Here is a 57671-nt window from a genome sequence, read left to right as displayed (position 1 = left end):
TAGTGGGAATTGTGTTCAGGCTAGAGAAAAGTATAATTGGGAAGTTGAGCAGGGAAATTTATTAAATGTATATCGGAATTTCTAATTGTATTTATATAAGAGAGGATGCAAAAAATGAAAATTTGTACAATAGGATTAGGTTATATTGGATTACCAACGTCAATTATGTTTGCTAAATACGGAGTTGACGTGGTTGGTGTGGATGTTAGTCAACGAGTAATTGATTCATTAAATAATGGTCAAATTCATATAGAAGAACCTGGTTTACAAGAAGCTCTGGAAGAAGTTATTCAAAGAGGTAACTTTAAAGCTTCGTTATCACCTGAAAAGGCTGATACATTTATTATTGCTGTCCCAACACCTAATAACGATGATGAACATAGATCTTGTGATTTAACTTATGTGCTAGCTGCAACAGAAAGCATCATACCATATCTTGAAAAAGGCAATACTGTAATTGTAGAATCAACAATTGGTCCTAGAACGATGGACGATAGCGTAAGGCCGAGGTTAGAAGAGGCAGGTTTTACGGTTGGAGAGGATATCTTCCTAGTTCACTGTCCTGAGAGAGTATTGCCTGGTAAAATTATGCATGAGTTAATTCATAATAACAGAATTGTAGGTGGTGTTACACCAGCTTGTACTGAGAAAGGTGCAGAAGTTTACGAAACATTTGTACAGGGTGAAATTATTAAAACAAACGCAAGAACAGCTGAAATGTCGAAGTTAATGGAAAATACATTTCGTGATGTAAATATTGCTCTAGCTAATGAATTAGCGAAGGTTTCAAATGAATTAGGAATTAACGCTCTTGAAGTAATTGAGATGGCAAACAAACACCCTAGGGTGAATCTGCATACACCCGGACCAGGTGTTGGTGGACATTGCTTAGCAGTAGATCCTTACTTTATTATAGCCAAAGCACCAGAATCATCTAAAATGATAAAAATTGCTAGAGATATTAATAACTCTATGCCAGAATACGTTATTGAATCAGCATTAAAGTTACTTTCCAAAAATAATGGAAAGAAAATTACTGTATTTGGTCTTACTTATAAAGGGAATGTGGATGACATAAGAGAAAGTCCGGCAATGGAGATCTTTGAAAAGTTAAGAGCGAACCTGCGTTGTGAAGTCGTTGCATATGATCCTCATGTTAAGATGGAATTTGTTGAATCAGACCTTGAGAAAGCACTTACTGGATCAGATCTGATCTTAATTTTGACAGATCATAATGAATTTAAAGATCTTTCTGGTGAACAATACAACAAAATGAATACACCAATAGTCTTGGATACAAGAAATATTGTAAGTAGTTCTAACCAAGATTTACAAATTGCTAATTTCGGAAATCTTTATTCATTTATCAACTAAACCATGAAAAAGGAAGCTTAATTATGTTCAAGCCTGTTATAGAAATCTTATCAGAGCAATTCAAGCATATAAACTTAATATATAGAATGTCTAGGTTTGAAGTAAAGGGAGCCTATCAAAATCATTATTTAGGTACTCTATGGCAATTTCTAAACCCGATAATTCAAATTATGATTTACTGGATAGTATTTGGAATTGGGATCCGTGGGGGACAGCCTGTTGGTGAAATACCTTATATTTTATGGCTTTTGATGGGCTTAATTCCATGGTTTTTTATTAGTCCATCTATGATTCAGGGGTCCAACAGTATTCATCAAAAAGTCTCGTTGGTATCCAAAATGAATTTTCCTGTAAGTTTGCTACCAACAATTAAGATTGTAAGTAATAGTATTAATTTCTTAGTATTAATGGTGATTTTAATCGCATTACTTCTACTAAGCGGTGTTCCTGTTACGATTCATTGGATTCAAATTTTTTATTATTTCATTTGTACGATCATTTTTATCTTTGCTTTCTCGCTGTTTAGTTCTACTATCTCTACAATAATTAGAGATTATCAAACTTTTCTATCGTCCATGATGCGTATGTTGTTATACTTATCTCCGATATTGTGGAACCCAGAGAGTAGAAATGTACCAGAAATTCTAAGTAATATCTTAAAGTTAAATCCAATTTATTATCTAATAGATGGTTTTCGAGATTCTTTTCTTGGTGAAGGTTGGTTTTTTGAAGATCCAACATACACCTTATACTTTTGGGTATTTACACTAATCCTTTTATTTTTTGGAGCAAAGTTACACATGCGTTTCAGGGAGAATTTTGTGGATTATCTATAAAAGATAATGTGAGGTATTAATATTAAAATGAACTATAAAGTAGAAGTTAAGAATGTATATAAATTGTATTCCACTCAAACTAAGCCGGCTGATAAGCTTTTGAAGTTTTTCTCTTTTAAGAAAAAAGAAAAAAACACTAAATACTTTTCTGCTGTTAAGGATGTTACCTTCCGAGCTGTAGAAGGAGAAACGATTGGGATACTAGGTCTAAATGGATCGGGTAAATCTACTTTATCGAATTTGCTTTCTCAAGTAATCCAACCAAGCAAAGGAACGATTACACTTAATGGTACTCCATCTTTAATAGCAATTTCTGCAGGCTTAAATAATAATTTATCCGGTATGGAAAATATTACGCTTAAGTGTATGATGCATGGTCTAACTCCTAAACAAATTGATGAGATTAGACAAGACATCATTGATTTTGCTGAACTAGCGGATTATATTCACCAACCAGTTAAGAATTATTCTAGTGGTATGAGATCTAGACTTGGGTTTGCAATATCAGTGCATACTGACCCAGATATCCTTATTATTGATGAAGCACTTTCAGTTGGAGATACAACTTTCACAAATAAGTGTCTAGATAAAATGAACGAGTTCAAGGCTCAAGGTAAAACAATCTTCTTTGTTAGTCATTCTGCTAGTCAAATGAAAGCCTTCTGTGATCGGATTGTATGGATGCATTATGGTGAAATGAAAGCAATGGGGCCTTCAGCGGAAGTAGTGAAAGAATATAATTTGTTTACAAAAGACATCAAGGCGTTGTCTGCTGCTGAAAAATTGAAGGTGAAGAATGACAGCCTTAAGAAACAATATATTGAAGTAACTAAGGAAGCTGAATTAGAAGATAAGGTCTCTCATAAAGGAGAGGTACTTGTGAATTTCTTAATGCTAGCTCCAGTCGTTATATTAGGTGCTCTTGTGGTATTCGGGTATTAAAGCAAAGGAGAAGTTTTGATGGTAGAAAAAAAGAATAATGTCTACACTGAAATTGCATTCGGATCTGAATATGATTACAGAGAAAGTCAAAATTGGTTGCTGAGTCAAGTTCAAGGTACCCATATATTAGACGTAGGATGTTCCAATGGTTATACCTCTATTCAGTTGGGAAGAGAGTACAAAAAAGTTCTCGGTATTGACACATCTTCTTTGGCTATTAACGAAGCTTTAATAAGATTAAAAGATGAAGATGAAGACACGAGGAATAATGTTATGTTTGAAAAGAGTAACTTCTTCAAGCGGGAATTCAACAACAAATTTGATACCATTTTACTTGGGGGAATACTTGAACAAATAGCTGATTTTGATACTTTCTGTCACAAAGCCTTTTCCCTATTAAATGAAAAAGGAAGGGTTATCGTGACAACACCCTTTGGTTTAAATGATTCTTCTGAATTTAAAAGAACATTTTATATTCATGAATTTCTTAAAATTCAACAGCCTCTGATTTCTATAACTGAAATTGAGTACAAGGGTTCTTGGATAGGGGTTATTTTTCAAAAAACGGAGACTATTTCTAGTCAGAAAACACTTGATTTACCTTTTTTAAAACAGTTAGAACAAGCTTTTCTTCGGAAGGAACAGATGACATTAGCGAAAACACAGAGAAAGACACAGGGAGTTTCGGATGATGAAGATGTTTATAAAAAGTTCCTTGATGAAAAAATTATAAAAGTTAAAACACAGCAGGAGCTGTATGAGCAATATAAAAAAGAAAAAGAAATTCTTAACGCCTATAATAAATTGAAAAAAGAACATGAAAAGATACTTAAGAGCTATAAACATCTTAAGAATCAAGTCGATAGGATTAAGAAGACCTTCATAGGAAAAGTTGCTTTTAAACTATGGAGAATGCTCAAAGGAAAAAGGTGAAAATAGATGGATTCTAAACACATAAAAAAAAGGCTGTCAAAATTAGACAATCGAATAAATGAGTTAGACCAACTATTATCATCTGACCTTGAAAATTTAAAAGTCTCTGAAGGCATATCATTAAATGTTTCTAGCTTATTTAAAGACCAACCAGAACCTGTAGATTTAGAGTCATATCGAAACATACGTAGTAAAGTGGCTGATGAGCAATTTGTTGAACAATTAAAGGAATATGTTAGTGATATCCCAAAAAGTAATGGATCTAGCTATTATTCAAAGATTGAATTAAATATTGGGATTGTCATGGATGAGTTTTTATATCACTCTTATGAAAATACTGCCAATTTCTTTTATGTTACTCCTGAAAACTACAAGGAGATAGAAAAAGAAGTAACCATACTATTAGTTGCCTCTGCTTGGAAAGGTTTAGGGAATGAATGGGTGGGGTTAGGGAACCTTAAAAATAAAAAAGTCCGTTCAAAAATGTTTGAAGTAATAAGTTATTTTCAGTCTAAAAATAAGAAGACCATTTTCTACTCTAAAGAAGATCCGACCAATTATGAATTCTTTGTAGAGATAGCAAGTAAGTGTGATTATATCTTTACTACTGCTGTTGAAAAAATCCCTCACTATAAAAGAGATTGTAAAAATGATCAGGTCTTCCTATTAGAGTTTGGTGTAAATCCAACATATAATAACCCAATTGGATTACACAAACATAATGTAGACCAAAAGGTTGTATTTGCTGGATCGTGGTATCGGAAATATCCTAATCGTCAAAAGGATACTAGAAAAATATTTGATGGTGTCATAACTGCAGGTAAAGATTTAAAAATTATTGACAGAAATTATAGTAGAGACTCTGAAAGCTTTTTGTTTCCTACAGAATACTTGAAATATGTATCACCTGCAGTACAACATGATATGCTTCAGCTTTTATCCAAACTTTACACTTGGTCGATCAATTTAAACTCAATCCAAGAAAGTATGACTATGTTTGCAAGTAGAGTTTATGAGCTTCAAAGTATGGGCAATCTCATTTTATCCAACTATAGTTTAGGGGTAAATAATCTATTTCCTAATGTCTTTATGATATTTAATAGTAATGAAGTGGATTTTATACTTAATCATTATAGTGAATTAGAAAAGTACCAGTTACAAATGTTTGGTGTTCGTAAAGTGCTTCGAAGTCATACTACATATCATCGCTTAGCGTCTTTATTAAAAAATATAGGTTTTGAACAAGACCTTATTTTTGATAAAAGCGTCGCGGTTGTGTGTGAAGAGTTATCTGATCAAATGATTGAGCAGTATAATAGACAAACATACAAAATGAAGACTTTGCTTACACTTGACCAACTAAATGAAAAATATAGCGATTTTGATTATATTGCCTTTATGTCAGATGAATATGAGTATGGCGAGTTTTATTTGGAAGATATGATAAATGGGTTTAAATATACAAATTCTACTTTCATAACAAAGGATTCCTATTTTAGTGGATTAAATAGAATAGCTGGAATTGAAAATGATTATGTCAATCGAGTGAGTGATTATAAAAGGACACTATTTTCTTTAGCTCACTTTAGTGTGGAAGAACTGTTAAATATCAAGAATTTAAAGGTTGAAAAACCTGGTTATAGTATTGATAGTCTTGAGTTAAATGTATTGAGGGAAATTAAAGTGATTGAGCCTTCTAAGCCAAAATTCAGTGTAATTGTTGCTGCCTATAATAATGGTGATCATCTATATAGTAAGTGCTTTATGAGTCTTAGAAGATCATCTATGTTTAATGAGATGGAGGTTATTATAGTTGATGATGGATCTACAGATGATTATACACCTAAAATTGTAAGTCGATTAGCAAGGCTTTATCCAAATGTAAAAGCCCACTTTTACAAAGATGGTGGCAGTGGTAGTGCTTCTAGACCTAGAAATAAAGGCGTGTTAATGGCATCAACAGAGTATGTTACCTATCTGGATCCAGATAATGAAGCCATAAATGATGGGTATACTAAGCTTTATCAATCTATTTGTCATAGTGATGTAGATGTTGTCATTGGTAATATTATAAAGGTAGATACGAATGATCGACTTGTTGATTACTATAAGGCAGTGAAAGAGAAATATCCAACTAAAGATATTTTCGGCAATCGAGATAGCCGTGAATTATTCATTGAAACATCATTTAAAGTCCAAAGTATTCAAGCGATGTTAATTAAAAGAACGCTACTACTAGAGAAGGATTTAAAAATGTTAGTAGGTGTAGTAGGAGAGGACACGATCTTTTTCTATGATGTGCTCTTACATGCTAAAAACTTCACTGTAATCAATGAGACTATTCACCTTTACTATGCTGGAGTAGAAGGATCAGCTGTTAACAATGTTTCAGCAAGAACCTTTATGAAATATAAGGAATTAGAGGATGAAAAAATCTTGTTCTTAGAGAAGAATCATCTTTTACATGCATATATGCAGCTACGGTTTGAGTACTATTTCAAAAATTGGTATATGAAAAAGCTGGAATTAGTAAAAGAAGAAGAGCGAAAAGAGTCAGAAGAAACCTTATATCAAATATATCAGTTATATGAACAACATTTGCCTTCTGACCTAGATGAAACTATTAAGAAATGGGTAACATTAGTAGCAACTTCCAATGACTGATTGCACTTAATAAATTATACTGATTTAGGATTACTGAATTAAATATAGGGTGTTCCCCTATTGATAATAAATAATATACTAACGAAGGGCTGGTAGGAAATGGGACAAAATTTACCTTCAGTGGAACAGCAACGAGAACTTTTAAGGGAAAAGAAGATATTAGCAGGGGAATATTTTCGAATTTTACACATTGGGCGGTATGCTTTTGGTAAAACGGATATCGTTAGTAGAATGAAACAAGCACTAGAAAATCTAGGACATACCGTGTTTGATTTTAATACGGATGACTTCCCAGTCGTAATTCATAATCCAGATCGACATACGGGTGGGTTTGGTCCAATTGAAATCAAGCTAGACTTGATTAAACCTTTGTTGAAACAATTTGATCCTCAAATCATTGTCTGTAATGCAGGAGGATATACATTCTCTGAAGAAGACAGCAAGTGGTTAAAGGATCAAGGTTATATTTTAGTTGGGATTACATTATCAGATCCTGATGTATTCCCTGGTACGAAAAAGTTTGCTCATCGCTTCGATTATCATGCAACAAATGCCGTAGAAGCCTTGGAGATGTACAAAGAAGCAGGCATCAATAATACAATTCATTGGCCATTTGCCATTGATAGAAGCTTTATTGAAGCAGAGGCCGTAGAAAGACCAGATTGGAAAGCAGATGTCATATGTATTGGAAATGCTTTTAATCGCCCTGATCGTAATTCGATGATGAATTATTTGGATGAGCATTTTGAAGTAAAGGTATATGGAACAGGTTGGGAAATTCCAAATTCATTCCCTGTAAGCGGTGAAGATTTCTACTCAGCTGCAAGAGCTGGGAAATTCCATATAAATTTCCCAGGTACAAGAGCAGGATTTACGAACCTTAAGATCGGTGTATTTGAATCCATTGCAAATGGTGGGATCCTTTGTACAGAGATCTTTGAAGAAATGGAATTATTTTTTGAATATGGGAAAGAGATTATCGGATATAAAGATGCAGAAGATTTAAAAGAGAAGCTTGAATATTATATTAACCATCCTGAAGAAGCTGAGATGATACGCAGACGAGGATTTGAAAAATTAGTTAAGCATCATATGTGGGAAACTAGATGGCAGGATTTGCTCACACAAATTCAAAACGATATTAATTCAAAGCAAACAAAGTTATCTAAAGGTAGATATGAGCAAATTAATGAATTACATGGTACGAAAGAAAAAGCTGCAAAGGTTATCATCCAAGGTTACTATGGCGCACTAAATACAGGAGATGACTTGATTCTAGAAGCAATAAGCACAAATATCAAGAAAAAATACCCAAATACTCTTATCATGGTAGCAGGCTTTAATCGTAGACCAATTACATTGAAGCAAGGGTTTTACAGTCTACCAAGAACAGATGTTTACCGGATGGATAAATATATTAAAGAGGCTGATCTTCTCATCTATGGTGGGGGTGGATTATTAAATGATTATACTTTTAATAAAGCTGCAGGTGTCCCTGATTTCTTTGATAGATTCACTCACGGATTGACAGGAATGGGGACTATACCAACAATGGCTAATATATATGAAGTGCCAAGTATGTATTTTGCTTTAGGTGTAGGACCACTTGTTAATCCAGAGGCACGTAAGTTTGCTAAATTCATGGTAAATCAAATGAGTGTCGTAACAGTAAGAGACGAGTACTCTAAAAACTTACTAGAATCGATTCCTGGTTTAACGAAAGAAGTAAATCAGACTTCAGATGCGACCTATATGCTTGATGATCCGGGTGATGAAGCTGCAGCTGCCTATTTTAAAAAGTACAATATTGAATCTAAGAATTTAATACTTCTAACCATGAGGGATTGGAAGGATAATCCAGTCAACTTCGAAGAAAAAATGGCTCGTTATTTAGATTCCATTCTAGCGGACAGTAATTATACTATTTTATTTCTACCTTACCAATTTGGAAAAGGGAAATCAGATGATAATAAGATTCACGGAAAAGTTCAGGAGCTTATGAGTAATCAATCTCGTACACTTGTTTATGAGCATGAGGGTGATTACACAGAATTTCTAAGCATTGTTAAGAATGCAGGATTATCTATATCGATGAGACTTCATGGTTCGATCCTAGCTAACCTTTTTGGTGTACCATCCATTGGTTTTAACTATGATGATAAAGTATTAGCACATTATCAAAACCTTCATATGGATCAATATTTATTAGATCTTGACTTCGATGTTGATCATGCTATTAAAACATTTAAAGATTTAGAAGCAAATAAAGAACAAATGTCAGATAGTATAATGAAATATGTTGCTCGTGAGAAAGAGAAATCTTCTAAGTCTTATGAATTTGCTGTTCAGTTGCTTGAACAAGGTGTTAAGAGGGAGAAAGACATCTATAGACACTATCCTAGAGAAGAATCTCTGCACAAAGTGAATGAGCAAGCATTACTCAAAGAACTTACTATGTTGCGTTTAGAGAATAGAGAGTTACAATCAAACTTCAAAGTTATGCAAAATGCGATGAATATGATGAAAATTGATGATCTCGAAAAAGTAGACCTTTCAAAGGCTATAATAGAATGCCAGGACCGTGCTTTAAATGAGCAGGTAATTCTTTCACATAAGTCTAATAAAATTGGAATTCGTTTATCTGATTTAGATGCACCTAAAAAAGGAGACTTTTCTACAGCTAGAGTTCAACTAAATGTTGAGCCTGGAACAGAGTACGCATTGAATGTTACCGTTCATTCTCCGTACTGTAAACCAAAAAATGTAGGTCGTATCCAATATCAATTAAAACTTGATGGGAAAAAACTATATAAGGAAGATATCGCAGAAGATGGTAATGAAAAGGTATTAACATTTAATATAAAACCAAAACGAAAAAATATAACACTAGAGTTAAGACTGGACTCATTGAAGAATTGTGAAAGCTGGAGATGGGGAAGTGCTTCTAAAACTAGCATCTATGATATAAGTTTAATTAAATTGGGTAAAAGTAAGCCTAAACAAGGGATTGTAAAAAGGGTCTTAAGCAAGAATTAAGACCCCAAGCCTTTTATTTATTATGTAACTAATAACGACTTGAATAAATTAGTGAGGATGTGATGATTTATCTTTAAGTCAACACTAAAATGTTTGCTTTTATTCTTGATGGTCTTCGTTTTTCAAATGACTTTTCTTAACGAAGGTCAAGTAAAGGCTGCAAATGAATTCAATGACTACTTTAAAGTGGTAAATGATAATGTGAAAGTTTATCAAAATACTAAAAAAGGACTTGTTGCAGTAGGCAGTTTAACTAATGGTCAGGTATATAAAAGAAAAGCAAATCAAACATATTGGCATGTTATAGAGTTTGGAGATAATGTTGGGCTTGTAAAGAAATCTGATACAGAACCATCAACTGGCAATACTATAAAAAATCATATTGGGAGTCTAACCCAAAAAGATTTAGAGATTACAATTTTACAAGAGGCAATTGTAGTAGACTCTAAATCTGGATATACCCAATTTGGTAGCATCTCACAAGGTATGACCTTCCCAGTTGTTGTTAGTCAAGCAAACTGGTGGGGAGTTAACCTTTCTGGGCGCTTAGGTTTCATACCAAAATCAACCGCTATGGCAAAGTTTTATTCTTCGGACAAATACTTTAAGGTCACTGGTCCAACAGACGTGTATATTAATACCTCTAAAGGGTTGACGAAATTTGCTAGTTTAACTATAGGACAGGTTTATCCTAGAGTAGGAGATCGAACGAATTGGCACCTAATTAAGATTGGTAATCAAGTAGCTTATGTGAAAAAGAGAGAAACAGAACCAGTTTCTTCACATTCTATTAATAACCTCCTTACTACAACAAAAACTACTGGTAGAAAGCTAGTCTTTCTTGAAGAGACGGAGGTTTTGGATACAAAATCTGGATATGCGCCATTTGGTAAGGTTGCACCAGGCACAGAGTATCCGATTGTCATTAGTCAGTCAAATTGGTGGGGTATTAACTTTGGCGGCAGACTTGGATTTGTTCCGAAGTATACTGCAGCTGCACAATTTGTACCATCTGATAAATACTTTAAAGTGACCTCAGGACAAGCTGACGTTTACCATAATACTAGCAATGGTTTAGTAAAAGTAGGGGAGCTAGTTAAAGGTCAAGAGTTTAATAGAGTAGATGAACAAAAATACTATCATCTAGTTGAATTTGGAGATCAGGTAGGGTTTGTTAAGAAAACTGATACAGAACCTTCAACTGGTGGATCTATTAAAAATGCTCAAACAAATACGGGAACGACTAAAAGAATTACGATGTTTACAGATGCACTTGTATATGACACATCCTCAGGTCAATATATTCCTTATGCCAAATTAGTACCAGGAAGCTCATATCGTGTTGTATTTGAGCAAAAAAATTGGTGGGGAATTAATATCGCAGGAAGAAGAGGGATTGTTTCTAAAAATGCTGCATCTAATATACTAGTAGAGACATCTAACTATAATTTAGATTTTACTAGAATGGTAGATGTACAAATGGGTGCAAACCCTAAGAGCGATGGAGCAGGTAAAATATCTGCAAAACGTGAAGATGTCTCTTATTATTTAAATCCAACTAACTTTAAGAGAGGGACATCAAGCTACTTTCAATTTTTATTGCTAGATTCTTCTACAAATGCTGATCCTAACGAACTAAATATCTTTCTAGAAGGTAAAGGCTCATTGGATGGGCAAGGGGAAGCATTTGCATATGCAGGTGAAAAATATGGTGTCAACGAGATATATTTAATTGCTCATACATTGCATGAAACGGGAGCCGGTACAAGTTATGAATCTGTTTTATCAAAAGGTGTTAGTACATGGACAAAGCTAGTACCTGGAACTTGCACTCCAGTTAAAGACAGTAATGGAAAAACCATAACAATGGATATTTCACCTAAAAAGGTATATAACATGTATGGAATTGCTGCTTATGATGACTGTGTTGTTAATGCTGGTGCTCAACATGCTTATTCAAAAGAATGGTTTACACCAGGAGCGGCAATTAAGGGTGGAGCAGGATTTGTAAACAATAGTTACTTCTCAAGAGGACAAAATACTCTTTACAAAATGCGCTGGCATCCAGCACACGTAGAATCAAGGGATACTTTTGGTCCTCAATATGCGACACATATTGCTTGGGCTGATATTCAAGCCAAGAAGATTAGTAATATGTATGCTCAGCTAAATAATTATTTCTTACGATTTGATGTTCCTAATTACAAAAATCAATTACAAGATAATAATGTCAATCCACCAGAAGAAGACGCACCATCACAACCAATTAGTTTCCCTGTAAATACTGTAGGTAAAGTTATGATTGACTTGAATCTAAGAAGTGGGAATTCAACTTCAAATGATATTATACAAGTACTTAAAGCCGGTACTAGAGTTGATGTAATTGGTTTAGATAATGGTTGGTTAAGAATCAAAATTCCAGGAACAAATACTGAAGGTTGGGTATCAAAAGGTAACTCAACTACAGTATATGTAGAAATTAATAATTTATTACAAGTGAATACAGAAGGCACAAACCTTAATGTCCGTGAAACAGCTAGTGCATCTGGTAATAAATTAGGAAGTCTTGATAATGGTACACTCGTTTCTGCAAAATTGGACGAGAAATATAACTTTATCACTGTTGAAAAAGATGGATATACATGGTACGAAGTGTACTTTAATGGTACAACTGCCTATGTTGCAGATTTTGTGAGTATAATTAAATAAAATAATTTTATCCGTATCATTTTTTATGATACGGTTTTTTAAATTTAAATTAGGATAATTTGATTACTTGTACTATACAAGTGAATAATATAAAGGGGATTATTGAAAACCTCTTAACGAATTCTAATTTTCAAAAAGGTGAATTTGATTACATTCATTGCATGATTTTCCAACTAACTCATTAGTTTCACTGTTAACGTAATAGAAACTTTCACTACCGCAAACAGAGCATATACAAATTCGATATAATTCACAAGTGCCAAGTGTCATTTGAATGTTATCTTCAAGGGACAAAGCTATCACCTCGCATAGTAGTAACAATATTATTGACAAAAGTTATAAAAATTATGATATCTTTATAAATGCTACATAATGCTATTCATGCATTATAATAGAAGAAAACACCTCTCAATTTGAGATGTGTCAGTCATTTGTTTTCTAGTTTATAATAATTACGTACAAAAAGGGTTTATAACTTAATATTGTTTACAGTTATATTACAATTTGTCGAAATTGAGAAATTTATGGTATTTTAATATTAGTTTATATGACCATAGCCAATAAAGGAGAATATTTAATGAATAAAAAAATTAAAGTTATGACTATCTTCGGTACCAGACCCGAAGCAATAAAAATGGCACCTCTTGTTCTTGAATTAGAAAAATTCCCTGAAGAAATTGAATCAATTGTAACGGTTACTGCACAACATCGCCAAATGCTTGATCAAGTTCTTGAACTATTTAATGTAACGCCGAATCATGACCTAAATATAATGAAGGATCGTCAAACGCTTACAGGCGTTACGACACGTGCACTAGAAGGCTTAGATGACGTAATGAAGGAAGTTAAGCCAGATCTTGTTCTTGTTCATGGTGATACAACGACAACATTTGTTGCAAGTCTAGCTGCATTATATAATCAAATTGCCGTTGGTCATGTTGAAGCGGGTCTAAGAACATGGAATAAATATTCACCATTTCCAGAGGAAGTAAATAGACAGATTACAGGTGTTATTGCGGATCTACATTTTTCACCAACTGACAAGTCTGAACAAAATCTACTTCAAGAAAATAAAAAGGCTGAAACGATCTATGTCACTGGTAACACAGCTATCGATGCTTTAAAAACTACAGTTAAAGATGATTATACTCATGAAGTGTTAGAAAAGGTTGGATCTGATCGAATGATTCTTCTAACTGCTCATCGCCGTGAAAATTTAGGGGAACCTATGAGAAACATGTTCCGCGCGATCAAACGTCTTGTTACAGAGCATGATGATGTTCAGGTTGTATATCCTGTACATTTAAATCCAGCTGTTCGTGAGGTTGCAGATGAAATTCTAGGTGAAGATACTAGAATTCATTTAATTGAACCACTGGGTGTATATGATTTTCATAACTTTGCATCACGTGCGTATATAATTTTAACGGATTCTGGTGGTGTACAAGAGGAAGCACCATCATTAGGCGTTCCGGTATTAGTATTACGTGACACAACGGAACGTCCAGAAGGTATTGAAGCAGGTACATTAAAGCTTGCCGGTACGGATGAAGAAACAATCTATTCATTAGCTTATGAGCTTTTAAATAATAAAGAAGCGTATGAAAGCATGTCAAAAGCATCAAATCCATACGGTGATGGAAATGCATCTAATCGAATTGTAAGAGCGATACTACAGCATTTTGGCAAACGTGATGAAAAGCCAGAGAGATTTCAAGCGTAATAAGAAAAGACGATTAGTTTTTATAAACTAGTCGTCTTTTTTTGCAACTCTTTCCTAGTGGATTTCGTCAAATCCCTTAGAGTATCCGATAATTCAATTGCCTGAGTCTCACGGTTGAACGATTGAAGAAGTTCACGTTTAACATTTCGTCTAATTTCTTTTAATTCGTCTGGATGATTTTGAGCATATTTCAATGCTTGTATAAAATCACCTGGATTCTCCGGCTCGAAGTAAAAACCGGCATGATGCTTTTCAACAATTTCTCTTGCTTCGCCATTAACACCGATTAAGACAGGAGTTGACATCGACATGTAATCAAATACTTTTGAAGGAATTGTTATTTCAAACAAAGGATGTTTTTTTAGTGAAACAATTCCAATATCAGCTGCTTCATAGTAGCTAATTAACTCTTCTTTCTTTTTGCTGTCGACAAATAAAATGTTTGTCAGTTGAAGAGATTTAGCACGATCTATTAATGATTGTTTCTCCACTCCCTCACCAATAATCATAAAGGCAATAGTGGGGTCATCTTTTAGTTGTTCTGCAGCAGAGATAATGGTATTTAATCCTTGAGCAGCTCCAATATTTCCAGCATAAAGGGCGAGGAATTTATTTTCTAGGTTGTATTGTTGTTTGACTGATAAAGATTGTGCAACATTGCCTTGACTTAATGTATTAGGATTTACCCCGTTCGGTATGACCGTGATCTTTTCTTCTGGTATTCCTTGGTCCATGAGGCGCTGTTTATACCCTTGTGTTACAACAATAATATGGTCAGCCTTTTTATAAAGAAACTTTTCAAGCTTACGAGCAAGATTTAAAAGTTTTTTGTTTTTGAACTGTCCTAAAAGTTCGGCAAAGTCTACCCACAAATCTCGTATTTCGAAAACGAATTTTGTTCTATGGACTTTGCTTAAAAAGTAACCTGTTACTCCCTGAAATAATTGAGGCGAAGTAGCATAAATTACATCAGGTTTTTTTATGAACAAGCCAGATATACAGCTAGAAACCATAAATGATAAGTAATTAGCAAGTCTACGTATGGAGCTTGTTTTCGTATCTCTTATTCGAAAAGATCGATAAACAGTTATATGGTTAACCTTTTCTTTTTTAAATACCTTTTTTATCGACTTTGAATTAGGGAAGGTTGTTAGCACATGAACATCATGACCTAAGTTTGCTAGATTTGAACTCATATCATAAGCTCGTCCCTGTGCTGCACCTATTTCAGGTGGGAAATGCTGAGTAATATAGACTATTTTCATAGAAGACCCTTTCCATAAAAAATTAGGAATTATCAATATTATAGTGTAAAGTATAAATGGAAAAGTTACAACTTGGATTTGTAAAAGGATATGATATTATGACGAAAATTTGTGTTTTAACAACAGTTCATCATGCTTATGATGGAAGGATATACCATAAACAATGTAAATCATTTAAAAATGCAGGATATGAAGTAACGTTATTAGCACCTAAGCCTGAGACGATAATAGAAAACGATGATATTAAGCTGGTTCCAATAGAGAAGCCAAAAAAAGAGTGGAAAAGATTTTTACATGCCTTTACTGTGTTTAAGTTGGCGAAGCAAACAAAGGCTGATCTCTATCATTTTCACGATCCGGAGCTATTGCCTGTTGGAGTGTTGTTGCGCATATTCACGAAAAAACCTGTTATATTTGATGTACATGAACACTATCCAAATGCGATTATGAGTAAGAAATATTTAAAAAAGTGGATAAAGCACCCGGTTAGGTTAGTCTATGAGTTGATAGAGAAAATATCATTACCTATCATCTCTGGTGTTATTTATACAACGGAAGAAGTCGGTGAGAGGTATAAAAGATATACTTCATGTAAAATTGAAAACTATCCTCTACCTACAATGTTTCCTCCTATAGATTCTAGCAACAGAAAGAATGATTATATTTTATATTTAGGGGGTATTACCCCAATTAGAGGTATAGAAGAGTTAGTAGATGGTTTTGCTCATGCTGTAAAGCTAAAGCCTGAAGCTAAGCTCGTTTTTGTGGGAAGTTTTGAATCTGCTGCTTTTGAAAAGAAAATCAAAAAGAAAGTTTTAGAAAATGGACTAGAAGGTAAAGTGGTGTTTAATGGCAAAGTTCCGTATGAAAAGATTGAAGAACATTTGGCAAAGGCATCTATTGGTATTATTCCCTATTTACCAGTTCCAAATCATTTAGTTTGCTTACCGAATAAATTATTTGAATATATGGCAGCAGGAGTTGCTGTTATTGCTTCTGACTTTCCTCATTATAGGAAAGTGGTAGATACGTCCAATAGTGGAGTGATGATTAATCCTGAACGTCCACAATCTATAGCAAAAGCTATTCTCGCTTTATTAGAGAATCCAGAAATGATAAATGAATTAGGTCAAAGTGGCAAGGCTGCTTTCTCTACAAAATATAATTGGAATCTTGAAGAAGAGAAACTTTTAGCTTTTTATAAAAGATTTCTTAAGTAGTAAATTTTTCTTACTCAGTATCTTTCAATATGTTTTAAACCTTTTGTTTATGCTATGGATAACAAGATAAATTGATGTTTAAGTTAAGACTTCGAGAAAAAAACAATTGAAAGTTAGAGAAAATTTGCTATGATTGAAGAAGTGTAAATTTCTCACAAAAGTGGGGGTAAACGATGCATTCTTATATTGACTATATTGTAGCATTTATTCTTTCCTTTGCTGTAACTGTTCTTATTACACCTTTGGTAAAGAAAATTGCGATTAAAATCGGTGCTACAGATCAACCAAATACACGCAAAATTCATAAGGAAATTATGCCGAGAATGGGTGGACTTGCCATTTTCATTGGTGTAATTGCTGGCTTTCTATATTTAAAACCCCAATCACCATATATGACTGAAGTAATTATTGGGGCTTTCATTATTATTTTGATTGGAATTCTAGATGATCGCTTCACATTACCAGCACGATATAAATTTTTAGGTCAATTAATTGCAGCGATCGTGGTTGCATCATCAGGATTATTAGTAGATAAATTCAATGTGCCATTTTTCGAAACTGTTCATTTAGGTGTTTGGAGTTACCCTGTAACTGTTTTATGGATTGTTGCAATTACAAACGCTATTAATTTAATTGATGGCCTAGATGGCTTAGCTGCAGGTGTATCATCAATTGCTATGACGAGTATTCTTATTATGGCGTTTGCAGATTCCCAAATTGTGGTTATAGCTCTATGTACAATATTAATTGGTAGTTCATTAGGTTTTCTTGTTCATAATTTTTACCCAGCAAAAATATTTATGGGTGATACTGGGGCGTTATTTTTAGGGTACTCAATTTCTATTATTTCAATGTTAGGGTTGTTTAAAAACCTTACTTTATTCAGCTTTGTTATTCCAATTATTGTTTTAGCTGTTCCGATTTTTGATACAGTTTTTGCGATAATTAGAAGATTTTTGAATAAACGTAGTATTGCAGCACCAGATAAATTGCACCTGCATTATTGCCTTGTAGATCTTGGCTTTAGTCATAGAACATCAGTATTGATTATCTATTTCTTTAGTGCATGCTTTGGCTTTTCAGCAATTATTTTCTCGAATGCGACTTTATGGCTTTCATTGCTTCTTATGATGATCTTATTGCTTGCGATTCAGTTTATTGCTGAATTAGTGGGTTTAATTGGCATGAACCGTAAACCTCTTATAAATACATTTAGAAGGTTAACAGCTGTTAAGAAGCCACAGAAGGATAATTAAAAAGGCTGTTTCGTAAAACTTTGTTGTTTTTTAATACTTTGTTGCTTTTTAATACTTGATAGAAACAGCACTATATAAAGTCTAGTGGCACCTTTTCTTCTAGAATAGTGCCTTTAATGCGATGAAAATTCTCACAGAGAATTAGGTCAATTAGCAACAATATTTCAGAAAAGAGCCATTAAAAAAGCAGGTGAAACGATAAAAATCGTTCACCTGCTTTTTTTATTGCTCACTTGGTGATGTTGAATCAAATTCATCTGTTGTTCCAGTGTCATCTGATGATAAACCACTTGTTTGAATTCCTAAATGTGATTTAAGTATATTTTGTGTTTCTATCACGCTTTCTTCTTCAGGAAGCCAATAAGCTACTCCATCAATATACTCTCCAACACCTTCTAATTTAATTGTTTCTATACTACTTGTGTTAAAGTTTGAATACTTTTGATAAAAACCTAACAGCTCTGAAACCTTCATATTTGTTTCGACATTTTTACCTACTTCATCAGTTAGTTGATCTACTTTAAACAGTGTACCAGCAGAAGCAACTTCTTTAATGACTGCTTTAACAACTTGCTGCTGTCTTTCATTACGTCCAATATCATTATTAGGGTCTTGCAGACGCATTCTTGCGTAAGCAAGTGCATATCTACCATCTAGTTCCATAGGACCTTCATAAAATTCAAGTACTTCCGCTTTACGGTCATCGCTGTTTTGTGTGAAGTCAAAAGGTACATCTACGTTAATACCCCCCACAATATCAACAATGTTCTTAAATCCATCAAAATTTACAGTTGCATAATAATCAATTGGTATCTCTAGGAAATCCTCAACCGTTTCTATCGTTAGCTCTTTACCACCTTTTGAAAAGGAGTGATTAATTTTGTCTAACCCTTCATTAGGAATTTCAACTCTTGTATCACGAGGGATACTTAATAACTTCATTGATTGGTCTTCAGGATTAAAGGTTGCAACCATTAATGTATCAGAACGACCACCTTTACCACCACTTGAATAATCTTCAACACCTAGTAGTAATATAGATACGGGATCATTTGAAATATTAACAGCATAATCGCGAAGTTTCGATTTATCTCTTCCTAAATCATCGTAAGAATCATTAGCAGCGTCCATTGTTTGGTAAAAAACATAACCTAAATACAATCCAACACCAACTAGTAAAAGAAGAAATAATCCTAAAATTCGTCGTAGTATCGGATGTTTTTTCTTCTTTTTCACTTTCTTCATATCTTTTCTATTCATAAAATTTCTCCTCAGATATTAAATTTCTACCCGCTCCTCCAAATAAGTAACATCACCTTCAGAAATTTCACTCTTCCCATTCGTCAGCTCTGTCATCCATTCGAGGAAGCTTTGTTTTTTCTCTTCTTCTACATAGGCTTCCACTTCAACATCATTTAAATAATGAATTTCCTTTAATAAATATGTGGAAGAACGTATTTCATTTTCCACTTTCCCCAACCATGTATAGTCAATTTTTGTATGCATTACGCGCATGAGTTTTCTTTCGACAATTCCTGCCACTTGTAGGCCTTCTGATACAGATTTACCATAAGCACGAATCAGTCCGCCACCACCAAGTTTAATACCACCGAAATAACGGGTAACAACAACTACCGTATCTTTTAAGTTTTTCTTTTTAAGCACCTCAAGCATAGGGACGCCTGCTGTACCAGTTGGTTCACCATCGTCATTCGCTTTTTGGATGTTATCATGTTCGCCAATTAAGTATGCAGAGCAATTATGATTTGCATCATGATGCTTCTTTTTTATTTGTTGAATAAAGCTGATCGCTTCTTCTTCCGTTGTTGCCCTTTGTGAATAGCAAATAAATCGAGATTTCTGAATAATTATTTCATGCTCTCCATAGCCTTTTACGGTATAATAATGTGAAAGCATGCTTGTACACCTCCTGACAAGCAAGCAATTTTAGAATAGCATATTTCTTTATTATAAAACGACATTTTTTTTACTTCAAATGTTATTAATGTGACAAACTAAAAAGAAGTGAGCGTAACGAGAAGTTAAAACAGGTTTTTCCTTTTAGCTTCGAGCAAAACTTTTATCATATACATATTAAACCGGAGGGAAAAAAATGAACTCCAACAAAAAGATGGACAGTAAGCTACTTGATGAAGTGTTAGATAAAATGATTCACACTGTTGATGGAAGTAAAGATGAAATTTTTCAAATTGGTGAACAATCTCGTCAGCAGTATGAGGATTTAGTCGAAGAACTTCGAGATATTAAAATGCAGGTTGGTAAAGTTATTGAAGAAGGGGACAAGTTAGAGGTTCATGCTCGTTTTGCGCGGAACCGTCTGTCACAGGTGAGCAAGCATTTTAAGGAGTTCTCAGAAGAAGAGATTCGTGAGGCCTATGAGAAAGCCCATAAGCTTCAGGTAGAGCATTCAATGCTTCAGCAGCATGAAAAGCAGCTCAGAGATCGTCGTGATGACTTAGAACGTCGTCTGCTTGGCTTACAGGAGATTATTGAAAGATCTGAGGCACTTGTTAGTCAAATTACGGTTGTGCTAAATTATTTGAGTCGTGATTTACGTCAAGTGGGTCTGCTTTTAGAGGATGCTCAACAAAAGCAGGACTTTGGCTTGAGGATCATTGAGGCTCAGGAGGAAGAAAGAAAGCGTGTTTCTAGAGAAATTCACGATGGACCAGCACAAATGCTAGCGAATGTCATGATGCGCTCTGAATTGATTGAAAGAATTTATCGTGAACGTGGTGCTGAGGAAGGTTTTAAAGAAATTCGTAACTTAAGGACAAATGTTCGAAATGCTTTATATGAAGTAAGACGAATTATTTATGACTTAAGACCAATGGCTTTAGATGACTTAGGTCTTATTCCAACCCTCAGAAAATATATGAACACAATCGAAGAATATAATGGAAAAACGAAGATTACGTTTCAAAGTGTTGGAGAAAGAAATGACCACCGATTACCATCGCGATTTGAAGTCGCTTTATTTCGTTTAGCACAAGAAGCTGTAACAAATGCTTTAAAACATGCAGAAGCAACAGAAATTACTGTGAAAGTTGAAGTAACAAAAGAGTCGATCACACTTGTGATAAAAGACGATGGTAAAGGGTTTAACATCAAGAAAAAAGTGGGAAATAAAGATAAGAAATCATTTGGACTCATTGGTATGAAAGAGCGAATAGATTTGCTCGATGGAAAAATGACAATGGATTCTAAAGAAGGATTAGGGACTTTTATCATGTTTCAAGTTCCAAATCAAGTTGGATAAAACAAACCCTTCGACATAATTGGACTAAAGACATATTGACGGGTTAGCTAGCAAATAGAATAGAATAGGACTGTGGGGAGGCATAACATGAAAACGAAAATTGTAATTATTGATGATCATCAGTTATTTCGTGAAGGTGTAAAACGCATTTTAGATTTTGAACCAAGCTTTGAGGTTGTGGCAGAAGGTGATGATGGTGAAGAGGCGTTAGCGATTGTAGAGGCTCATAAACCAGATGTTGTGATCATGGATATTAATATGCCAAAAGTAAATGGTGTGGAAGCAACAAAACAACTAATTGAAGCAAATGAAGATAATAAAGTAATTATCTTATCAATACATGATGATGAAAATTATGTCACACATGCATTAAAAACAGGCGCAAGAGGTTACCTATTAAAAGAGATGGATGCAGACACACTTATTGAAGCAGTAAAAGTTGTAGCAGATGGTGGATCTTATTTACATCCAAAAGTAACACATAATCTTGTTAATGAATTCAGAAGGCTTGCAACTTCAAGTGGACAAGCTGCCCCAACGCAACCATTACAGCCTGAAATTCGTCGTCCATTACATATTCTTACTCGCCGCGAATGTGAAGTTCTCCAAATGCTTGCAGACGGAAAAAGCAACCGCGGAATCGGTGAGGCACTTTTTATTAGTGAAAAAACAGTGAAAAACCATGTAAGTAACATCTTACAAAAAATGAATGTAAACGATCGTACTCAAGCTGTTGTTTATTCGATTAAAAATGGCTGGGTTGAAGTAAAATAGAAAATAATACAAAAATGGGCAGACTCAATGATTTGGGTCTGTCTTATTTGTATTTATGAAAAATTCATAAATACAATTTTAAAAGTGATTGGTGTTTCATGACAAACTTGTGTCATAATAGAATAGGAAATATACATATATTATAAGGACAAGCTAGTGAATAATATTAATTTGTACAAGGAAGGAATTTGAACATGAAAACGGCTATTGTAACCGATAGTACAGCATATATCCCTAAAGAAATTCGTGAAAAACTTAATATACATATGATTCCTCTTAGTGTTATTTTTGGATCAGAAATTTATGAAGAAGAAGTTGAAATCACATCAGAGCAATTTTTTGCTGAAATGAAAGAAAAACAAGAATTTCCTACAACATCACAACCTTCTGTTGGTATGTTTGTTGAGTTGTTTGAAGAGTTAGCGAAGAATTATGATGCAGTTGTGTCGATTCACTTATCGAGTGGAATTAGTGGAACGTTTAATGGTGCAGTGACTGCTTCAGATATGGTGGATAGCATTAATGTTTATCCTTTTGATTCAGAAATTAGTTGTATGGTTCAAGGGTTTTATGCACTCGAAGCATCCGAAATGGCCAATGATGGCAAATCCCCTGAAGAAATCATGAGCCGATTACATGAAATGAAGCAATCGATGCGTGCCTATTTTATGGTAGATGATTTAACAAATTTACAGCGTGGTGGACGTCTTAGTGGGGCTCAGGCTTTGATTGGAAGCTTGTTACAAGTGAAGCCAATTCTGCATTTTGAAGATAAATTAATTACTCCTTTTGAAAAAATTCGTACAAAGAAAAAAGCACTAAACAGAGTGTATGAGCTTTTTCATGAAGACGCAAGTCAGGTTGTCCCAATGCGAGCAGTTGTTATTCATGGAAATCGCCCAGAAGAAATTGAAATCATCAAACGTGATCTAGAAGCAAAATATCCCCATGTTGAATTTATGGTGAGCTATTTTGGACCTGTTGTTGGTACTCATCTTGGAGAAGGTGCCATTGGGTTAGGTTGGTATAAGAAATAATTCCTAGATAAAAAGGTTGAGAAAATGAGAAGGAAGTACGAATGTTATGGTGCTTTCTTCCTATATTTCCGTAAAATTATGGACATGTTTTAAAACTTCCTTCATACTAATTTTATAGACAGATTTAGAGGAGGTTTACTAAATGAATACTACTTCCAACAACACATTACAATCGAGTAAAGAAGAGGTTAAACGTACATACCGACACTGGACAACTCTTGAAGATCGAAAACTATTACAACTACGCGAAAGTGGTTTGAAGTTTAAAACAATCGCTGACCAACTTTGCCGTACCCCGATTAGTGTGGAAAAACGATTCCGGAAAATATTAAAAAATAATTGAGGTGAAACATGCGTTTTCTATTGAAGGAAAATGTCCTCTACCCCGTGTTTTCACATCATGATGGTTTGCCAATATCAAAACATACAAATATTCCTCAAGTTTCAATACAACATCACTTTTCATACTCTAAACAACTACAAGAATTTCTCTGTGGAAAGGAGTTGCTACCTACAGAAATTCCTTTCCCTTCTGAAGTGCTATTTTCTCACTATCTTCATGGCTTTGTTCAATTAAGTTACGGTATTAAGGAAGAGAAAAACGGTAAAATATGTAACAGATGTGGTAATAAAGATGCTGCATTTTTTGCCTATTTTGATTGTGCAAAATGTGGAGAACAGCGTTGTCATTATTGCAGAAAATGCGTCATGATGGGACGTGTGAGTGAGTGTACACCACTTTATCGATGGTGTGGACCTATTATAAATACCGTAAATGAGACCACATTACAATGGGATGGAAGCTTATCACAGGGCCAGACCAAAGCTTCTGATTATGTGATTGAAACAATCAAACAAAATAATGAATTACTAGTCTGGGCAGTCTGTGGAGCAGGCAAAACAGAAGTATTGTTTAAAGGAATTGAATTTGCCCTAAACCAAGGGAAGAAAGTTTGTATTGCTACACCTCGTACTGATGTTGTTTTAGAATTAGCTCCTCGTTTGAAAAAGGTTTTTCCGACAACAGAGATCTCAGCACTGTATGGAGGAAGTGAAGATAAAGATAAACACGCTTCTCTTTATATTAGCACAACACACCAATTACTACGGTTTAAGGAATCCTTCGATCTTACCATTGTTGATGAAGTTGATGCCTTTCCGTACACTGCAGATTCATCCCTTCAATTCGCTGTGAAAAAATCCCGTAAGCATGAAAGCTCTCTTATTTATTTAACAGCAACACCTTCTAAGCAATGGAAAAATGAAGTGCAACAAAAAAAGCGGCTTGCTGTGAAAATTCCGTTACGCTATCATGGTCATCTTCTTCCTGTACCCGAGTTTATTTGGTGTGGAAATTGGAAGAAAAAACTTACTAAAAATCTTCTTCCTAATAATGTGCTGAACTGGCTCGTTGAAAGGATGAAAAATGATAAACAAGCTTTTTTATTTGTACCTTCTGTTTCAGTGATTCAAAAGGTAGTGGATATTCTAAAGAAAACCGATGAACGAATTGAGGGAGTTCATGCAGAAGATCCACATCGTCGAGAAAAAGTAAAGTTATTTAGAAGCAAAAAGATCCCAATTATTGTGACATCAACCATTTTAGAAAGAGGAGTCACCATTCCAAATAGTGATGTTGCTATTTTAGGAAGTGAAGATGGAATTTTTACTGAAAGTGCGTTAGTTCAGATATCAGGAAGAGTTGGTCGAAGTACTTCATATCCAACAGGTACGATTACGTTTTTTCATTATGGTAAAACAACAGCGATGATGGATGCAAAAAAGCATATTGAAAAAATGAATGAAGAAGCTAAGAAATAGTGACTATATTACCAAATATTTGAAGGTGACTTTTCAACTTGTCTCTAATATGGCATAATGTTGTATAATTGCTTACATTTTGCGATACCAAGGAGATCAAATAATATGGTCATTAACGCAATGGAACGAATCATGAAGGATTTACTAGATGAATATAAAAATCGGTTACAATTGTCTTGTACTTGTGATGAATGCTTAGATGATATTTTAGCGTTAACGTTAAATAAAACTCATCCTCGTTATGTAACGAATTCTGATAAAATCATGTATGTTAAGGCGGAATTTGTTGATAAACAAAATATGACCACTCTTTTAGTTAAACTTGCAGAGTGCGCAAAAATTGTCTCAGACAGACCAACTTGTCAAAAACAAGCAAAGGAGATTGAAGCCCATTCCTTGTCTAATATGTCATGAAGATTTTTCCGAACAAGTAACATGGACAGATTTACTGTTGCCATCAAATCAGCGAACATGTGATGACTGTTATTCGTCACTGCAAAAAATCACTGGACCTACCTGCTGCATTTGTTTTAGACCTCAAGAAAGTGATGGAATATGCTATGATTGCCAAAGATGGAACGATGATATCAATTGGCAAAATATAATCCAAAGAAATGTCTCGGTTTTTCAGTATAACGAAGGAATGAAAAATGTTTTAGCTTCTTATAAATTTCGTGGTGATGCTGAATTAGTAAAGGTTTTTCAAAACGATTTTCTCAATTCTTATAAAAAGTACTTCACAACCTATAAAATAGATGCAACAGTGCCCATCCCATTAAGTGATGAGCGCTTATATGAACGTGGCTTTAATCAAGCAAAACTCCTTGCCGATCTTCTTCCTCTACCTCAACTTCATGTGCTCCAACGAACACATCATGAAAAACAATCGAAAAAATCCCGCCAACAGCGAATAACAGCTTCAAACGTGTTTTCTCTGAAGAATTCAAGTATTATAAGTAATAAGAAACTATTATTAATAGATGATATATATACAACTGGCAGTACACTTCGACAAGCAGCAAAGATCCTTCTTGATTCTGGAGCGGATAAGATTTATTGCCTTACATTAATTAGAAGCTAAAAAAATACAAATTCCTGCCGATATAATAAATAGATACCGAACCGGATAGGAGAATGAAAATGGGAGAATTAGCTAATTGCCCAAAATGTAATACTTTATTTATAGAAACTCAATTTAGATCTGTTTGTGATGGATGCTTTAAAAAGGAAGAAAAAGATTATGAAACGGTTTATGCTTTTTTGAGAAAGCGCGAAAATCGTAAAGCACTTTTACATGAAGTTGTTGAAGGAACTGGAGTACGTGAAGAATTGATTCTAAAGTTTATCCGAAATGGAAGAATACAATTGTCTAATTTTCCTAACTTAGGCTATCCTTGTGAAAAATGTGGTAAATCAATTAGAGAAGAAAAACTTTGTGAAAGCTGTAAAAAAGACATTCACAAGCAAATCCATCAGATGGAACAGGTTGAAAGTATTAGTGAGCGAAATAAACAGCACACTCCTAAGTCAACATACTACTCAAATAGTACTAAAAATAGATAAACGTTAAATAAATTCTCGGATAATCCGATAAATATTATATACACAAACGTACGTTGGTTATGAAAGTGAGGGACAATCATGAAAATTAATAATCTTGGATCAATGGGTGTGAATCCATATAAACGAAACTCAGAAAAAAATGCTGAAGCTGCTGCTAAGTCAAAGACAAGAGAAGATAAGGTAGAGATTTCTTCAAAAGCGATTGATCTTCAACATACAAATGAAGTGACAAAAGCTAGACAGGAAAAAGTCCAAAGCATAAAAACTTCATTAGAGAGCGGTAACTATACGATTGATCCTAAGGCGATTGCTAAGGGTTTAGTTAATTTTTATAAAAAATAAAAAGTTGAAATAAATATACGGAGGGTTATGAATGTTAGCAGAAAAGTTAATGAATACATTAGATAAGCTGTTACAGCTGCATCAAAATCTCTATCAAGTAGCCCTTCAAAAAACAGACTATCTAAAACAAAATAACGTAGAAGAGTTAAAAGAGCTGCTGAAAAAAGAGCAAATGTTTTCTCAAGCCATTAAACAAATTGAAACAGAACGGATTCAGCTATCAGCAGAATTTTTAAATCGTGAGCATGACTTAACACTTTCAGCTTGTATTGAAAAAGCTGAAGGTAAACATAAAGAAAAACTTAAGCAAATTGCTAGTGATTTTTCGAAAACGATGGACAAGCTGAAAGCAGCCAATCAGTTAAATCGTGAACTAACACATCAAGCTCTTCAATTTGTTTCAATTTCTTTAGACATGCTAATGCCTCAAGAAAATATTACAAACTATCAACGACCGGACGCAAGTAATGCACCATCAGATAAATTAAGACGATCATTATTTGATTCACAAGCATAACGGAGGGAGGAAAAAATATGACATCAACATTTTATGGATTAGAAACGGCTAAGCGTGGAATGTTCACCCAGCAAAGTGCCTTAAGTACAACAGCGCACAATGTGGCAAATGCTAATACACCAGGTTACACACGTCAACGTGTAAATTTTGTTCAAACAGAGCCATATCCACCAACATCAAAAAATAGTCCGAATATTCCTGGTCAATTAGGAACAGGTGTAAAAGCTGGAACAGTACAACGTGTGAGAGAGGGCTTTTTAGACATCCAGTATAGAAGCGAAAATAATAAACTAGGATACTGGGATTCTCGCGCGAATGCGTTAGAAAAAATGGAAGAAATCATGAATGAGCCATCTGATACAGGATTATCAATTACGATGGATCGCTTTTGGCAATCACTGCAGGATTTAGCTTTAGATCCGACAAACGCTGGAGCACGTTCGGTTGTGCGAGAGCGTGGGGTTGCGTTAGCAGAAACATTTAACTATTTATCAACCTCACTACAGTCGATTCAAGGTGATTTGAAAAATGAGTTGAATGTATCTGTAAAGGAAATTAATTCACTGGCAACACAAATTAATAATGTAAATAAGCAAATTTCTGAAATTGAACCGCATGGTTATTTACCAAATGATTTATATGATGAACGTGATCGTTTAATTGATCAGCTTTCTTCTTTAGCAAATATCAAAGTGACAAATACTCCATCAGGTGGTAATGCAATAGATATCGCAGAAGGTTCGGTAACGATTGAACTTGTTGATGATAATGGGAAGTCGCTTGGTACACTTGTTGATTCAAAATTTAAACGAGCGAATGAATTTAAAGTTGGATATAATGCTGATAATGGTTTAGTAGAATCTGTTACAATAGGTTCGAAAAAGATGGATATTTTAGAATTTAACAGCACTGGGAAAATTAGCAGCTTAATAGATTCTTATGGATATACGTATGAAAGCAACAACACTGTGTTTGAAAAAGGCCTATTTCCTGACATGGTTGGAAAGCTAGACACAATGGCATTTGAATTTGCTAAGCAATTTAATGAAACACATCGTGAAGGTTGGAGTATTGAAGATTATAACAATGGAGCACAAACTCCTGTTGATTTCTTTTCTTTTGGTGCTACAACATTAACAGATCCGACAGATGCTTCATCATTACTACAAGTTTCAAAGGATATCATTGAATCGACTGATCATATTGCAGCAGCATTTCCTGATTCAACTGGTAATGTGACGATTGGGAATAGTGCTAATGCTATTCGACTGGCAGAAGTGAAAAATAGTACCTTCAGAATTGGGAATGACACAACTACATTCCAAAACTACTATGAAGGAATTATCGGTGGAATGGCAGTAGATGCTCAAGAAGCTGAACGTTTAACAACTAATAGCCAAACATTAAGAGATTCTGTTGATACTCGTAGGCAATCAGTAAGTGCGGTATCCCTAGATGAAGAAATGACAAATATGATTCAATTTCAACATGCATATAACGCATCAGCACGTATGATTACGATGCAGGATGAGATTTTAGATCGGATTATAAATGGAATGGGATTATCAGGAAGGTAGGCAACTAAATATGCGCGTAACACAAAGTATGCTAGCATCTAACTCGCTACGAAACTTAAGTAACAGTTATTCAAACATGGGCAAATATCAAGACCAATTAGCTACAGGTAAGAAAATTAATCGCCCTTCTGATGACCCTGTTGTTGCGATTAAAGGGATGTTTTATCGAACTAACTTGACTGAGGTTGAACAGTATAAACGTAATTTGAATGAGGCTTATCAGTGGATGGAGAGTTCTGAACAGGGGATTGAGCATGCAACACAGGTGTCTCAAAGGATTCGGGAGTTATTGGTTCAGGGGAATAACGGATCGAACAGTCCAGATGATTTAAAAGCAATTGCAGCTGAAATTGGCCAATTAAAGGAAGACTTAGCTGGAGTGGCAAATACGCAGGTTGCAGGAAGATACATTTTTAATGGGACAAAAACAGATAAAAACCCTATAACTGTTAATGGTGATGGTACTCTAACGTTCGATATGAATACTGAGCCTTTCAATGTAGAAGTTTCAAAAGGAGTTCAATTAAAAGTGAATATAAATGCTACTAATGTTTTTGGTAGTGAATTCTTTAATACACTCGATTCGATTGAGGCATCATTGAAAAATGGAGATATGTCAAATGGTGGACAATTGTTAAGTGATTTAGACAGTCATTTTAATATTATGTTGGCTGAACGTTCTGAGATTGGAGCAAGATATAATCGTTTAGAAATGATTGATGCAAGAATACAGGACCAGGAAATTATTGCGAATCGAATCCTTTCTGAGAATGAGGATGCAGATATTGAAAGAGTAATTACTGAGCTTACAATTCAAGAAAGTATTCACAGAGCTTCGTTAGCGGTAGGTTCAAAGGTTATTCAACCTACATTAATTGATTTTCTTCGTTAATAAAATTTTTTTTATTAGGTCTGACACAAACTTTGGAGTCAGGCCTTTTTTATAGGAGTGACTAAATGTGAATATCCCGCAAATCCGATTACAGAGTATATTTGCACAAATTGGCATTCATACTAATCATGCTAAGGTACAAATTGATCAAGAACCTGCAGAACTTTCTATCCAACAACCAAAAGCAGATATAAATATAGAAATAAAGCGATCACGTTTAACAATAGATCAGTCTGAAGCTAGAGCTGATATGGATTTAAAAAGTATCGGAAGAAGAATAGAGGAAGCTGCTCAGCTTGGAAAGAGTAGTTGGTTAGAAGGTATTACAAGAAGAATAAGAGAAGGCGAACAATTGATGAAAATTGAAAATGGAGGTAATCCAATAGCTGAAATCTCTAAACATAATAGTCGTGAATATAATCCACCAGTTAATATTAAATTTATTCCTTCGGCCGGTAGTGTGAAAATTAACTACGAGCCAGCTAAAGTAAATATAGATGTAAAACCTAATAAACCACTTATTGAAGTTGTAGTAAATAAACCAAATATAGAATACACTCCTGGTAACGTAGATATTTCACTAGAGAAAAGAAATGAATTGAAAATTGACTTTGAAACTGCCTTGAAGGAGGTATAAGGATGAATTTAGAGACAAAGTACCATGGAGTTATTGAAGTGTTAGAAAAAGAAATCATTCATTTTCAAAATGGCATCCCAGGATTTCAGGATGAAAAAGATTTTGTACTAATTTCATTAGAAGAAGGTTCACCTTTTTGGATATTTCAATCATTAAATACACCACAATTAGGATTTGTAACTGTGGAGCCTTTTCAATATTTCACAAAATATGAATTTGAAATATCAGAAAAAGATAGAAGTAATCTAGGTCTTGAATCAGAAAAGGATGTAGTCATTTGGGTGATCCTTACAATAAAAGAGCCTTTCAGAGAATCAACCGCTAATTTACAGGCTCCAATCATAATTAATAGAAATAATCGGAAAGCGAAGCAAATTATTCTTAATGATACGAATTATAAGACTAGGGAACGATTATTCCAGGAAAAAAATAATGTGTAGGAGGTGGTTGAATGCTAGTTTTGACTAGAAAACAAGGAGAATCTATTCAAATTGGAGAAAATATTGAAATAACAATTTTATCTGTTCAGGGTGATCAAATTAAATTAGGAATTAAAGCTCCAAAAGAAATTGATGTGCATCGAAAAGAAATTTATTTATCGATCCAAGATTCTAACAGTGAGGCAGCAACCATTCTTCCAAACATTTTAGAAATCCTTAAAACAAATATTCCAAAACCTTAAGAGAAAAAACTTAAGGTTTTTTTTATTTTTCTATAAAAACCGCTAAACGGATTTGAAATCCTGTCGATATATATAGTAAGAGGTTGAACAAATGGCGGCCGACATGAGGGATACCTTAATTAGATGATTCACAAGGATGTGAATCACACACATTCAAGGAGGAAATAATAAAATGAGAATTAATCACAATATCGCAGCTTTAAACACGTACCGTCAATTAAACAGTGCTACAAGTGCTCAAGGTAAATCAATGGAGAAATTATCATCTGGACTTCGTATTAATCGTGCGGGTGACGATGCTGCAGGTCTTTCTATCTCTGAAAAAATGCGTGGTCAAATTCGTGGATTAGAGCAAGCTTCTCGTAACGCTCAAGATGGTATCTCTTTCATTCAAACAGCTGAGGGTGCTTTAAATGAAACACATGATATCCTTCAACGTATGCGTGAATTAGCGGTACAAGCTTCAAATGATACAAATGTAACTGCTGACCGAGTGGCGATATCTGATGAACTAACTCAATTAAACAGTGAGATTACTCGTATTGCAAACGAAACTGAATTCAATACTCAAAAGTTAATTAGTAGCATTGGTGGAAGTTACCAGTTCCAAGTGGGTGCTAATTCAGGTCAAGTCATTGCACTTACTATGACAACAATGACTGCAACTGCATTAGGATTAAGTGCTGGTGCAATTACAGTTACAAGTAATGGTGCAGCAAATACTGCTATTACAAACATTAATGATGCAATTGAAACAGTATCTACAATGCGTTCTAAATTAGGTTCTGTTCAAAATCGTTTAGAGCACACTATCAACAACCTTAATACTGGTGCAGAGAATTTAACAGCTGCAGAATCACGTATTCGTGATGTAGATATGGCGAAAGAAATGATGGGTCAAACAAAGAATTCAATCCTTTCTCAAGCAGCTCAAGCAATGCTTGCACAAGCTAACCAACAACCACAAGGTGTTTTACAACTTCTTCGTTAATTGGTTACGATTATTTTAATATTTAATAAAGGCAACCAACAATTTGGTTGCCTTTTTTAAAAGGGGTATATAAAAATGTTGAATGAAAATATGGAGAATAACTTAAGTATAGAATTAGAGGAAAGCAAGTATGAAAAAGTAAAAACCATTAAAATCTTGAATTATTACTTGCATAGTAAATATAAACCCTTACTTGAAGCAAAAAGAATAGTAGATTCTTCGTACAAGAAAAATCATTTGCATATATTATTTGGATTCGGATTAGGTTATATAGCTAATGCTATGTTAGAAAAAATAAGTGATACTGATCGACTCCTTATTATCGAGCCAAGTGTAAAATTATTTGAAATTGCAATGGAGAACAGTGGAAATAGCTTAGTGATTAATGATAAAAGAGTGGAAATACTTTTAGGAACTGATACCTCCTTATTAGGAAATAAGCTTAATTTATATTTTCAAGAGTACATGGGGCGCTTTACAATTATACAGTCACCTAATTATCCAAAAATTTATCCTGAATTTTTTAGGGATGTATTAAAAATATCTAAAGAAAAATTAATGATGGAAGTTATTAACAACAATACAAGACAAATGTTTTCGTTACAATGGCAAGAAAATTATATTTCTAATTTATACACAGCTTTTACTGCTTATAATATTGAAGAAATTAAAGGGAAGTTAACCTGCCCGATTGTCATTGCCTCAGGAGGTCCTTCTTTAACTAAACAACTCCCATTACTGAAAAAGCTAAAAAATAAAGCTCTAATAATTTGTGCTGGTTCAACTGTAAATTCTTTATTAAAAGAAGATATAAATCCTAATTTGGTGGTTACAGTTGATGGTGGAACCGCAAACTATAAACATTTTGAAAAAATCAATATAGATAATATTCCCTTGGTTTATCCTTTGATAGTTCATAAAGGTATACCATCGAATCACAATGGTAAACAAGTTGTTTTTAATATTAGTGATGTAACAGTATTGAATAAACTGACAAATGAACTATTATCAACTGAACTTGGAATTGTTCAAACAGGACATTCTGTTGCAAATTTTTGTTTCAATATTGCTCTCCAAATAACAAGTGGACCAATTTGTTTAATTGGTCAAGATTTAGCCTATACAAATAAACAAACACATGCATTAGGAAACCAAGGGTTTTCTATCGTAGATGAAACAAAAGAGAAGCAAAGAAATATGTTCTATGAAGAAGGTTATTATGGGGAAGATGTTCTTACAGATTTTATATTTTTGGGCATGAAAAGTGGCTTTGAATACCAAATAAATAAATTTACTGAAAGTGGTAATTCGCGTGATATATTTAATTGTACGGAGGGTGGACTTAGAATCAAAGGTTTTAATCAAATACCCTTTTCAGAGTTTTTTGAGAGGTATTGTAAAATTGATTATAGTGACGAAATTGCTTCATTATTGCCAGATAGAGAAAATAGAGTAAAATGGAACGATTTTTATGAAAGATTATCTGATTTGAAAAATGAATATAATGGAGTAGTTGATTTAGCTAGTGAATCATTAGAAGTCTTAAAAATAGTCGAGAACAATAATTATTTATTTGATCAGGATAGTATCAGTAAACTAGATGAATTCGATTTAGAGTTAAGACGTATATTAGAAAATGAATTTATTTTTTATATATTGAGACCAGTGTTGTTCAAACTCCAACATAGTCATTTAGAGATAGAGGATGAAAGCGAAGAAGAAATGAATGAGAGAATTTATAATAAATCCTTAATATTATATAAAGGGATAAAAGAGGCATCAACTCAAGGGATAGAATGGATCACAAAACTACTTAAAAAAGTAGAAAAACATATTATATAAAGAACGAGGTATAATTATGCAAAACAAACAACTAGTGCAAGAAACAATACAAAGTCTAACTGAATTTTTACCAAAGATTGCTGAAGTATGTATTTTAATTTCAGAGGATTTGAGAGCTGATAAAGAAAGTGAAGCCTTAAGTAATATTAATGATTTTATTAATGCGATGGAATGGTCTACTCAGGCAATAAATGGAATTATATCTTTAGGTTACAACTTAGGTATTAACACTAATGAATTAAACGATTTCTTAAAAGAAGCTCAAGAAGGATTAGAAGTGCATGATTATGTATTAGTTGCTGATATGTTTGAATATGAGTTTGTTCCCAGTATAGAGAATTGGATAAACAAAGTTAAAGAATTGAGCATTAAAAACTAAATGAGATGGGAATTAATTGAGACCAAAACTGTTCCCTCACTGAGAGTAAGAGATAGCAATAAAAATTATTATTTGCATAGTAAGTACAACCCTTTAAAAGAGGCTGAGTCCTGGGTAAGTAATTTGCAAATAAATAAAGAAAGTGACGACATAATTGTTATTGGTATTGGTTTGGGATATCATGTGTTGACGCTAGCTGACAAATATCCCGACCATACAATACATGTCTTCGAGTTGAATATATTATATATGCAATGGTTAATAGAAAAAAAATTACACATTAATTTAAAAAACAAAAAAAATATAATTATTCATCAAATGCAAGATGTTTCAGTTCTTTTAAGAGTACTTTCAGAGAAAATTAATGATTCAGATGAGAATTTATTCATTTATAAACCTTCATTAGAATTAATACCAAACAAAGAAATACGAATTACTTTGGAATCATTCCTCATGAAAAAGAGAACTATAAATGAACAAGGAGATTCATTAACAATAAATTTTAATTTGAATATTCAGTTAAAAGATAAATCATTCAACCAGTTTAATGGAACATATAATAATCATACAACTATTCTAGTTTCTGCAGGTCCATCTTTAGCTAAGCAATTACCTCTATTGAAATCAGCTTCTTTGAGGGGAAATGTCGTAATTGCATGTGTAGGAACAGCTCTAATACCTTTAGTTAAAGCAGGAATAAAGCCGAACTTAATAATGATATCAGATCCAAAAGAACTTATTAATGAACAATTTGATGGATTAAGAGATCTTGATATTCCTTTATTTTACTTAAGTACTGCGAACCATTTAGCAGTTAAACAGTATAATGGACCAAGATTTATAGTTTGGCAAAGTGGTTTTGATAAAGCAGAATACTTAGCTGATAAAACAAAGACTCCACTTATAAAAACTGGAGGTTCCGTTGCGACCTGTCTCTTAGATCTATTAATCAAATTAGGTTCAAAAAAAATAATTCTTGTTGGGCAAGATCTTGCCTTCACAGATGATAACTCGCACACAAAAAACGCACATTCTCAAACCAATATTAAAAACAAAAAAAATCTAATAGAAATAAAAGGTTATTTCCAAAATGAAACAGTATTAACATCTCTTAACCTATTCACTTATTTAAAGTGGTTTGAAAGGTATGTTCAGGAAAAAAATGATATACAATTTTGGAATTGTACAGAAGGTGGAGCTTATATTCAAGGATGGAAGCATGAGCCGCTTCATGAATTGCTAAAATGAATCCAATTTAATTGGAGTGAAAATATAGATGAAGGAATATAACCTCCTTTTAGAAAAATCTAAAAAAGGTAAATATACATGTAAATATCAGATTAAAGGTAAATGGAAATATTTGTATTCTAAATATGAACCAGACAGATTAACAAATCAGATCATTATAAAACAGGATATAGAAGTTATCGTTGTTTTAGGATTAGGGTTGGGGTATGAATTAAGAGAGATATATAATCAAACAAATAAACCTATTTATGTAATAGAACAAGATAGAGATTTTTACGAAACTATTCAAAAAATCTTTCCTGGAAGTATTGAAGAAATGTCGAATGTTTCTCTTTTTTTTAATGAAGAATATAAAGAATTAGAATTTGATATAAATCAGGTTCAATTTATTATTAATAGTAACTTAATCCAGTGTAATTTAGAGTTTTATAATAATGTCATTAGTTATTTTCATTCAGAAAATAATGAAACCAAGACACAACTTATTTGTATGCTTGATCATCCAACAATCCTAGATGATTGCAAGGAGGCATTTCAAGAAATTGGTTATTCAGTCGTTAAATTAAATTGGGAAAATGAAAGTCTGATGTTAAAGAAAATCGCAACTATTAACGCATCTTACTTATTTACAATTAACTTCAGTGAAAAGATTTCCAGTATTAGCAAAACACTCAATATCCCATACATTTCTTGGACAGTTGACACACCCGCATATTCACTATATAACTCTAAAAATTTATATGATAACTTATCGTATTACTTTATATATGACCAAGAGGTGGTTTCTGACCTAAAGCAACAGGGATTGAAGAATGTGTATTATCTCCCAGTTGCTGCAAATGTCAAAAGACTTTCTAGTATAGTAGTTTCTGCAAACGAACATAAAAATTATTCCTCTCAGTTAGCTTTTGTAGGTTCAAGTGGAGCAAAAAATGAATTTCAGGAAAGTATTCTTCCGAAACTACCTTTATATCTAAGAAATGAAGTAAATGATATATTAAATAAACAATTATCAGAAGATCTATATATATTGAGAGATTTAGTTGATGGAAATTTGGTTAGAGAGATAGAACTTCATTCTGGCTATAGTATAAATACTTTGAATCATTCATTACTTTCTAGAGAAGATAAGCTAGCTTTTTTATTAGGTAGGTATCAGTCGTATCTAGAGAGGACTCATATAATTAAACAACTTGCGGGAAAATTTCAATTGAATATATATGGTGACAATAGTTGGAATATAAGTGATGATAGTTTGATTGGAACGTATAAAGGGTTTGCTGAACATTTTTTTGAAATGCCTAAAATTTTCAAAGTGACTAAAATAAATCTAAATATAACTAGGAAATTTGTATATTCTGGCCTACCTATGAGGGTATTTGACGTTCTAGGTTCTGGAGGATTTCTAGTTACTAATTATAAATCAGATATAACGAATTTGTTTAAAGATGGAAGAGATTTAGTTGTTTACCGTGATTTTCAAGACTTAATTGAGATAATTAGATATTTTCTAGAGAATGAAGATAAGCGAGAAATGATTAGAAAACAAGGGTTTGAAACAATTAAAAAAGAACACACATTTATAAAAAGAATAACACAAATGATGGCAATAGTAGATGAATCCAACAATGTAGACAAATAGGATGTTCACATAAATTTTTTTTAATCTCTGTAATTTATATCTATTCTTAAATATGAATTCATGATTCCAATATTTCTCCCTTTATAAAAACAGTTTTTGTACTAAACTATGCAATTAAAATGCCGATAAAATATATAGGTATAGAAAATTGGAGGAGTGTTAATATGCTTGTTAATAAAGTAGCTATACAATCCACACTTCACAACATAGATATAAACAATCAGAAGATTATTCAGGAACAAGAGAATTTAGTTAACGAGTCAGAATTAATAGAAAGGGCTACTAATGAACAAGTTACAAAAGATGAAATTAGACTTATGATGAATAATATGAACGCCTTTCTAAAACCTTCTAATACGCATATTAAATTCGAACTACATGAAGAATTAAATGAATACTATGTAAAAGTCGTAGATGATTATACTAAAGAAGTAATTAGAGAAATACCTTCCAAAAAATGGTTGGATATTTATGCTTCAATGACTGAATTTTTAGGACTTATTATCGATAAAAAGATTTAAGGGTGATAAAAAATGGCTATACGTATTGGTGGACTGGCTAGTGGAATGGATACGGATCAAATTGTTACTGATTTGATGAAGGCAGAGCGTATTCCATTAAATAAACTAACACAAAAGAAACAAATATTGGAATGGCAAAGAGAAGAATATCGAGAAATGAACAAGTTATTAAATGACTTTGATCAATTTATCTATGGAAATATGACTCTTCAAAAAGATTTTCTTAAGAAGAAAGTAACTAGCTCTGATACAAGTGCGGTTACTGCAGTTGCAAATTCATCTGCAGCTAATATAGGTACTAGAATTGAAGTCACACAGATAGCTAAATCAGCAAATTGGATATCTTCTGGACCTACGACTTTCACGGGTGGTGTACAACGTACGTTAGATTTATCAGTAACTAAAGGAGATGGATCAACCTCTAATAATATACAGATAGTCATTGAAGAAAATGATACTTTAGAGAATGTGATATCAAAACTTTCTAACAATAAAGATTTGGGTATTTCTGTATTCCGGGATACGCATACTGGTCAAGTAGTTATTACAAAGAAAGAAACGGGCGAGAAAGCAGCAATTACTCTAAACAACACAGATTCAACTGAAATATTTAAATCTTTAGGATTTACTGATGCTGCTGTTGGTAGTAATTTAACAGTAGGTAGCGGGACGCAAGGGAAAGATTCAATCTTTTCAATAAACGGACTAACTACTTCACGGACAACTAATACATTTGTAGTTGATAATGTGACATATACCCTTCACAAAGATAATTCTGCAGCTAATGTATCACTTTCTAATGATACAGATAATATGGTAGATAAGGTTGTGCAATTTGTAAATAAATATAATGAACTTATTGAAAAAGTTAACGGTAAAATGAATGAAGAGAAATACCGGAGTTATCAACCATTAACAGATACAGAAAAAGAGACTATGACTGAAAAGCAGATAGAGTTATGGGAAGAACGAGCTAAAAGTGGTCTTATAAAAAATGATTCTATTCTTTCAGGTGCATTAACAAAGATGCGTTCTGACTTATATAATCCAAATAATTCGAATGTAGATTTTAAACAACTAGCTCAAATTGGTATAACAACTTCTAGCAATTACTTAGATAAAGGAAAACTTTTAATTAATGAAACAAAATTAAGGGATGCTGTTGCTAAAGATCCGACTGCGATTTTTCAATTGTTTAATTCTAGCGGTTCAACTACTGAAAGTGTTGGACTGGCAAAGCGTATTCGTGAAACAATCAGTACTACAATTAAGAGTATCGAAAAAAAGGCTGGGAAAAACACATCTACGAATCAACAATTTACCATCGGAAGAAATTTAACAAATTTAAATAAACAAATTAATCGTTTTGAAGATCGATTAATTAAAGTTGAAGACCGTTATTGGTCTCAGTTCTCTGCGATGGAACAGGCAATTCAAAAGTCCAATTCACAAATGTCCTATCTAATGCAACAATTCTCATCTTAATAAAAGGAGCTTAAATTATGGCAATGAATAACCCATATGCAGCGTATCAACAAAACTCTGTTAATACAGCATCACCAGGTGAGGTAACTTTAATGCTATATAATGGATGTCTGAAATTCATCAAACAAGCTATTGAAGATATCGAGCATAAAGAATATGAAGCTAAAAATACAAATATCCAAAAAGCGCAAAAAATCATTTCAGAGCTTATGGTGACGTTAAATATGGATTTAGAAATTTCGAAGAATATGATGATTATGTATGAGTACGTAAATCATCGATTAACGGAAGCAAATATTAATAATGAAGCATTAATATTAAAGGAAATTGAAGGCATTGTGATAGAGTTTCGTGATACATGGAAGCAAGTTATTCAAATCACACGTCAACAGCAGTATGGTCAAGGTGGAAAAGCATAGTGCGTGCCATTGAAAAGGTCCATGATGTGACTGAACAACTTTACCAACTGGTATTAAAGTCAGTACCAACGGAAGAAAGAGATGAGCAAGTGAAGAAGATAACGACCTTATTGGATCAGAGAGAACAAGATCTCCAAAATGTTCATCCTCCTTTCTCGGAGACAGACTCTCAATTGTTTCAACAGATTGTTGATTGGAATGAAACAATAACGAATAAATTCTCTGAAACTAAAAAGGAAATTCAGTTAGATATCTTGGAATTAAAAAAGAAGAAATCATCCAATCAGCAATACTTAAATCCTTATGAAGGTGTCTCATCTTCGGACGGGATGTTTTACGATAAACGGAAATAGTTGAATGGTAAAATATCTTTATATCTAAAGAATTTGTTATCAAAATAAATATAGTGATTATATTACAAACTAAACTCGTCTACTGGCGAGTTTTTTAACCTTCCTTAAATAGAAAATATATAAATTAATGTCAAATACAAAAATTATTTATAATCTTTATTTTTGCCAATATGATAGAGTCTTTGTTATCGTGATGTTAAGAGGAAGGCAATGAATATGATCTATCCTTATCAATCATTCATTTCTTATAACAATATCGCTTATTGAGCAATTTCGAAAATGACAGGGGTAAGCGTTATTTACCAACAAAACTATAAATAATCAATTTTTTCTATAATAGTCATTAAGAACTATTTATAATTTAGTATAAAAGTATTATGATTGATATGCTACTAAACTACCAAGTGAAAAAGGCAAACCATCGGAAACGCTGGGACGCAAAGCTAAGGGCCTTCCTCATGAACTAATAATTCATGAATGGCAGCCGGTTGCCACAAGGAATCATAGTCTATCAACCTATGAACCTTGTAAAAGGTTTATTTTTTTATGCCTTTTTCACAAAGAGAGGAAAAGGAAAATGAGAAATTTATTTCGTTTAAAACCATTGCTTATCGCATTGGTGCTTCTAAGTTACCAGGTAATTGTACCGATTGGAAGCGTATTTGCAGCATCAGACAATAAGTTACCTCCTAGTAATCTTGCTGTAGAAAAGGTAACACCTGATGATGTGAAGCTAACTTGGAGCGCTGTATATGGAGCTTCAGGTTACAAGGTGTATGAAATTAAAGAAGGACAAATTCTTCCTTTAGGGGAAGCAAAGGCGAACAGTTATACGGCCAATGATCTTGAAGAGGGTTATTATGAGTACGTTGTATCAACAATAAGCTCAGAAGGTGAATCAGGTCCAAGTGCTCCTGTCTCCGTTATGATTGAATACCCAGAGATGACGGCACCTGCAACATTCACACACACAATAAAAAATGGTAGTGATATTGTGTTAAGCTGGGATGCATCAAAGTATGCAGAAAAATATAATGTTTTTCAAATCTCAGAAGATGGTGAAAGGTCAATACTAACTTCTGTTACAAACACAACTCACACAGTAAGCAATGCTCCAGAAGGCAACTATTCATATGCTGTTTCTGCAGTAAATTCGTTATATGGAGAATCTTCTTTATCAGCTAAGCTTGATGTTGAGGTTGTTCACCCAATATTGGCAGCACCAGAAAACTTTACGTATTCTATGACAAATGGAAATGACGTCACATTAAAATGGAATTCTGTTTCTTTTGCGGATAATTACATGGTTTACCAAGTGATTGATGGTGAAAAGATTTTAAAGGAAACAGTAACAAGTACTTCTTTAAAATTAACGAATGCTCCTGCTGGGGAATATATGTATGAAGTTCACTCAAACAGTAACCGCTTTGGCGAGTCAGAAAAGAGCAGTCAATTAAATGTAAAAGTTGACTCTATTACAATGACAACACCAAACGTTACGTACAAGCTACAAAATATTAATGATCTTACGTTAACATGGGGAAGCGTTTCTTATGCTAACAGCTATAAAATCTATCAAATTATTGATGGAGAAAAAGTCTTACAAAATACAGTGACAGGAACAAGTATCACATTCAAAAACATGCCTGGTGGAGACTATACATATGAGGTTTACTCATATAGCGACCGGTTTGGTGAATCAATGGATGGGTTCAAGGTTTCGTTACAGGTAGAGACTGTCACAATGGCTGCACCAGAAAACTTCAAATACGAAATTCAAAATGGGAACGATATCGTCCTAAGCTGGGATAGTGCTACAAATGCTGACAGCTATAAAATCTATCAAGTGATAGATGGTCAAAAGGTTCTGAAAAGTACCGCTAGTGGAACAGCTGTCAGATATAGTAATCTGCCTGAGGGTAATTACAGCTATGAAGTCCACTCTTATTCAAGTCGTTTTGGTGAATCAAAAGAAAGCAGCAAGCAATCGATTACACTTGTTCATCCTACGATGGCGCCACCGGCTAATGTGAAGAAAACAATTAAAAGTGCTTCTAGCTTTACTATTAGTTGGGACTCTGCACCAAATGCAACAAACTACAAAGTCTATCAAGTAGTTGATGGCAATGAAGTTTTAAAAAGCACGGTCACTGGTACAGCTGTTTTTTATAGTAACATAGCACCAGGAAATTACACATATGTTGTTTATGCGAACTCTTCTCGCTTTGGTCAGTCTGCTAGTGGTAGCAAGGTATCATTGACATTAACGGGACTAACGATGGAAGCACCAACGAATTTGTCACACACGATTACAAATGGAAATGATATCACGTTAAAGTGGACAGGTGTTCAAAACGCGAATGGCTATAACATTTATCAAGTAATCGATGGCGAAAGTGTTCTTCAAAAAACAGTAACAGGTACTTCTGTAAAGTTTACGAACATGCCTGCAGATGACTATCAATATGAGGTTAGTTCTTATTCAAATTTATACGGTGAATCTGAGGAAAATGCGGGGGTAGAGATTACTTTAGTTCATCCAATAATGGAAGCTCCTACTGATTTTACCTATACGGTTAAAAATGGAAATGATGTTGCGCTTAGCTGGAAATCAGTTGAGTATGCTAACACCTATAATGTTTATAAGATTATTGATGGTGAAAAGAAATTAGTTAAATCAGTGTCATCTTTATCTACTAGTATTGTTGATGTAGCAGAGGGCGATCATACGTATGTTGTTCATTCTGAAAGCACCCGTTTTGGGGAATCTGCAACAAGCAGTGAAGTCTCTTTAACGATGGTTCATCCAACAATGAAGGCACCGGGAAATGTATCACAAACAATTCTTAATGGAAATGATATTTTATTAAAATGGGATGCTACAGAATACGCAACGTTTTATAATGTGTATCAAATCATTGACGGTGAACTAGTTTTAGAAAAAACAGTAACAAGTACGTCAGTTAGATTTAATAATATGCCTGAGTCTGAATATATGTATGTGATTCATGCTTTTAGCACACGCTTTGGGGAATCAGCAGAAGGAAGTAAGCAGTCTTTCACACTCGTTCATCCAACAATGCAGGCTCCAGCTAATCTATCGGAAACGATTGTAAATGGTAATGATATTCGCTTGAAATGGGATGCTTCAGATTATGCAACAAGCTATAATGTCTATCAAATCATAGATAGCGAGCGGGTTTTACAGAAAACCGTAACAGGTACAAGTGTCACATTTGTCAACATGGCAGAGGGTGATTACACATATGAGGTTCGTGCTGAAAGCAATCGTTTTGGTGAATCAGCAAATGGAAGTGATCTTTCGTTAACTCTTGTTCATCCAATCATGACAGCACCAGAAAATCTAACACAAAGTATTGCAAATGGAAATGATATTGTGTTGAAATGGAATGCTTCAACATATGCAACTGATTATAGAGTGTACCAGATTGTTGATGATCAACTTGTGTTAAAAGCAAGTGTAAAAGGAACGACGGCAAGGTTTAATAATATGCCAGAGGGAGATTACGAATATGTCGTTCATTCATATAGTAATCGCTTTGATGAGTCACCGAAAGGAAGCTCTATCAACTTCGCATTAACATGGCCAGTTGTTGAAGCTCCAGCTATTTCAGGGAAAGTAGAGAATATAAACAATATGACTTTATCTTGGCCTGCAGCAGCTTGGGCAAATGAATACCGGGTTTATCAAATCACAAATGATGAGAAGACATTAATTTATAAAGGTACTGCACGAAACTATAAAGCTAATAACCTTTCAGAAGATACACATTCTTTTGAGGTAACAGCTTACAATACACGATTTGGTGAATCAACTGCTTCAAATCGTATAACAGAAACAATTGTTTATCCAATTATGGAGCCGCCAACTGCAAGCTTGACACTTGTAAGTGAAACAAGTGCAAGAATTAATTGGAATTTTATTACCTATGCAAATGGTTACAACATCTATGAAGTGATTGATGGAGAATTAGTGTTAATTGCTGAAAAAGTTAATAATTTAATGTATGCGCTCTTGAATTTAAGCTACGCAAATCATGAATATGTCGTTACGTCATACAGTAATTCATTTGGTGAGTCAAAACCATCCAATGTAGTACTTGCTAAGCTAATCTTAGACGAAGAAGCGCCAGTTACCACAGCTAACGCACCAACTGATTGGATAAACGAAGACCAAGTCATAACACTATCAGCTACAGACAATGAAACAGGAGTAGGGAAAACTTATTATTCCATTGATGGTAGTGATTTTGCAGAAGGTAACTCTTTTGAAGTAAAAGGAGAAGGTGTACACAAAGTATCGTTCTACTCAATTGACAAAGTTGACAACACTGAAGAAGTCCAATCAATTGAAGTGAAAATCGATAAAACAGCACCAGTGACAACTTCAGATGCACAAAACTTTTGGAGTAAGGAAGATGTAACAGTGAACTTAACTGCAGAAGATGGACAAAGTGGTATTTCAAAAACCTTCTATTCTGTTAACGGATCCCAATATGTTGAGGGAACATCATTGATGATCATAGAAGAAGGTCTTAACCTAGTCTCCTTCTATTCAGTTGATAATGCTGGCAACAAGGAAGACCCTCGAACAATAGGAGTTAAGTTAGATAAAACGGCACCAGTAACAACCTCTGATGCACCTGAATCATGGCGTACAGATGATGTAACCGTAAACCTTGAAGCAACTGATGAATTAAGTGGAGTAACAGAAACCTTCTATTCGATTAATGGTTCTGACTATGTGAAGGGAACAAGCTTTACATTAACAGAAGAAGGAATCCATGAAGTGAAATTCTTCTCAATGGATTACGCGATGAATATAGAAGCGATAAAGACAATTGAAGTAAAAATTGATAAAACAGCACCAGTTGTAAACATGGATTTAGGTGCTGAATATAAATTAGGTACTGACTTGGAATTATTCTACAACGCAGAAGATAACATTTCTGATGTAGTGATTGAGAAAATGATTGTTTCTTATCCTGATAATGCTGATGGAAAAGAGATTGGAAAAGGTACTTCTATTTCATTAGATAAACCAGGTGTCTACAACGTAACAGTTATAGCAACAAATGGAGCAGGTTTAACAACAATAATTGAAAAACAATTTGTCGTGTACATTCCTGCAACAATTGATGTGACGGCTAAAGTCATTAAAGGTAATAAGGGAGTGTTTACAGTTCGAGTAGATTTACCAGAAGGTTTTGATACAAAAGGCTTTGATCTGGATACAGCTACAGTGAATGGAGTAAATGCTCTAACAAGCAACAAAGGCTACTATAACCAAGCGAAAAATGGACAATTCAAGTTTGAACGTTCAGACTTTACTTGGGTTCCTTCAGAAAAAACACTTGTGTTCAGAGGATATCTCGATGGCTATCTAGTTGTTGGACAAACGAATGTAAGAGTACAGAAATAAACAATTCTGTTCTCTACTGGTAAAAGCAAATAGAAAATGAAAAAACTCGTCTACTAAGGCGAGTTTTTTCATTTAATGAATGAATAACACATATATTATTTACACACCCTTAAAGTTCCCTACACAAATTTAACCCAACTAAACAATCTTCTACAAAATTCACAAAATTTTTCAAATTATTTTTTAGTTTAAGCAGGAACCAAGCAGGGAAATATAGAATTAGTACTACATAGCTTTATCATAAAGGAGGAGTTCAATCATGAGATATAACGTCAGAGGGGAAAACATTGAAATAACTCCAGCATTAAGAGAGTATGCAGAAAAGAAGATTGGTAAGCTTGAAAGATATTTTGAAGAGTCAGTTGACGCGAATGTGAATGTCAATCTGAAATATTATAATGATCAAGAATCTAAAATTGAAGTAACGATTCCAATGACAGATCTTGTGCTACGTGCTGAGGAATATAACCAAGATATGTACGCAGCGATTGATCTTGTGGTGAATAAATTAGAACGACAAATTCGTAAGCATAAAACAAAGGTAAACCGCAAACTACGTGAGCAAGGTACACCAAAGTTTGTATTTAGTAATTTTCAATCAGAAGAAGCTGTACCTGATTTAGAAGATGATGCTGATGAAGTTGTTCGTACAAAGCGCTTTAACTTAAAGCCGATGGATAGTGAAGAAGCTATTCTTCAAATGGACATGTTAGGTCACAACTTCTTTGTTTATACAGATGCTAAATCTAATAAAACGAATGTTGTGTACAAGCGTAAAGATGGTAAATATGGCTTAATTGAGCCTCAAGTATAAAACACAAACAGCGCCTATTATGGGCGCTGTTTTCATGGAGTGAAAAAGATGGAGAAACCAAATATCCTCGTCATTGGTAGCATTAATATGGATTTAGTTACAGAAACGAACATCATTCCTAATGTTGGAGAAACAGTTCTTGGCGATTCCTTCCAAACGATACCTGGAGGAAAAGGAGCAAATCAAGCTGTTGCTGCAGCTAAGCTTGGGGCAGAAGTGACTCTACTAGGCTGTATAGGTGATGATGATTTAGGAAATGAGCTTAAAAATCATTTAAAAGATCAAGGTATTTGCATAGATTATATAAACACAATCCAAGAACAATCAACAGGTATTGCCTCGATCACCCTTTCAGAAGGAGATAACAGCATCATCGTTGTCCCAGGAGCAAATTCTATGTTAACACCACAGCTTGTCAGATCATATGAAGATTTAATCGCCAAAAGTGATATGATTCTCGTTCAGCTTGAAATTCCGTTGAAAAGTGTCATGGAAACAGCTGCTCTTGCTACGAAACACCATGTACCTATGATCCTAAATCCAGCTCCTATTCAAGATCTACCAAAGGAATTACTACTTCAAGCAACATACCTAACACCAAATGAACATGAGCAGGCAGCTCTTTTAGCAACAAGTGATTTATCATCAGAGGAACTTGAACAAGTAAAGAAAAAATGTATAACAACACAAGGATCTAAAGGTGTAAGGATTTACGATGAAGTAGAAAAACTGATACCAGCCTTCAACGTTGAAGGTGTTGATTCTACTGGAGCAGGAGATACCTTTAATGGCGCGCTGGCTGTTTTCTTAACAAGAGGTTTAAGCATAATCGATGCGTGTCAATTCGCCAACGCCGCTGCTGCACTTTCAGTGACAAAATTAGGTGCTCAATCAGGAATGCCTAGTTTATTAGAAGTGAAAGAGTTTCTTGCTCAACATAATAAATAATGTAAAGTGAAAGGTAAGCACTTAAATTATTTCTTACCTTTCACTACATTACTCACCAAAAATAAACTCCCCAATCTCCCCACCAATTCCATCATAACCATCATCAACATCGCTTGGTGCTGAATCATAACTATCTAAATTATTCGAAAGATCTCCATCAGGATCGCTCCGTTCATAGCCATCCTCGCCACCTCTCCAATAGCCTTCAACCTCTGTTCCATCATCACGAGTGTACCCATCAACCCAATGTGGATCAACATGGTGTGTATTTGATTCATCTTCATATGTTTCATCAACTATTTCATACTCGTCTATCGGATAATAGTCGTCTTCGATGTAATTGTTTTCTTGCTGCTCTCCTGTCGGCACAATAAAATTTTCATAAACCGTACTTCCCATTAAAAACAAAATAGCTACCCCGAAACCGAACTGTAAGAAAAATAAAGCAAGACTTCCGAATTGATAAAAGTCGTAATGTTTATTTCTCGAGCTTACTTTATATTTGGCTTTAGTTAATAATTCTTCTTGCTTTTGTTTTCTGAAACTAATAAAAAAATGACTTGACGCTAAAGCTTTGAATTCTGCTTCAATTTTATCTGATATGTCGAGATATGGTGATAAAAAGCATAAAAAGATAAGTCCAGCGACTATGCAGACAACAAAAGAAACAAGGTATACTTTTTCATACCATTGACCTTCAAACCATAAGTTTAAGATCCATTCCACGATTTATAGCACCACCTGATGTTTATTCTAGGTACATTATACTAAAAAAGTAGGGTTTTTTGTCTTTTTTAGTAGAAAGTTAGTCTATAAATGAAGTGGGACAATAACCTTAATCAACTACTGTTTCCTCTGTCATCCTTCCCTGTTGTACCACATCCCAAATAGTGCTAAAATAAAGGATAGTTTGAATGATTATCATTGTCATGTTTTTCCACTCTAAAACAGAGGAGCGTTTTGAATGCTTGGAATTTTAAATAAGGTGTTTGATTTTAACAAACGTGCGTTAAATCGTTATGAAAAAATGGCTGATCAGGTGTTGGCGTTAGATAGTTCAATGAATGGCTTATCTGATGAAGCGCTGAAGGCTAAAACAGAGGAATTTAAGGGTCGTGTGGCGAAGGGTGAATCGCTTGATGATCTTTTAATAGAAGCATTTGCTGTTGTTCGTGAAGCAGCAAAGCGTGTATTAGGATTACATCCATATAAGGTTCAGTTAATGGGTGGTATTTCTCTACACGAAGGTAATATTTCAGAAATGAAAACAGGTGAAGGTAAAACATTAACGTCTACAATGCCTGTTTATTTGAATGCACTTTCAGGTGAAGGTGTTCATGTTGTGACGGTTAATGAATACTTAGCTAGTCGTGATGCACATGAAATGGGTCAATTGTACGAATTTCTTGGCTTAACAGTTGGTCTGAACTTAAATTCAATGAACAAAGATGAAAAACGAGAAGCATATGCTGCTGATGTTACATATTCAACAAATAATGAACTAGGCTTTGATTATTTACGAGACAACATGGTGTTATATCGTGAACAAATGGTACAACGTCCACTTAATTTTGCTGTCATTGATGAGGTTGACTCGATCTTAGTCGATGAAGCAAGAACACCATTGATTATTTCAGGACAAGCTGCGAAATCAACAAAGCTTTATATTCAAGCAAATGGCTTTGTTCGTCAGTTGAAAAAAGATGAAGACTTCACTTTTGATGTAAAAACAAAGGCTGTTCAGTTAACAGAAGAAGGTATGACAAAAGCTGAGAAGGCTTTTGGTATTGAAAATCTTTATGATATTACACATGTAGCTCTTCTTCACCACATAAACCAAGCATTAAAAGCACAATTCGTGATGCAAAATGATGTTGATTATGTTGTTGATGAAGGACAAGTTGTCATTGTTGATTCATTCACAGGTCGTTTAATGAAGGGTCGTCGTTATAGTGAAGGTCTTCACCAAGCGATTGAGGCTAAAGAAGGCCTAGAAATTCAAAACGAAAGCATGACTCTTGCAACAATTACGTTCCAGAACTACTTCCGTATGTACAAAAAGCTGTCTGGTATGACTGGTACAGCGAAAACAGAGGAAGAAGAGTTCCGTAATATTTACAATATGCAGGTTGTTGCGATTCCAACGAACAAGCCGATTGCTCGTGATGATAAACCGGATCTTGTTTATCGTTCGATGGAAGGAAAGTTCCGTGCAGTTGTTGAGGATGTAAAACAACGTTATGATCTTGGCCAGCCGGTTTTAGTTGGTACAGTTGCTGTTGAAACATCTGAATTAATTTCTCAGCTTTTAAAGAAAAAAGGTGTTCCGCATCATGTGTTGAATGCAAAACAGCATGAAAAAGAAGCAGAAATTATTGAAACAGCAGGACATCGTGGTTCAGTAACAATCGCAACGAATATGGCAGGTCGTGGTACAGATATTAAGCTTGGTGAAGGTGTTCGTGAGGTTGGTGGCTTAGCTGTTATCGGTACTGAGCGTCATGAATCTCGTCGTATTGATAACCAGCTTCGTGGACGTTCTGGTCGTCAAGGTGACCCAGGTGCAACTCAATTCTACCTTTCAATGGAAGATGAATTAATGCGTCGTTTTGGTTCAGAAAATATGATGAATATGATGGATCGTCTAGGTATGGATGATACACAGCCAATTCAAAGTAAAATCGTTTCACGTGCGGTTGAATCTGCGCAAAAACGTGTTGAAGGTAATAACTTTGATGCACGTAAACAGCTTCTACAATATGATGATGTCTTACGTCAACAACGTGAAGTTATTTATAAACAACGATTTGAGGTTCTTGATTCTGACAATCTGCGTAAAATTGTTGAGAAAATGCTTACATCAACAATTGAACGTGTTGTTGCTTCTTATACACCACAATCAGAGGTTGAAGAAGATTGGAACTTAGAAGGTATTATTGATTATATGAATGCAAACATTCTTCAAGATGGTCAGCTTTCAATCGGAGATCTTCGTCGTAAAGATCCTGAAGAAATGGTTGAGCTTATCTCGAAACAAGCACTTTCTCATTATGATGAAAAAGAAGCTGATTTCGGTGACGAACAAATGCGTGAATTTGAAAAAGTTATCTTACTTCGTGCAGTTGATTCAAAATGGATGGATCATATCGATGCTATGGATCAGCTTCGTCAAGGAATTCATTTACGTGCTTACGGACAAAACGATCCGTTACGTGAATACCAAATGGAAGGCTTTGCAATGTTCGAGACAATGATTGCGTCAATTGAGGAAGATGTAGCAAAATACATCATGAAAGCTCAAATCCGTAACAACCTTGAACGTCAAGAAGTAGCCCAAGGTCAAACAGCTGTTCATCCAAAAGAAGGCGATGAAAAGGTTAAGAAAAAACCAAAACGCAACGCAGTTGAAGTAGGCCGTAACGAAGCATGTATATGCGGAAGCGGCAAAAAATATAAAAACTGCTGTGGACAATAATTAGCATTACGATCCATACAAGGATATAATAGATAAATGACTAAACTGAGAGAGGTGCTAATCACCTCTCTCTTGTTGCGAAAATATCATACAATAGGTTTTTCAATAAGGCTGTTTTCTCAAAATATTATGTTTTGAACACTATAGTGTAATGGAGCGGAAGACACTGACTCCTGCGGGTGTTGAGGAAAGGCTGAGACCCCACAGGCGTAGCCGAGGAGGCTCAGCTTCCTCCCCGCGGAAAGCAGTGTCTGCAGCGAAATGAAACGAACTTGTTTATAGAAAGAAAACAACAAGTATGAAATATAGCCTAAAATAATCATGAGGTGACTGGAATGGAATTAGTAGAAATTCGTCAAGAGCTTGAAAAAACAGCTAAACGTTTAGCGGACTTTAGGGGGTCTCTTTGACCTCGATATAAAAGAAGCACGTATCTCTCAGCTTGAAGGGCAAATGACTGCACCTGATTTCTGGGATAACCAAAACGCTGCACAAGTTGTTATTAATGAAACAAACGCATTAAAAGAAATGGTTGATCAATTTCATAATTTATTCGAATCATATGAAAATCTTCAATTAACACATGATCTAGTAAAAGAAGAAGAAGATGCTGATTTACAAGCTGATCTTGAGTCAGAACTTAAAGACTTAGTTTCTCAGTTAAATGACTTCGAACTTCAGCTTTTATTAAGTGAACAGCATGATAAAAACAATGCAATTTTAGAGCTTCACCCAGGTGCTGGTGGAACAGAATCACAAGACTGGGGTTCCATGCTTCTTCGTATGTACACACGTTGGGCGGAGAAAAAAGGCTTTAAAGTGGAAACTCTTGATTACTTACCAGGAGATGAAGCGGGAATTAAAAGTGTCACTCTTCTCATTAAAGGTCATAACGCATATGGCTATTTAAAAGCAGAAAAAGGTGTACATCGTTTAGTTCGTATTTCACCGTTTGACTCATCAGGTCGTCGTCATACTTCATTCGTATCTTGTGAAATCATGCCTGAATTTAATGAAGAAATCGACATTGAAATTCGTACAGAAGATTTGAAAGTTGATACTTACCGTGCAAGTGGTGCAGGTGGTCAGCATATCAATACAACAGACTCTGCAGTACGTATTACCCACGTACCGACTAACATTGTTGTAACATGTCAAACAGAGCGTTCACAGATCAAAAACCGTGAGCGTGCGATGAAAATGCTTCAAGCTAAGCTATATCAAAAACGAATTGAAGAACAAGAAGCAGAGCTTGCTGAAATCCGTGGTGAGCAAAAAGACATCGGCTGGGGAAGCCAAATTCGTTCATACGTGTTCCACCCATATTCAATGGTAAAGGATCATCGTACGAATACGGAAATTGGAAATGTGCACGCTGTGATGGATGGAGAGTTAGATCCGTTTATTGACGCGTTTCTTCGTTCTAAGTTATCTCAATAATGAATGGAAGCAACTCGACTTTAGGTTGAGTTGCTTTTTTAGTTAGTCGGTTTTTGGTATAAGGTCAACTTGGGCTAAGGGAAAGCTACTATGTGTTAATTTGTCAAACTAGGTAGGTGGTGCGGTTTTTGTCGAAAATAGTCTAATCGTCGATAAATCCGGAAAATCGTTGATAAATTCTCAGAAGCGCTGATAAATCTCGAAAATCGCTGATAAATCAAAAAAATCGCCGATAAACCTGACGCCCTATGTTCAAACCGAGCACCAAAGTAAGAGTACGACCCTAAGTAAAGCCCAAAATAGACTCATTAACCGTCCAAATCACATGTTTCTCCCTCATTTCACAGAATTTTTCCCACCAAATAGCAAATACTACACCAAAACGAGGTGAAATTTTCACATATATGGGCTGATCTCATCTCACACAGGTTAACCGACAACATCTCCACCTCAAATCTAACTCTTTACTCCGTTAACACGTTATTTTGCTGTTATTCACAGACAAATTTCCGAGTGCTATACTCATCTAGGGTTTTAGAATTTTAGAAGAAGGAGGGCGAATAAAATAGATGAATATGAAGAAACGAAATCATACTTATCATCCTACATTTCACGTATTTATTGAATACATATATATCTTGATTGGTTCAGCGACGGTTGCGATTGGTTTTAATTTGTTTTTACTTCCTAATCGGGTTGCGTCTGGAGGAGTTAGCGGAATTAGTACGATTTTTGATGCGACTCTTGGGTTAGAGCCGGCTTATGTACAGTGGGCCTTTAATATTCCTTTATTTATTGCAGGTGTCATTTTGTTGGGCAGGCAGTTTGGGTTTAAAACATTAATAGGTACGGTGTTTTTGCCTTTTGTTGTTTTTTTAACAAGGAATTGGGAGCCGGCTACGATGGATCCGTTATTAGGTTCACTTTTTGGTGGGATTTGTATCGGGCTTGGTCTTGGGATTGTTTTTAGAGGAAAGGCTTCAACTGGTGGAACAGATTTGGCCGCACAAATTATTCATAAATATACAGGGTTATCGCTCGGTACATGTGTTGCTTTAATTGATGGATTAATTGTTATCTCAGCAGCATTTGTATTTGATATTGAACGTGGTCTTTATGCATTAATTGGGCTTTATGTAACAAGTAAAACCATTGATATTGTGCAAATTGGTTGGGGACGTTCGAAGATGACGATGATTATTACAAACAAGCAAGAAGAAGTACAGCATGCGATTTTAAATGAAATTGATCGTGGTGTCACAAGGCTTGCTGCACATGGGGGTTTTACGAATAATGAAAGACCTGTGTTAATGTGTGTTGTTGATCAAACGGAATTCACAAAATTGAAACAACTTGTTCGAAGTATTGATCCAAACGCATTTGTGACGGTGACAGATGCATCAGAAGTGTTAGGAGAAGGTTTCAAAAGGGTTTAGAATGGTTATAATATCAATGATATTGTATAGTAATTGATGAATAGAGTGATATAGCAATGCATGTTAGGAGGTATGTATGATGAAACGTAAGTTATTTGCATTATTACTGGGTACGTCTGTTATTTTAGGTGCATGTGGTGGTGCAGAAGAACCAACGGAGGAAGCGACAGATTCCACTCAAGGCACAACAACAGCTAGCGGTGATGCAGAAGAAATTTTTCAACAAAACTGTATTGGCTGTCATGGACAAAACCTTGAAGGAGCTTCAGGACCAAACTTAACTGAAGTTGGCGGTAAATATGATCAAGAGGCAATTGAAAGCATTATTTTAAATGGCCAAGGAAATATGCCAAAAGGCTTGCTAAATGAAGCAGATGCCGAAGTAGTAGCATCTTGGTTAGCTGAAAAGAAATAAGGTAGTAGAAGGATGGCTCTTACAAAGGTCATCTTTTTTTATGTTCTTTTTTAGTTATCACATGTTCTTTAGACACACCTTTTGTAAAAAATACAACAATTTTTTATTTTTTCTTGCAAAAATAGTCAGAAAGTTCTAAAATAAATGGTAATATAAAAGCGCTTACAATTTAGTCGTTAATTTGTAACATTCTCCCATCGTTCCCCTTGAAATGCCCTCTACAACAAGCGTTCGACACAGTTATTAACGGTTGAAATGAAAATGTAACATTATTTAGTCTATATTTGTTGCATTTTGATGTTATAATAAATTTTGTAGTTTAGTAGACAAGGAGTTACTATGTCTATTCGGTCGACAATTATCGACAGTAATCGACTGATTTTCAAAAAAACAACTTTAGGTGGTTCTATATGATAGAAATGTCAGAAGTATATAAAACATATCCAAATGGCGTTTTAGCCATAAATGGTATTGATATAATGATAAACCAAGGCGAGTTTGTTTATGTCGTTGGACCTAGTGGTGCAGGTAAATCTACCTTTATTAAAATGATGTATCGAGAAGAAAAACCTTCAAGCGGTAAAATCGTAATCAATGGTGTTGACCTGTCTAAGCTTAAGGAAGCAAAAGTTCCGATGTTAAGACGTAATATAGGTGTTGTTTTCCAAGACTTTAAGTTATTACCAAAATTAACAGTCTTTGAAAATGTCGCATTTGCTCTAGAAGTTATTGGTGAAACACCAAAAACGATAAAAAAGAGAGTACTAGATGTACTAGATTTAGTTCAACTAAAACATAAAGCAAGATTCTTTCCGAACGAACTATCAGGTGGGGAACAACAGCGTGTGTCAATCGCACGATCTATTGTAAATAACCCTTCGGTGATGATTGCCGATGAGCCGACTGGAAACCTTGATCCTGATACATCATGGGAAATAATGCATTTGTTCGAGGAAATTAATAATCGTGGTACAACAATTGTTATGGCAACACACAACAAAGAGATTGTAAATACATTAAAAAAACGTGTCATCGCAGTTGAGGATGGAAAAATTGTCCGTGATGAAGCAAGAGGGGAGTATGGTTTATATGATTAATGCTCTTGGTCGTCACTTTAGAGAAAGTTTAAAAAGCTTAGCAAGAAATGCGTGGATGACCTTTGCGTCAGTTAGTGCAGTAACGGTAACGTTGATTTTAGTAGGTACATTTTTAGTGATTATGATGAACCTCAACCATGTAGCTTCAAACCTTGAGAATGATGTTGAGATTCGTGTGCTTGTTGATGTAACAGCTAATGAAGAAGCAGAAGCCAAGTTAAAAAGCGAAATTGAAAAAATTACAGAAGTAGAGTCCGTTGTTTTCTCTCCGAAAGAAAAAGAACTAGAAAATTTAGTTGAAAGCTTGGGAGATGAAGGAAAGTCCTTTGAGTTATTTGAACAAAATAATCCGTTAAATGATGTATTTATTGTTAAAGCAGAGAACCCTCAGGATACTAGTAAAGTAGCAGATAAGCTGACAAAGTTAGAGAATGCGTCAAAAGTAAGATATGGTCAAGATCAAGTTGAAAAGCTATTTAACGCAATCTCAGTTGCGCGAAATATCGGTATAGGTTTGATCATTGGTCTTGTGTTTACTGCGATGTTCCTGATTTCTAATACAATTAAAATTACAATTATGGCACGTCAACGTGAAATTGAAATCATGAGACTTGTAGGTGCGACAAATGGATTTATTCGCTGGCCGTTTTTCCTAGAAGGTTTATTTTTAGGTGTGTTTGGCTCGATTATTCCAATTGCGTTAATCGTTATTGCCTATAAATCTTTATATACATGGGCACTTCCAAAGCTTCAAGGCTCATTTATTGAGGTTTTACCATTCAGTCCTTTTGTTTTCCAAGTATCAGCGATTCTTTTATTCATAGGTGCGCTTATCGGTGTTTGGGGAAGTTTAATGTCTGTTCGTAAATTCTTAAAAGCATAAACTAGCAATCTCTTGGTTGCTAGTTTACTAGCTTTCATCCAGTAATTTTACATAACATTTGGGGAGGAAACACAATGAAAAGAAAGCTAATGACATTCAGTTTGGCTGCCGTTGTTGGGACAAGCGGGTTATTGCTTCCAGCTAGTAATAATATAACCTTCGCACAAACGTTACAGGAAAAAAAGCAAGAAATTGAAAAAAAACAGTCAGACGTGTCTTCAAGTCTTGATAATAAAGATAGTGAGATTTCAAAGCTTAAACAAGAAGAAGAAAAGCTTAATGGAGAAATTAAAAAAATAGATCTTCAATACGCAGAAATAAACGGGAAAATCCGTGGAAAAGAAGCAAGTATTGAAGAAGCTAAAAAGAAAATTGAAGAACTAAAAGCAGAAATCGAAACGGTAAAAGAACGTATCGCAGAGCGCAACAAATTGTTAGAAGATCGAGCACGTTCACTTCAAGAAAGTGGAGGCGTGATTAGCTATTTAGATGTGGTACTGGGTGCTCAAAGTTTTGGAGACTTCGTAGGTCGTGTGAATGCTGTCACAACCATTGTTGAAGCAGATAAAGAAATAATCAAAGCACATGAAGCTGATAAACTATTATTAGAGGAAACAGAAGCAGATCTAAATAATAAACTAAACGAGTTAAAACAAGCATTAACTGAGTTAGAAGGCTTAAAAGGTCAATTAGAAGTTCAAAAAACGAAAAAAGAAGATTTAATGAAACAAGTGGAAAAGCAGCATGATGAAGCGATTCATGAAAAGCACGAGTTAGAAGATGAAGCAGCATTTTTAGCTGAACAACAAAAAGCAATTGAACTTGAAGAACAAAGACAACGTGAAGCAGCGGCAAGAGCAGCAGAAGAAGCGAAACGCCAAGCTGAAGAAGAAAGAAAAAGAGCAGAAGCAGCAGCTGCACAAAGTGCGAGTACGAAATCTAATTCAAATTCAAGTACAACAAGTAGTAGCTCAGGATCTAGCAGTAGTAGCTCAGCTTCTACACAAAAACCAGCTGTAACTGGAGGCACATTTATGTGGCCAGCATCTGGTTCTTTTACTTCCGGATATGGCCCTCGTTGGGGTAAACTACATGCCGGAATTGATATTGCCAACCGTTCAGATGTTCCAGTTGTTGCATCTGCAAGTGGTACTGTTATTCGCGCACATTATTCAAGCAGCTATGGTAATGTAGCATATATTTCTCATAATATTAATGGACAAGTTTACACAACATTATATGCACATATGGAAGCTCTACATGTAAGTGCAGGACAATCTGTGTCAAAAGGCCAACAAATTGGTATTATGGGCAATACAGGTCATTCAACTGGTCAGCATTTACACTTTGAAATTCATAAAGGGCCATGGAATGGTCAAGCAAATGCTGTGAATCCTTTAAATTTCTTACCTTAATTTTATATATACCCGTTTATGTACCTCTAAAACACTATGTTTTAGAGGTTTTGCTTTTTGTTTTAGCTAAATGATAAGAGAAGTATACTTGTACAGGGTCCCTTATGAAGGAAATCCTGCACGGGTGATCTTCTCGGAGTAGTTTATCGTCGATTTTTTGGAAATATCAGCGATTATGGAGATTTATCGTCGATTATTCGAAAATATCAGCGATTTTCGCGATTTAAGTCAAGTCCTTAATCTTGTGTAAATTCTTGAACAAATATTTTCAACTATCATTCAGACCTGTTTTAAAGATTATTATCAAATCCCACCAACATTTTTTTTGCGGAACTTCCATGTGTT

Annotated in this window: 49 protein-coding genes and 1 riboswitch (1 of these 50 running past the window's edge); of the genes, 45 read left to right on the top strand and 4 right to left on the bottom strand. The window is 34.5% G+C overall.

Annotation, left to right across the window (positions count from 1 at the left end):
- The 9 genes from LC076_RS19940 to wecB all read left to right on the top strand — a co-directional run.
- Positions 1 to 85, top strand: the final stretch of a protein-coding gene (locus LC076_RS19940; RefSeq protein WP_226670843.1) for a glycosyltransferase. Its footprint begins 1184 nt before the window's first position; only the last 85 of its 1269 coding nucleotides appear in the window; the start codon falls outside the window, past its left edge; the stop codon is at positions 83 to 85.
- A gap of 29 nt (positions 86 to 114) precedes the next feature.
- The gene (locus LC076_RS19935; RefSeq protein ID WP_226670842.1) at positions 115 to 1374 is read left to right on the top strand and encodes a nucleotide sugar dehydrogenase; all 1260 of its coding nucleotides are present in this window, start codon (positions 115 to 117) and stop codon (positions 1372 to 1374) included.
- 23 nt (positions 1375 to 1397) lie between these two features.
- On the top strand, positions 1398 to 2210 hold the full coding sequence (locus LC076_RS19930; protein ID WP_226670841.1) for an ABC transporter permease: 813 nt from the start codon (positions 1398 to 1400) through the stop codon (positions 2208 to 2210).
- Between the two features lie 27 nt (positions 2211 to 2237).
- The gene (locus tag LC076_RS24545) at positions 2238 to 3152 is read left to right on the top strand and encodes an ABC transporter ATP-binding protein (RefSeq protein WP_413466014.1); all 915 of its coding nucleotides are present in this window, start codon (positions 2238 to 2240) and stop codon (positions 3150 to 3152) included.
- 18 nt (positions 3153 to 3170) lie between these two features.
- Complete coding sequence (locus tag LC076_RS19920; RefSeq protein WP_226670840.1) at positions 3171 to 4085, top strand: class I SAM-dependent methyltransferase; 915 nt, start codon at positions 3171 to 3173, stop codon at positions 4083 to 4085.
- Between the two features lie 6 nt (positions 4086 to 4091).
- Entirely contained in the window at positions 4092 to 6749 is a 2658-nt protein-coding gene (locus tag LC076_RS19915) for a glycosyltransferase (protein WP_226670839.1), read from the top strand.
- A 99-nt stretch (positions 6750 to 6848) separates the two neighbouring features.
- Positions 6849 to 9785 carry a polysaccharide pyruvyl transferase family protein gene (locus LC076_RS19910; RefSeq protein WP_226670838.1) on the top strand — a complete coding sequence of 979 codons (2937 nt, stop codon included), beginning with the start codon at positions 6849 to 6851 and terminating at the stop codon, positions 9783 to 9785.
- Between the two features lie 126 nt (positions 9786 to 9911).
- The gene (locus LC076_RS19905) at positions 9912 to 12494 is read left to right on the top strand and encodes an SH3 domain-containing protein (protein ID WP_226670837.1); all 2583 of its coding nucleotides are present in this window, start codon (positions 9912 to 9914) and stop codon (positions 12492 to 12494) included.
- Between the two features lie 577 nt (positions 12495 to 13071).
- Positions 13072 to 14217: a non-hydrolyzing UDP-N-acetylglucosamine 2-epimerase gene (gene wecB, locus LC076_RS19900; RefSeq protein ID WP_226670836.1), complete on the top strand. Its 1146-nt coding sequence runs from the start codon at positions 13072 to 13074 to the stop codon at positions 14215 to 14217.
- A 20-nt stretch (positions 14218 to 14237) separates the two neighbouring features.
- Here wecB and LC076_RS19895 read toward each other — a convergent pair whose 3' ends face one another.
- Positions 14238 to 15482 carry a glycosyltransferase family 4 protein gene (locus LC076_RS19895; RefSeq protein ID WP_226670835.1) on the bottom strand — a complete coding sequence of 415 codons (1245 nt, stop codon included), beginning with the start codon at positions 15480 to 15482 and terminating at the stop codon, positions 14238 to 14240.
- 56 nt (positions 15483 to 15538) lie between these two features.
- Here LC076_RS19895 and LC076_RS19890 point away from each other — a divergent pair, with 56 nt between their 5' ends.
- Positions 15539 to 16702 (top strand): glycosyltransferase family 4 protein, encoded by a 1164-nt coding sequence (locus LC076_RS19890; RefSeq protein ID WP_226670834.1) that lies wholly within the window; start codon positions 15539 to 15541, stop codon positions 16700 to 16702.
- Positions 16703 to 16875: 173 nt separating this feature from the next.
- Positions 16876 to 17958, top strand: a complete 1083-nt coding sequence (locus LC076_RS19885) for a glycosyltransferase family 4 protein (RefSeq protein WP_226670833.1) — start codon at positions 16876 to 16878, stop codon at positions 17956 to 17958.
- Positions 17959 to 18180: 222 nt separating this feature from the next.
- Here the strand turns inward: LC076_RS19885 and LC076_RS19880 are convergent, their stop codons facing one another.
- On the bottom strand, positions 18181 to 19218 hold the full coding sequence (locus LC076_RS19880) for an LCP family protein (protein ID WP_226670832.1): 1038 nt from the start codon (positions 19216 to 19218) through the stop codon (positions 18181 to 18183).
- 18 nt (positions 19219 to 19236) lie between these two features.
- Positions 19237 to 19875 carry a YigZ family protein gene (locus LC076_RS19875; RefSeq protein ID WP_226670831.1) on the bottom strand — a complete coding sequence of 213 codons (639 nt, stop codon included), beginning with the start codon at positions 19873 to 19875 and terminating at the stop codon, positions 19237 to 19239.
- A 196-nt stretch (positions 19876 to 20071) separates the two neighbouring features.
- Here LC076_RS19875 and LC076_RS19870 point away from each other — a divergent pair, with 196 nt between their 5' ends.
- From LC076_RS19870 to rbsK, 27 genes are all read left to right on the top strand, one after another.
- Complete coding sequence (locus LC076_RS19870) at positions 20072 to 21238, top strand: sensor histidine kinase (RefSeq protein ID WP_226670830.1); 1167 nt, start codon at positions 20072 to 20074, stop codon at positions 21236 to 21238.
- An 87-nt stretch (positions 21239 to 21325) separates the two neighbouring features.
- On the top strand, positions 21326 to 22012 hold the full coding sequence (locus LC076_RS19865) for a response regulator (RefSeq protein WP_226670829.1): 687 nt from the start codon (positions 21326 to 21328) through the stop codon (positions 22010 to 22012).
- Positions 22013 to 22206: 194 nt separating this feature from the next.
- Positions 22207 to 23049, top strand: coding sequence for a DegV family protein (locus LC076_RS19860; protein ID WP_226670828.1), 843 nt, complete (start codon positions 22207 to 22209; stop codon positions 23047 to 23049).
- A gap of 142 nt (positions 23050 to 23191) precedes the next feature.
- Positions 23192 to 23392, top strand: a complete 201-nt coding sequence (locus tag LC076_RS19855) for a hypothetical protein (RefSeq protein ID WP_226670827.1) — start codon at positions 23192 to 23194, stop codon at positions 23390 to 23392.
- An 8-nt stretch (positions 23393 to 23400) separates the two neighbouring features.
- Complete coding sequence (locus LC076_RS19850; RefSeq protein ID WP_226670826.1) at positions 23401 to 24870, top strand: DEAD/DEAH box helicase; 1470 nt, start codon at positions 23401 to 23403, stop codon at positions 24868 to 24870.
- 105 nt (positions 24871 to 24975) lie between these two features.
- Positions 24976 to 25284 carry a late competence development ComFB family protein gene (locus tag LC076_RS19845; RefSeq protein WP_226670825.1) on the top strand — a complete coding sequence of 103 codons (309 nt, stop codon included), beginning with the start codon at positions 24976 to 24978 and terminating at the stop codon, positions 25282 to 25284.
- Positions 25253 to 25951 (top strand): ComF family protein, encoded by a 699-nt coding sequence (locus tag LC076_RS19840; protein ID WP_226670824.1) that lies wholly within the window; start codon positions 25253 to 25255, stop codon positions 25949 to 25951. Before LC076_RS19845 ends, LC076_RS19840 begins: the two co-directional genes overlap by 32 nt.
- Before the next feature lie 59 nt (positions 25952 to 26010).
- Positions 26011 to 26433: a TIGR03826 family flagellar region protein gene (locus LC076_RS19835; protein WP_226670823.1), complete on the top strand. Its 423-nt coding sequence runs from the start codon at positions 26011 to 26013 to the stop codon at positions 26431 to 26433.
- Positions 26434 to 26511: 78 nt separating this feature from the next.
- Positions 26512 to 26775: a flagellar biosynthesis anti-sigma factor FlgM gene (gene flgM, locus LC076_RS19830; protein WP_226670822.1), complete on the top strand. Its 264-nt coding sequence runs from the start codon at positions 26512 to 26514 to the stop codon at positions 26773 to 26775.
- Between the two features lie 31 nt (positions 26776 to 26806).
- Entirely contained in the window at positions 26807 to 27292 is a 486-nt protein-coding gene (locus LC076_RS19825; protein WP_226670821.1) for a flagellar protein FlgN, read from the top strand.
- 17 nt (positions 27293 to 27309) lie between these two features.
- Entirely contained in the window at positions 27310 to 28869 is a 1560-nt protein-coding gene (gene flgK / locus LC076_RS19820) for a flagellar hook-associated protein FlgK (protein ID WP_226670820.1), read from the top strand.
- Positions 28870 to 28879: 10 nt separating this feature from the next.
- A complete protein-coding gene (flgL, locus tag LC076_RS19815; protein WP_226670819.1) occupies positions 28880 to 29761 on the top strand; it encodes a flagellar hook-associated protein FlgL in 882 nt (293 codons plus the stop codon).
- A 67-nt stretch (positions 29762 to 29828) separates the two neighbouring features.
- Positions 29829 to 30398: a DUF6470 family protein gene (locus LC076_RS19810; RefSeq protein WP_226670818.1), complete on the top strand. Its 570-nt coding sequence runs from the start codon at positions 29829 to 29831 to the stop codon at positions 30396 to 30398.
- Between the two features lie 2 nt (positions 30399 to 30400).
- Positions 30401 to 30838 (top strand): flagellar assembly protein FliW, encoded by a 438-nt coding sequence (gene fliW, locus LC076_RS19805; RefSeq protein ID WP_226670817.1) that lies wholly within the window; start codon positions 30401 to 30403, stop codon positions 30836 to 30838.
- An 11-nt stretch (positions 30839 to 30849) separates the two neighbouring features.
- Complete coding sequence (gene csrA / locus LC076_RS19800) at positions 30850 to 31080, top strand: carbon storage regulator CsrA (protein WP_226670816.1); 231 nt, start codon at positions 30850 to 30852, stop codon at positions 31078 to 31080.
- Between the two features lie 172 nt (positions 31081 to 31252).
- Positions 31253 to 32071, top strand: a complete 819-nt coding sequence (locus LC076_RS19795; RefSeq protein ID WP_226670815.1) for a flagellin — start codon at positions 31253 to 31255, stop codon at positions 32069 to 32071.
- 75 nt (positions 32072 to 32146) lie between these two features.
- Positions 32147 to 33913, top strand: a complete 1767-nt coding sequence (locus LC076_RS19790) for a motility associated factor glycosyltransferase family protein (protein WP_226670814.1) — start codon at positions 32147 to 32149, stop codon at positions 33911 to 33913.
- Between the two features lie 16 nt (positions 33914 to 33929).
- The gene (locus LC076_RS19785; protein ID WP_226670813.1) at positions 33930 to 34292 is read left to right on the top strand and encodes a hypothetical protein; all 363 of its coding nucleotides are present in this window, start codon (positions 33930 to 33932) and stop codon (positions 34290 to 34292) included.
- 123 nt (positions 34293 to 34415) lie between these two features.
- Positions 34416 to 35540 (top strand): motility associated factor glycosyltransferase family protein, encoded by a 1125-nt coding sequence (locus LC076_RS19780; protein WP_226670812.1) that lies wholly within the window; start codon positions 34416 to 34418, stop codon positions 35538 to 35540.
- A 28-nt stretch (positions 35541 to 35568) separates the two neighbouring features.
- Positions 35569 to 37182, top strand: a complete 1614-nt coding sequence (locus LC076_RS19775; RefSeq protein ID WP_226670811.1) for a glycosyltransferase — start codon at positions 35569 to 35571, stop codon at positions 37180 to 37182.
- Positions 37183 to 37346: 164 nt separating this feature from the next.
- The gene (gene flaG / locus LC076_RS19770) at positions 37347 to 37703 is read left to right on the top strand and encodes a flagellar protein FlaG (RefSeq protein WP_226670810.1); all 357 of its coding nucleotides are present in this window, start codon (positions 37347 to 37349) and stop codon (positions 37701 to 37703) included.
- A 12-nt stretch (positions 37704 to 37715) separates the two neighbouring features.
- Positions 37716 to 39188: a flagellar hook-associated protein 2 gene (locus tag LC076_RS19765; protein ID WP_226670809.1), complete on the top strand. Its 1473-nt coding sequence runs from the start codon at positions 37716 to 37718 to the stop codon at positions 39186 to 39188.
- Positions 39189 to 39205: 17 nt separating this feature from the next.
- A complete protein-coding gene (gene fliS, locus LC076_RS19760; protein ID WP_226670808.1) occupies positions 39206 to 39607 on the top strand; it encodes a flagellar export chaperone FliS in 402 nt (133 codons plus the stop codon).
- Entirely contained in the window at positions 39607 to 39960 is a 354-nt protein-coding gene (locus LC076_RS19755; RefSeq protein ID WP_226670807.1) for a hypothetical protein, read from the top strand. Before fliS ends, LC076_RS19755 begins: the two co-directional genes overlap by 1 nt.
- Before the next feature lie 402 nt (positions 39961 to 40362).
- Positions 40363 to 40456: riboswitch (cyclic di-GMP riboswitch) on the top strand.
- A gap of 81 nt (positions 40457 to 40537) precedes the next feature.
- Positions 40538 to 45403, top strand: a complete 4866-nt coding sequence (locus LC076_RS19750; RefSeq protein ID WP_226670806.1) for an OmpL47-type beta-barrel domain-containing protein — start codon at positions 40538 to 40540, stop codon at positions 45401 to 45403.
- A 259-nt stretch (positions 45404 to 45662) separates the two neighbouring features.
- Positions 45663 to 46217 carry a ribosome hibernation-promoting factor, HPF/YfiA family gene (gene hpf / locus LC076_RS19745; RefSeq protein WP_226670805.1) on the top strand — a complete coding sequence of 185 codons (555 nt, stop codon included), beginning with the start codon at positions 45663 to 45665 and terminating at the stop codon, positions 46215 to 46217.
- A gap of 48 nt (positions 46218 to 46265) precedes the next feature.
- On the top strand, positions 46266 to 47165 hold the full coding sequence (gene rbsK / locus LC076_RS19740; protein ID WP_226670804.1) for a ribokinase: 900 nt from the start codon (positions 46266 to 46268) through the stop codon (positions 47163 to 47165).
- A gap of 48 nt (positions 47166 to 47213) precedes the next feature.
- Here rbsK and LC076_RS19735 read toward each other — a convergent pair whose 3' ends face one another.
- Positions 47214 to 47891, bottom strand: a complete 678-nt coding sequence (locus LC076_RS19735; protein ID WP_226670803.1) for a hypothetical protein — start codon at positions 47889 to 47891, stop codon at positions 47214 to 47216.
- A gap of 238 nt (positions 47892 to 48129) precedes the next feature.
- Here LC076_RS19735 and secA point away from each other — a divergent pair, with 238 nt between their 5' ends.
- The 7 genes from secA to LC076_RS19700 all read left to right on the top strand — a co-directional run bounded on the left by secA (position 48130) and on the right by LC076_RS19700 (position 57326).
- A complete protein-coding gene (gene secA / locus LC076_RS19730; protein WP_226670802.1) occupies positions 48130 to 50640 on the top strand; it encodes a preprotein translocase subunit SecA in 2511 nt (836 codons plus the stop codon).
- A gap of 335 nt (positions 50641 to 50975) precedes the next feature.
- A protein-coding gene (prfB, locus tag LC076_RS19725) for a peptide chain release factor 2 (RefSeq protein WP_226670801.1) occupies positions 50976 to 52080 on the top strand; the annotation gives its coding sequence in 2 pieces (ribosomal slippage) (positions 50976 to 51047 and positions 51049 to 52080; 1104 coding nt in all).
- A gap of 575 nt (positions 52081 to 52655) precedes the next feature.
- Complete coding sequence (locus LC076_RS19720) at positions 52656 to 53516, top strand: YitT family protein (RefSeq protein ID WP_226670868.1); 861 nt, start codon at positions 52656 to 52658, stop codon at positions 53514 to 53516.
- A gap of 79 nt (positions 53517 to 53595) precedes the next feature.
- A complete protein-coding gene (gene cccB, locus LC076_RS19715; RefSeq protein ID WP_226670800.1) occupies positions 53596 to 53931 on the top strand; it encodes a cytochrome c551 in 336 nt (111 codons plus the stop codon).
- A 410-nt stretch (positions 53932 to 54341) separates the two neighbouring features.
- Positions 54342 to 55028: a cell division ATP-binding protein FtsE gene (ftsE, locus tag LC076_RS19710; protein WP_146947663.1), complete on the top strand. Its 687-nt coding sequence runs from the start codon at positions 54342 to 54344 to the stop codon at positions 55026 to 55028.
- Positions 55021 to 55911 carry a permease-like cell division protein FtsX gene (gene ftsX, locus LC076_RS19705; protein ID WP_226670867.1) on the top strand — a complete coding sequence of 297 codons (891 nt, stop codon included), beginning with the start codon at positions 55021 to 55023 and terminating at the stop codon, positions 55909 to 55911. The genes ftsE and ftsX overlap by 8 nt, the downstream gene beginning before the upstream one ends.
- A gap of 74 nt (positions 55912 to 55985) precedes the next feature.
- Positions 55986 to 57326 (top strand): murein hydrolase activator EnvC family protein, encoded by a 1341-nt coding sequence (locus tag LC076_RS19700; RefSeq protein WP_226670799.1) that lies wholly within the window; start codon positions 55986 to 55988, stop codon positions 57324 to 57326.
- Positions 57327 to 57671 lie beyond the last annotated feature (345 nt).

Source organism: Metabacillus litoralis (assembly GCF_020524045.1).
GTDB classification, from domain to species: domain Bacteria; phylum Bacillota; class Bacilli; order Bacillales; family Bacillaceae; genus Metabacillus; species Metabacillus litoralis_C.
Note: the sequence above shows the minus strand (reverse complement) of the source record. Positions and strands in the feature narration are given on the sequence as shown.

What these genes read in the sequence shown, in the direction of transcription:
- LC076_RS19935 (WP_226670842.1), top strand. Translation starts at nt 115, where the DNA reads ATGAAAATTTGTACAATAGGATTAGGTTATATTGGATTACCAACGTCA.
- LC076_RS19930 (WP_226670841.1), top strand. Translation starts at nt 1,398, where the DNA reads ATGTTCAAGCCTGTTATAGAAATCTTATCAGAGCAATTCAAGCATATA.
- LC076_RS24545 (WP_413466014.1), top strand. Translation starts at nt 2,238, where the DNA reads ATGAACTATAAAGTAGAAGTTAAGAATGTATATAAATTGTATTCCACT.
- LC076_RS19920 (WP_226670840.1), top strand. Translation starts at nt 3,171, where the DNA reads ATGGTAGAAAAAAAGAATAATGTCTACACTGAAATTGCATTCGGATCT.
- LC076_RS19915 (WP_226670839.1), top strand. Translation starts at nt 4,092, where the DNA reads ATGGATTCTAAACACATAAAAAAAAGGCTGTCAAAATTAGACAATCGA.
- LC076_RS19910 (WP_226670838.1), top strand. Translation starts at nt 6,849, where the DNA reads ATGGGACAAAATTTACCTTCAGTGGAACAGCAACGAGAACTTTTAAGG.
- LC076_RS19905 (WP_226670837.1), top strand. Translation starts at nt 9,912, where the DNA reads ATGACTTTTCTTAACGAAGGTCAAGTAAAGGCTGCAAATGAATTCAAT.
- wecB (WP_226670836.1), top strand. Translation starts at nt 13,072, where the DNA reads ATGAATAAAAAAATTAAAGTTATGACTATCTTCGGTACCAGACCCGAA.
- LC076_RS19895 (WP_226670835.1), bottom strand. Translation starts at nt 15,482, where the DNA reads ATGAAAATAGTCTATATTACTCAGCATTTCCCACCTGAAATAGGTGCA.
- LC076_RS19890 (WP_226670834.1), top strand. Translation starts at nt 15,539, where the DNA reads ATGGAAAAGTTACAACTTGGATTTGTAAAAGGATATGATATTATGACG.
- LC076_RS19885 (WP_226670833.1), top strand. Translation starts at nt 16,876, where the DNA reads ATGCATTCTTATATTGACTATATTGTAGCATTTATTCTTTCCTTTGCT.
- LC076_RS19880 (WP_226670832.1), bottom strand. Translation starts at nt 19,218, where the DNA reads ATGAATAGAAAAGATATGAAGAAAGTGAAAAAGAAGAAAAAACATCCG.
- LC076_RS19875 (WP_226670831.1), bottom strand. Translation starts at nt 19,875, where the DNA reads ATGCTTTCACATTATTATACCGTAAAAGGCTATGGAGAGCATGAAATA.
- LC076_RS19870 (WP_226670830.1), top strand. Translation starts at nt 20,072, where the DNA reads ATGAACTCCAACAAAAAGATGGACAGTAAGCTACTTGATGAAGTGTTA.
- LC076_RS19865 (WP_226670829.1), top strand. Translation starts at nt 21,326, where the DNA reads ATGAAAACGAAAATTGTAATTATTGATGATCATCAGTTATTTCGTGAA.
- LC076_RS19860 (WP_226670828.1), top strand. Translation starts at nt 22,207, where the DNA reads ATGAAAACGGCTATTGTAACCGATAGTACAGCATATATCCCTAAAGAA.
- LC076_RS19855 (WP_226670827.1), top strand. Translation starts at nt 23,192, where the DNA reads ATGAATACTACTTCCAACAACACATTACAATCGAGTAAAGAAGAGGTT.
- LC076_RS19850 (WP_226670826.1), top strand. Translation starts at nt 23,401, where the DNA reads ATGCGTTTTCTATTGAAGGAAAATGTCCTCTACCCCGTGTTTTCACAT.
- LC076_RS19845 (WP_226670825.1), top strand. Translation starts at nt 24,976, where the DNA reads ATGGTCATTAACGCAATGGAACGAATCATGAAGGATTTACTAGATGAA.
- LC076_RS19835 (WP_226670823.1), top strand. Translation starts at nt 26,011, where the DNA reads ATGGGAGAATTAGCTAATTGCCCAAAATGTAATACTTTATTTATAGAA.
- flgM (WP_226670822.1), top strand. Translation starts at nt 26,512, where the DNA reads ATGAAAATTAATAATCTTGGATCAATGGGTGTGAATCCATATAAACGA.
- LC076_RS19825 (WP_226670821.1), top strand. Translation starts at nt 26,807, where the DNA reads ATGTTAGCAGAAAAGTTAATGAATACATTAGATAAGCTGTTACAGCTG.
- flgK (WP_226670820.1), top strand. Translation starts at nt 27,310, where the DNA reads ATGACATCAACATTTTATGGATTAGAAACGGCTAAGCGTGGAATGTTC.
- flgL (WP_226670819.1), top strand. Translation starts at nt 28,880, where the DNA reads ATGCGCGTAACACAAAGTATGCTAGCATCTAACTCGCTACGAAACTTA.
- fliW (WP_226670817.1), top strand. Translation starts at nt 30,401, where the DNA reads ATGAATTTAGAGACAAAGTACCATGGAGTTATTGAAGTGTTAGAAAAA.
- csrA (WP_226670816.1), top strand. Translation starts at nt 30,850, where the DNA reads ATGCTAGTTTTGACTAGAAAACAAGGAGAATCTATTCAAATTGGAGAA.
- LC076_RS19795 (WP_226670815.1), top strand. Translation starts at nt 31,253, where the DNA reads ATGAGAATTAATCACAATATCGCAGCTTTAAACACGTACCGTCAATTA.
- LC076_RS19790 (WP_226670814.1), top strand. Translation starts at nt 32,147, where the DNA reads ATGTTGAATGAAAATATGGAGAATAACTTAAGTATAGAATTAGAGGAA.
- LC076_RS19785 (WP_226670813.1), top strand. Translation starts at nt 33,930, where the DNA reads ATGCAAAACAAACAACTAGTGCAAGAAACAATACAAAGTCTAACTGAA.
- LC076_RS19775 (WP_226670811.1), top strand. Translation starts at nt 35,569, where the DNA reads ATGAAGGAATATAACCTCCTTTTAGAAAAATCTAAAAAAGGTAAATAT.
- flaG (WP_226670810.1), top strand. Translation starts at nt 37,347, where the DNA reads ATGCTTGTTAATAAAGTAGCTATACAATCCACACTTCACAACATAGAT.
- LC076_RS19765 (WP_226670809.1), top strand. Translation starts at nt 37,716, where the DNA reads ATGGCTATACGTATTGGTGGACTGGCTAGTGGAATGGATACGGATCAA.
- fliS (WP_226670808.1), top strand. Translation starts at nt 39,206, where the DNA reads ATGGCAATGAATAACCCATATGCAGCGTATCAACAAAACTCTGTTAAT.
- LC076_RS19750 (WP_226670806.1), top strand. Translation starts at nt 40,538, where the DNA reads ATGAGAAATTTATTTCGTTTAAAACCATTGCTTATCGCATTGGTGCTT.
- hpf (WP_226670805.1), top strand. Translation starts at nt 45,663, where the DNA reads ATGAGATATAACGTCAGAGGGGAAAACATTGAAATAACTCCAGCATTA.
- rbsK (WP_226670804.1), top strand. Translation starts at nt 46,266, where the DNA reads ATGGAGAAACCAAATATCCTCGTCATTGGTAGCATTAATATGGATTTA.
- secA (WP_226670802.1), top strand. Translation starts at nt 48,130, where the DNA reads ATGCTTGGAATTTTAAATAAGGTGTTTGATTTTAACAAACGTGCGTTA.
- LC076_RS19720 (WP_226670868.1), top strand. Translation starts at nt 52,656, where the DNA reads ATGAAGAAACGAAATCATACTTATCATCCTACATTTCACGTATTTATT.
- cccB (WP_226670800.1), top strand. Translation starts at nt 53,596, where the DNA reads ATGAAACGTAAGTTATTTGCATTATTACTGGGTACGTCTGTTATTTTA.
- ftsE (WP_146947663.1), top strand. Translation starts at nt 54,342, where the DNA reads ATGATAGAAATGTCAGAAGTATATAAAACATATCCAAATGGCGTTTTA.
- ftsX (WP_226670867.1), top strand. Translation starts at nt 55,021, where the DNA reads ATGATTAATGCTCTTGGTCGTCACTTTAGAGAAAGTTTAAAAAGCTTA.
- LC076_RS19700 (WP_226670799.1), top strand. Translation starts at nt 55,986, where the DNA reads ATGAAAAGAAAGCTAATGACATTCAGTTTGGCTGCCGTTGTTGGGACA.